The following is a 46,962-nucleotide window of genomic DNA, read 5'->3' as shown; positions in this document are numbered from 1 at the left end:
ATCGTCCACGGCGGGAACTCCTCGGCTCCCCTGCCAGGGGGAGACCGTCTCGGTTGGTTTCACCGAGGAGCTTCCCTCTTTCACGCTCATCCCTGCTCGCCGACTACACACTTATAGGGACACGACCCCTCAATGCCGAGAACCTCATGTATGGCAACGAGCTCGAAGTCAGGAGGAGCATCCTCCACGAGTTCGGCCACATCCTGGGCTTCACTCACGAGCATCTCCGCATCCCGCAGACCGAGGGCCTGTGCCTGGAGAACAACATTTCATGGGAGGCCTTGACCACGTATGACCCCGACTCCGTCATGAACTACGGCGGCGCCTGCGAGGGAAACCGCAACCGGACGACCCTCTCCGCCAAGGACCAGCAGGGCGCGCAGAGCATCTATGGCCACGGCACGCGTGCCGCGGGCTACCTGAAGGGCATCCAGGACAAGTGTATCGACGCCGCCTGGACCACCGGCTGGCCCAACGGGACAAACGTGCAATTGTGGCAGTGCACGAATGGTGTCAACCAGCTCTGGAGCCTCGAGGCGGATGGCACCGTGAGGGGCGCGGGCGGCCTGTGTCTGGACGTCGAGTGGGTGGACGGCTTCCCCAACGGCACCGGCGTGCACCTCTGGCAGTGCACGGGGGGAAGCAATCAGCAGTGGACGCTGCGGCCGGATGGAACCCTGAAGAGCGCCCTGGGCAAGTGCCTGGACGTCAACTGGGTGGACGGATTCCCCAACGGCACCGGGCTCCAGCTCTGGGAGTGCAACGCGGGTGTGAACCAGCAGTGGCAGCACGTGGCTCCGTAGTCTCGTCCTGATGAACAAGGGCCGGGTCCCGCCTTCTCACGGCGGGGCCCGGCCCTCTCGCGGTTTGCGACAACCCGACCGTGCCCACATTCTCCAGGCATGTCCTCCTCGCTCGTTCGTCCTCTCGCCCGTCTCCTCCTTCCGAGCCTGCTGGGCCTGCTCTCCGCGTGCACCCGGTTGTGTTCCCTGCCCGAGCCTGAACCCGTGCACCACGGTCCGGATATCGATGCCACCGCCGTGCGCCTCATGACCGAGGCGAAGCTGCCCGGGCTCGCGCTGGCCATCATCGAGGAGGGCCAGGTCGTCGCCGTGAAGGCCTACGGCCTGCGCGACATCGAGCAGGCCGCGCCCCTCCAGACCGACACCGTCATGTACGGCGCGTCGCTCACCAAGCTCGTCTTCGGCTACCTCGTCATGCAGCTGGTCGACGAGGGCGTGCTGGACCTGGACACGCCCATCGAGCGCTACCTCAAGAAGCCCCTGCCCGAGTTCAAGAAGTACGAGGACCTCGCGGCGGACCCGCGCTGGAAGCAGCTCACGCCGCGCATGCTGCTGAGCCACTCGCCCGGCTTCCCCAACTTCCGTTTCCTCAACCCGGACGGGAAGCTCGACTTCAAGTTCGACCCGGGCGCGCGCTACGCCTACTCCGGCGAGGGCATCAACCTGCTCCAGTTCGTCCTCGAGGACGCGGGCCTCGGACTCGACGCCGGCCAGGAGTTCCAGCGGCGCGTCTTCGACCGCTTCGGCATGCGCCGCACCAGCATGGTCTGGCGCGACGACTTCGCCCCCAACGTCACCACCGGCTACGACGAGCACGGCGTGGCCAAGGCCCACCACCAGCGCGGCAGCGTCCGCGCCGCCGGCTCCATGGACACCACCATCGAGGACTACGCGAAGTTCCTCGCCGGCCTCATGCGCGGAGAAGGCCTCTCCTCCAAGGCGCGCGCGGAGCTGCTCTCCCCGCAGCTCGCCATCCCCTGGGCCCACCAGTTCCCCACCCTCACCGAGGAGAAGGACCCGCGCAACCAGGCCATCGCCCTGTCCGCCGGACTGGGCATGGTGCTCTTCGATGACCGCTCCAGCCCCGCCTTCTTCAAGGGTGGCCACGACGAGCACACCGACAACTTCGTCCTCTGCCTGGAGCGCGGCGCGCGCTGCGTCGTCCTGCTCGCCAACAGCGTGAAGGGCCCCCACGTCTTCCCTCCACTCATCGAAGCCATCCTGGGCCCCACGGACATGCCCTGGCGCTGGGACTACAACCCGTATCCGCCGCCCACCGTGAAGTGACGCACCGGGCCGCGCTCACGCCAGCGCGGCCCCTGTCGAGGCGATGTAACCGTGTGCGCGTGTGCGCCGTAATGAAGCCACACCGCCCACTTGGAGGTACACGCCATGACCCCAAAGCTCTCTTCCGCCAGGCACACGCTTCACCTGCGGCAGGTCCAGAAGCAGCCGGCCACGCAGGAGCCCATCACCCTCCAGGGCGCCACGGGCAACGGTGGCTCCGCACCTCCGGGGAGCTTCATCGGCAATCCCATGCTGATGCGGGACCGCTTCGACATGGGCCCGAGCAACATGGGCGGCCCGAGCATGGGCATCGATGGTCACTGCTGCCCCACCCGAAAGTACAACAAGGGCATGTCCCAGGGCCCCGGCCTCCTGTCCCAGTCGGACTCGTTCAGCATGGGGAGGCCTCAGGACCGAGACTCGATGCGCATGCGTGACATGCTCGAAGCTCCAATGATTTGACGCCAACCCTCACACGGCGCCATTCACAAACAACACACCTGAAAGACTTCATCGTCAGCGTCAGGGAACACCGGGTCGGTGGTGCCCCGTCCCTCTCGGGGGAGCTGTCCACTCAACAAGTCGGAGCAAGAAGTCGCGCGTTGAACCGCCGAGCGTGCTCCTTCAATCACTTGCATCCGAGAAGAAGGCAGACGAGCGCCAAGTAGGACCATCATGCGCGGACCCCGCCTCGCGCCGGGAGCGTTTCGATTCCGGACGCTCGCGGTGCTCCCTCGCCGTGAGGAGGCCCCTCGCCTTGCCCACGCCCGTCTCGCATCTGGAAACCACCCGTCCGTCGGGGAGCACGCGCTCCCTGTCGGCTCCGCTCGAGCAGCGCCTCACGCCGGACCCCCGAAAGGCCTGGAGCTGGCTTCAGAAGTCCCGACTGGGCCGCTATGGCGTCGCCCTGCTCTTCTTCCTCTGCGCGCTGCTGCTCCAGATGGAGCTCGCGTCGCTGATGTCCACCAGCCCCTTCCTTTTCTTCTATGGCGCCGTCATGGTGGCCGGCTGGTGGGGAGGCTGGGGGCCCGCGCTCCTGGTGACGGCGCTGTCGCTGGTGGCCGTGGACCACGAGTTCCTCCCGCCGCGGCTGACACTTCAGATGAGGTCCGCGGATGTGCTGTCCCTGGGCATCTTCGCCCTGCTCGCCATCTTCATCACCAAGCTGAACGTGTCGCTCAGCCGGGCCATGGAGGAGCGTGCGGGGCTGCTGGAGAGCGAGCGCCAGGCCCGCGCCGCGTCCGAGGCCGCGAGGACTCGCCTGCACACCATCTTCATGCAGGCCCCCGCGCAGATTTTCTTCCTGCGCGGCGCCACGCACGACTTCGACTTCTCCAACGCGCGCAACAGCTCGCTCTTGAAGAGCCGGGACACCCTGGGCATGCCCTTCCAGGAGGGCGTGGTGAAGGTGGCGGAGCAGGACGCGCGCGACGTGCTGGACCGCGTCTTCGCCACGGGCGAGCCCTTCGTGGGCAACGCCGTGCCGCTGCGCTTCCTCCAGACGGACGGGATGGAGAAGGAGACCTTTCACAACCTCGTCTACCAGCCCACCCGTGACTCCCAGGGACAGGTGGACGGCATCGCGGGCTTCGGCTTCGACGTGACGGACCTGGTGCATGCACGCCAGCGCGCGGAGGCCCTGGCCATTGAGTTGCGCCAGGCCGAGTTCCGCACCCGCGTCCTCGCCGAGGTGAGCACGGTGCTCGCGTCCTCGCTCGACTACGAGGCGACGATGCGCAACCTGGCCAAGCTCGTGGTGCCCGCGCTCGCGGACTGGTGCTTCGTGGACCTGGCGCAACCCGATGGCAACTTCCGCCGGCTGGAGGTCGCCCACGCACGCCCCGAGGACGCCGCCACCGCCGCGGAGGTCCTCAACTTCCAGCTCATGCCGGAGGGCAACCCGCGCCACCCGCCCACCGCGGCGCTCCTGCGCGGCGAGGCCATCCTCCTGGAGGAGATGACGCCCGCGCACATCAAGCGCAGCGCCCACAACGAGAACCACGCCCGGGTGATGCTGGCCACCGGCCTGCGCTCCTTCATCGCCGTGCCGCTGGTGGTGCGCGGCCACACGCTGGGAGTCTTCAGCTTCTTCACCTCGTTCTCCAACCGCCGCTACACCCAGGCGGACCTCGCCTTCGGGCTGGAGCTGGCGTACCGCGCCGCGCTCTCCATGGAGAACGCGCGCCTGTACCGCGAGGCCCAGGAGGCCATCCGCCTGCGCGACGAGTTCCTCTCCATCGCCAGTCACGAGCTGAAGACGCCCCTCACCCCGCTGAGCCTCAAGCTCCAGGCGCTCGCGCGCGAGCTGGAGCGCCACCCCGACGCCATCCCCTACTCCGTCGTGAAAGGCTACGTGGACACGGGCGCCCGGCAGGTGAAGAAGCTGGCGGAGCTCGTGGGAGATTTGCTCGACGTGTCGCGCATCGCCGCGGGCAGGCTGGCCCTGGAACTGGAGGACGTGGACCTGGGCGCGCTCATCCGCGAGGTGGTGGTGCGCTACGAGCCCCACGCGACCCGGGCCGGCTCCACGCTGGAGGTGGAGGGAGGCGAGTCGGGCCTCATCGGTCGATGGGACCGGCTCCGGCTGGAGCAGGTCGTCACCAACCTCATCGACAACGCGGTGAAGTACGGCTCGGGCAAGCCCATCCAGCTGAGCCTGGAGCAGGGCCCCACCCGTGCGCGCCTGCGGGTGAGGGACCAGGGCATCGGGATTGCGCCCGAACACCTGCCGCGCCTCTTCGGCCGCTTCGAGCGCGCCGTGTCGGAGCGGCACTATGGCGGCCTGGGCCTGGGCCTCTACATCACCCGGACGCTGGTGGAGGCCATGGGAGGGCGGGTGCGCGTGGAGAGCGAGCAGGGCCGCGGATCCACCTTCACCGTCGATTTGCCTCGGGAGCGAACGCTTCCAGTTGACGCGTCGGTGGCCCAGCCACAGTAAAGGCTCCGCGCGAAAACGGACGCCATGTCGGCGGCCGGCGAAGGGGCTGTCGACATGGAGACACGGACTCTCGGAAAGCAGGGCCTGAAGGTGTCCGCCTTGGGCCTGGGCTGCATGGGGATGTCGGATTTCTACGCGGGGCGGGATGACGCCGAGTCGGAAGCCACGCTGCTGCACGCGCTGGACAAGGGCATCACCTTCTTCGACACGGCGGACATGTACGGCTCCGGAAGCAACGAGGAGCTGGTGGGCCGGGTGCTCAAGCCCCACCGCGAGAAGGTTGTCCTGGCCACCAAGTTCGGCATCGTCCGGGACCCGAACAACCCGCAGGCGCGCGGCATCAACGGCAGCCCCGAGTACGTGAAGCGCGCGTGCGAGGCCAGCCTGCGCCGGCTGGGCGTGGACGTCATCGACCTGTACTACCTGCACCGGCTGGACGCGTCGACGCCCATCGAGGACACGGTGGGGGCCATGGCGGACCTGGTGCGCGCGGGCAAGGTGCGGCACCTGGGGTTGTCGGAGGTGGACGCGGACACGCTGCGCCGGGCCTCCAAGGTGCACCCCATCGCCGCGCTCCAGAGTGAGTACTCGCTGTGGAGCCGCGAGCCGGAGGACGGGGTGCTCCAGGCCTGCCACGAGCTGGGCATCGGCTTCGTGCCGTACAGCCCGCTGGGGCGCGGCTTCCTGACGGGGCAAATCAAGCGCTACGAGGACCTGGCCGCGGACGACTACCGCCGCCACTCGCCGCGCTTCCAGGGGGAGAACTTCACGCGCAACCTGGAGCTGGTGGTGAAGGTGGAGCGACTGGCGAAGGACAAGGGCTGCACGCCGGCGCAGCTCGCGCTCGCGTGGGTGATGGCGCGCGGCCAGGACGTGGTCCCCATCCCGGGCACCAAGCGGCGCAAGTACCTGGATGAGAACCTGGGCGCGCTCGACGTGAAGCTCACGGAGAAGGACCTGAAGGACATCGACCTCGTGGCGCCTCCGGGCGTCGCGGTGGGAGACCGCTATCCGGCGTCGATGCAGCGCGCGCTGTCGAAGGCCCGCGAGTAGCCTCGGGGGGTCAGCCGTGGGCCCGTGGGAGCTGCGCGTGCGGCTGCCACGGGCCACTGGCGCCCAGGCAGTAGCGACAGGTGGCCAGCGGCGTGTCCCGCTCCAGGTGGCCGAGCATCCGCTCCAGCAGCTCCGGAGCGTCGAGGCGCACGCCATCCACCTCGGCCAGCGCGGGCATCTCCGGGTGCGAGGGGCCCAGCACCGTGGCCACGTGAGGCGGACGGGTGCAGGTGTAGAAGTGGCCCCGGTGGACCAGGTGGCAGCGGACCTTGAGCCAGCAGCGCGCGTGGACGTCGCGGACCTCCGCGTCGGTGGCCAGGGGCGCGTCCGGGGTGAGCTGCTGGAAGGCGTCGATGTGCTTCACCGTGAGGAGGACGTCGTGTCGCGCACAGCGCTCGGTGATGCGGGCCAGGGACTTCTCCGGCAGCGGCGCGGAGGAGTAGACGGACAGGGTCATCCGGTCCAGGCGCTCGTAGACGGCGTCGGGCGCGCTCTGGGCGAGGAAACCGTTGGTGGTGACGGAGAGCTGCTCGGAGATGCCTGACGCGCGGACGGCGTCGAGCACGGCGGGGAGGTCCGGGTGGAGGAAGGGCTCGCCGCCGGTGAGCTTGAAGATGTTGGGCTTGAGCACGCGGGCGAGCCGGGTGAGGTCGGCGCCGAGCACGGCGGGCTCCACGGCCCAGGCGGGCAGGTGGGGCGACATGGGGCAACACTGCACGCAGCGCAGGTTGCAGTGGGTGACGACGTGCGTCTCCAGGGACCAGGTGAGGATTCGGCCGTCGTGCAGCTCGTAACGCACGGAGGGACTATAGCGGGGTTGCCGGGTGCCCCCGGGCCTTGCGACAGTCCCCGCGTGTCCGACGCTCCCGGCGACCCGAGCGGCCCGCTCGCCGCCCTGCCCTCCTACCAGCCGACAGCCGGACCCCGGACGGACGCTCCCGTGGAGTCGGTGTGGCGCCTGCTCCCGCTCCTGAGCGGTGAAGTCGTGGGCCTGGAGCCTGCATCCGTCACGGCGTTCCTGCGACACAGCCTGCCGTCGACCTGGAGCCTCTTTCGAGGGGTGAGCCGCGTGGCGCCGCTCCCGCCGCGAATCCGCCGCCAATCCTCACCGCGCTCCCCGGAAGAAGATGACGAGCCACGAGCACGGGCGCTCCTGGCCGCGTGCTCCGACGCTGTCGGTACCCGGGTGGCCTCGGGCGCGCTGGACGTGAGCCTGAGCGGCGGCGTGGACAGCGCCGTGCTGTGCACGCTGGCGGCGCGGCATGCACCGGGCCGGGTTCGCGCGTGGAGCATGGATGTCCACTTCGCCGACGCGGTCGAGCGACACAACGCGAGGACGGTGGCCCGGCTCGCGGGAGTGGAGCAGGTCGACGTTCCGATTCCGGATGCCCTCCTGCCGGACCTGTTCGAGCCCGCCGTCATCGCCAACGAGGGCGCCATCCTCAATGCACGGGCGGTGGCGAGCTTCGCGTTCTACGCGGAGGCGAAGCGGCTCGGAGCCTCGGTGATGCTGAGCGGAGCCGGCGCCGATGAGGTGTTGAGGGGCAATCCCCTGGCGCTCGCTTCGGCGCTCGCGCGCATCGAGGAAGACCGACGACTCGCACGGACGGTCCTACGCGCCGCTGTGGACAACTTGGGGAGGAGTCCAGACGAGGCCCGTGGCGAGCCCTGGTCCCAGGAGGACCGCCCGGAGCTCTCCGACGAGGCCCGTGGCGGGCCCTGGTCTCCCGAAGACATGGAGGTCTCCGAGGAGGTCCGCTACGCGGAGTGGGTGCTGCGCGAGCTGGTACTTCCTCCCGAGCTGAGGGGCGCGCGGGCCCACGGACTCACGGTGCACACGCCGTATCTCGACTCCCGGTTCGCGGACGTGGCGCTCTCGCTGCCCGAGTCCTCGCTCGTCCGCGAGGGAGTCGGCAAGTGGCTCTTCCGCCACGCGGTGCGAGGACTCGTCCCCGACGAGGTCCGGCTCGCGCGCAAGACGCCGCGCTATGGGCACACGGCACTCTCAAGCCCCGTGCGTACCCGGTGGCTGGAGCTGTACCGCGCCTGGCTGTCGGCCTCGCGACTGGAGCCGCTGGCGGTCATCGACCCGAAGGCCGTGCTCACGCTCCTGGAGCGCTACACGCGAATGGAGCCCGAGGCTCCGGAGGCGGATGGCGTGGATCGCCTGTTGATGCGGCTGTGCTCCCTCGCCATGCTCCACGCGCACGCAGCACACGGCTCCCCATGTCCCGAATCCTGATTGCGACCTCGCCCGAGAAGGGCCACATCAACCCGATGATGGGCGTCGCGCAGTGGCTGCGCCGCCTGGGCCACACCGTGGGCTGGCTCTGCATCCCCGAGCCCGCGCCTCAGCTCGCGAAGCTCGGCGTGGAGGTGCTGCACCTGCCCCACTCGGCGAGGGATGCTCCCACCATTGAAACGGGCGGCGAGGCGCTGGCCCGGCTGGTGCGTGACGAGGTGGCCCTGGGGAAGTGGATTCGCGGCCTGTTGCTGGATGCGGTGCCCGCGCTCATCGAGCCCGTGCGCGAGGTGGTGCGTCGCTTCCGTCCGGACGTCATGGCGCTGGATGGGATGCAGTATGCGGCGGTGCTGGCCGCGCATCAGGAGCGGATACCGTGGGCCGGAGTGTCCTCCGCGCTCTCGCTGCTGGAGCCCATGGAGGACTACGGGCTGCGCCGCAACGTGCGCGCCCTGGCGAAGGAGCGCGCGGAGCTGTTCGCACGACATGGCTTCGTGGCGAGCTTCCGCAACTGCGAGGCCCTCTCGCCCCACCTCAACATCCTCTTCGCCACGGAGGCGTTCCTCGGCCCGGAGGTGGACCTTCCTCCCGCCGGGCGGCTGGTGGGCCCGTCGATTCCACCCGAGCCTCGGGGCGACGAGGTGGATTTTCCGTGGGAGCGATTGGGTTCGAAGCCCGTGGTGTACGTGTCCTTCGGCAGTCAGATTTCATGGCAGCCCACGCTGTTCCACACCATCGCGGAAGCCGCCGCGCCGCTGGGCGTCACGGTGGTGTTGAGCGCGGGTGAGCTGGCGGACACGGACTTCTCGCGCGCGTTGCCAGGGGACGTGGTGGCGGTGCCCTATACGCCGCAGCGGCAGCTCCTTCCGAGGGCGTCTGTCTTTGTCTCGCATGGAGGCGCCAACTCCGTGATGGAAGCACTGACGGCGGGCGTGCCGCTGCTGCTGTTGCCTGTTTGCAATGACCAGCCCATCCAGGCGCACTTCCTCCGAGCCTCGGGGGCGGGGCTCACGCGGGAACTGGACACGTTGACAGTTGAGGACTGTCGCGCCGCGCTTCGCCATCTCCTGGAGCCGGGAACGCCGTTGCGCGCGAAGGTGGCGGCCATCTCGGAGTCGTATCAATCCCGAGACGGCGCGAAGGATGCGGCGGAGCGAATCGCCGGGCTCGTCGCGTGAGTTCCGCGCCGCGAAGGTGGACGGCCCGTCGTTACCACGCGGAGAGAGTGACACCGCTGGAGGTGTGGAACCTCCCGGTGTTCGGACGCGAGTTGTGGGAGCTGATTGGCGCGCCTCGAGTGGAGGCGGACCGACGCGCGGGGGTGCCCGAGGACCAACTCGCGGAGCAACTGTTTCCAGCGCTCACGAGCGCCCTCGAACAATTGGTGAATCGGCATGCCGTGGACGCGGTGTGGTTGAGCGGAGGACTGGCCTGCCTGGAGGGCTTCGAGGTGGGGGGGGCGAAGGCCACTGCCGCGCTCGGGTGTCCTGTCTATGTCTCGGAGTCGCCGCGCTTCGCGCCCGTGTACGCGGGCTTCGCGCTTGTGGCGGCGCGAACGCCGCTGGTGCTCGACGTGGGCCAGACGAGCATCAAGTGCGCGCGCCCTGGAGTCCAACGTGTCTTCGAGCGGGACCTCCACACGATGCCCCGCCTCTTCATCGGGATGCCTCGCCCCACGGATGGGCACCACATCGTCGCGGCGGTGCACTTCATCGCCAACGCGCTGCGGGCCTGTACACGAAACCTCGGTCACCTGGCCGTGGAAGGCGTGTGTCTCGCGCTTCCCTGTCCCCTGGATGAGGCTCTCGTTCCGGGAGGCTGCACGTATGGTTGGGAAGGGCATGCATCGCTGGTGACCGACATCCTGGAGGAAGCAGCCCTTCCGGGCGGCGGAGAGGTGCTCGTGCTCAACGACGCGGAGCTCGCGGCCGAGGCAGCGCGAGTGGAGCTCAGACGGCACAGGCATCGTCGCATCCTCTGTCTGACGCTGGGCTTCGGCCCTGGAGGGGCTCTGCTCACGCACTCCACATGACCCAAAGGGTAGGGAGCGAGTCCGGTGACCAAGACATGCTAGCTTTCGCGTCCAATGCGAATCCCTCACGCACTCTGGCTTTCGCTGTTCGCCGTGTCCTGGCTGGGTTGCTCCACTGTCAGCAAGCCGCCCAGTCAACAGGCCTGGGCAGGGGCGGAGCAGGAATGCGACGACCCTGGGGAAGACCAGTGCGTCACCCTCTTCTGCGTGGAAGACCTCTGCGGTTTCTACCCCTGCGAGGACACACCGGCAGAGGTCGAGCTGGCGCGCTTCCCTCCTTCGCGTCCTCCTGCGGCAGCAGCAGCGCCGGGCAGCGGCCCTCGGAGGAATTGGGGTGGCGCGCAGAAATTGCCGCCGGGCTCCGTCATGACGTTCCCCAACTGGAACGGCGCTCCGACTGCAGTCATCCCTCCGTCCCGGCAACTCACGCCGGGGCGATGGGAAAAGCACCACATCTTCCCCCAGTCAAAGGACCTGGCGGAGTGGTTCGCGCGCCAGGAAGTGAAAATCCACGACTACACCATGCCCATTCCGCTTTCCGTTCATCGAAGGATTCATGACGGTTCCCCGCGTGGAGGGGCATGGAACGATGCGTGGCGGGACTACATGATGGCCAAGCCGTTCGCCTCTCCGGCGGAGATTTTCAGGCATGCAGGAGAGCTGATTCATCGCTTCGAGCTCATGGGCGGCCCGATCCAGCCCTACTATTCCCGGCCAGGAGCGTAGGCACGAATGAGTCGTTTCTATTGGGTCAACGAGGACAGGGCCGCCAGAACGAAGCACGGTGGCTACCTCGACGCGGCACACACGTGGGGCCTTCCCGGCATACGGTGTCACGCATGCGGAGCCACCTGGAGTGCCGTGGCGCACGACTTTCCCGCCATTGACCTCTCGCCGCTTCCGGAGAGCCGTGAGTTCCTCAAGCCGAGAGCCGAATCCTTCCCCGAGTTCGCGCGCCTGCGCGAGTTGGTCCGGCCCCTCCTGCCGCCCCACATCGAGCTGCCGCCTGGAACGAGCTTCGGTCCATTGAAGGGAAGCGCCGTTGGGGAGTTCGGGGCCATGGCATGGCTGGGACCCAGACTTCTTCTGCGCCGTGACGCACTGGAGAGTCTGCAAGCAGAAGGAGTGCGCGGCCTGCTGGGCTGTCGCACGGAGCTGCGGTTCCGGAAGAAGAACGCGCCGGAGCTGCTGGAGCTCCAGATTGAGCCGCGAGGGCGCTTTCATCCGGACTGCATTCCCTCGGATGTTCCCCCGCCGTGCACGACCTGTGGCCGACACGGCTTCGGGCGCCCCGACGAACCCATCCTGGACGCAGCTTCGCTCCCTCAGGAACTGGACCTCTTCCGCGTGGGGAACTTCGCCACGATGCTCATCGGCACCGAGCAGTTCATGGACGCCGTGCATCGACTCGGGCTCGTCGGTATGACCTTCCGCGAGCTGCCGACACGCTGACCCATTCCAGTCCGAACCGCGGCAACGAGGGGCAGTGGCTGAACACGCCGGGCTCCCAAGAGCGGCGTGTGCGCTGCGGAGCCGGACGGGCGGCGCGCGTGAAATTGCGCAAGAAAAGGCCCTCGGGTGTCTCCTCGCCATGAACGGGGAAGGGAAGCATCCAGATGCGCCCTGAGCTGCTGGGCGGAGGACTGTGTCTGCTGGGGGCGCTCCTGGCCTGTGGGCCTGGCGTCGATGAACGGGACTCGCCCGACGGAGACACCTACGAGGAGGAGGGGGTGCTTCAGAAACCCCTGCGAGTCGACGTCGAGGTCCTGGACCCCGAGAGCGCGGATCTCCACTTCCGGGCCTGGGGCATCGACTTCACCCCCTCCATGAATGTGCATGTCATCGGGGTGGGACTGACGACCGAGTTCGTGAGCAAGACGCAGCTTCACGCCCGATTGAACCCCCTCCTGGTGAAGGACATGCCGGAGTTCCCGGTCGAGGTCCGCGTGGAGCCGGGCGACGTGGTCTACATGTCGGGCGCCAGGTCCCCCTCCGTCACCGCGTCCATGCCAGTCCCGGAGCTGCACTCGCTCACGCCCGACGTGCTCGAGGCCCATCCCACGGCCCCCGTTCGCATCGCCGTGCTCGGAAAGAACCTGGTCCATGGCACCCAGGCGGTCTTCCAGGGCATCTGGTATCCCGTCACCTTGTCGAGCACGCGCCTGGGCGAGCTGTGGTTACCTCCCGAGGCCCTGACCCCCACGTCGGGCAAGCAGTCGCTGTACCTGGAAGTCCCCCGCCCTCGCCTCCTCGACACGCCCGCCCTGTCGTTGACCGTGACGACTTCGCCCCCTGTGGCATCCCCCTGACCTCGAGAGGAATCATCCGGATGCGACCAGACGTGACACGAGGGTGGCTGTGTCTGCTGTGGGTCCTCTGCTGTGCCTGTGGGCCAGGCCTCCAGAGCCACCCGGCACCTGTCGAGGAACCTGACGCGGGCTCCCCTCCCGCGGAGGTGGAGCTGCCCTTCGTCACCCTGGGAGAGGTGGAGGTGGAGGCGGCGAACGTGGAGGGCTCCGAGTTGAGCATGCAAGTGCTCGGCGTCGACTTCGCCCGGTTCAGTGCCGTGTTCCTGAACGACCAGCGCCTGACGACCCAGTTCGTGAGCAGCACGGAGCTGCGAGCCGTGGTTCCGACCTGGCAGCTCGTGGCCGCGACGGACCTCTTCTTCGACGTGCGGGTTTCCCGAGGCGACCCCGAGTACAGGGGCGGCGCCCGGTCCGCTCGCATCCCGTTCACCGTGCCCGCGCCCGAGCTGACCTCCGTGACTCCAGACTCCCTGCCCTCCGAGCCCGAGGACGCCGTTCAAGTCACCGTGACGGGGAAGAACCTCGTGCGTGGAAGCCAGGCCATCTTCCGCGACACGTCCTATCCGTTGACGCTGACCAGCTCCCGTGAAGGGAGCTTCCTGCTTCCACCGTCGGCCCTGAAGCCCCTGGCGACACAAGACCAGCTCGTCATCCAGGTCTCGCGCCCGCGCACAGCCACCACGCAGCCCCTACCCTTGACGGTGACCAGCCCCACTCCGGAAATCATGGGCGTGTGGCCTTCCTCGCTGAACGCCACCGACCTGCACCATGGCAACGCGGGCAGCGCCACCTTCGAGCGCATCATCGTCAGCGGGCGGCAGGTGCGCTCCACCACGGTGGTGAAGTGGGATGGCATTCCGCTGCCCACCGAGACGTATGACGGCAAGAACCGGGTCTGGGCGCAAATCCCTCTCATGGGTCGGGTCCAAGCCGGCACCGTCCAGGTGACGCTGGAGACACCCGGCGTCCATGGAGGAAGCGAGTCCTCCAACCATCCTCTTCGAGTGAAGTCGGAGCCCGTGCTGCATGACGTGTCCCCGGCCTGGGTGCTCGCGGGCTCGGAGGAGGTCAGGTTCAAGCTCAAAGGCGAAGGCCTGGGGCTCTACGCGCAGCAGGTCGTCCACTGGGGCGGCCACCGCCTGGAGCACTCCTTCGGTCCGGACTTCGAGGGGGTCTGGACGTTCATCGTCCCCGCCGCCCTGCTGACCCAGGCCGGAACCCTCCCCGTGACGGTGACACGCACCTTCGATGGGGCCGTGTCCTCGCCCCTCTTCGTCCAGGTGTTCGCCCAGGCCCCCGCGCCCATCGCCCACTCGCTGCTGCCCTCCGTGCTGTCCGTCGGCGATGCGCCAGGACTCCTCTACGTCCACGGTGCTGGCTTCACGTCCCAGTCCGTCATCCTGCTGGACGGACAGGAGCGCACCACCCGTCTTCACGACCCGTCGAAGGTGTCCACCGAACTCCAGGCCGCGGACCTGTCCACGAAGGGGGTGCGCACCGTCACCGTGAGCACGCCCGCGCCCGGAGGCGGCACCACCCTGCCCCTGCTGCTCGCGGTGCATGCGGAGCGGCCCATGCCCATCATCAACCGGGTCTCGGGCAACGACGGGGCTTCCCATGCCCTCGCCGGCGGGGGCGTCCTGCGTCTGCTCGTCGAGGGACAGGGCTTCGGCCCCTCCTCGGTCGTCCGGTGGAATGGCCAACCGCTGCCAGCCCAGTGGACATGCTGGACCTCGGGCGGCTGCACGGCGGGCCCTGGTGAGCTGACGCGCCTGTGGGTGGATGTTCCCGCCGACCAGGTGGCGCAACCCGGCGTCAGCCGCGTGACGGTGTTCAACCCAGGCCCCGGAGGTGGCGAGAGCCCGGAGCAGTTCTTCGTCCTCACCGCGGCGGGACAGCCCACTGTCTCCCTGAGCCCTTCGGTGGTGGATGTGGGCACGCGCGACGAATTCTATCGCGAGGTCACCGTCTGGACGCGTGTCACGGGGACGCTCACCCAAGCCTCGGCCCTCTTCGTGAATGACGTGGAGCGTGAGTTCGACGGCCCTTCGGGCCTGCTCTTGAGCGAGGCGGAGGTCGCGACCCCGCGGGTCCACGAGATACGGACCTTCACCGTGGGCTCCGGCTTGAGTGCTCCCGCCTATCTGCGAGTCCAGGGCGCCCTCCCACCGCAGCTTCGCGGGATGGCACCGGGGGTCGTCTCCCAGGGAGAGTGGGCCGCCTCGGAGGAACGACACTTCTCCCTGACGGGAGAGAACTTCTTCTGGCCCCGCGGCGACTTGCAGCGCGTCTCCGGCACCACCCTGGACTGGGATGACCAGCCACGGCCTTTCGGCAGGATTCCGCAGCTGGGGCTGGAGGGCACGAAGTTGGCGCACGTGGGAGTCCGCGCACTGAAGGTGTCTCGTGTCGCGGAAGGCGGTGGAGTGTCACTGCCCGCGCTGCTCAACGTGGTCTCCGAACGACCCGTGCCGATGTTGACCGCCGTGGAGCCCATGAGCGCCCTCAAGGGTGCGCCCGCGTTGACGCTCCGAATCAAGGGGAAGGGCATCCACTCCGCCACGGTGCTGCGCTGGAAGGAGTTCCGTTCGAGCCTCAAGGCCGTGTACGTCTTGGACAACGAGCCGACGCACTACGAGGCGACCCTCCCCGCTGAAGCCCTGGCGACAGCTGGAGGGGTGGACGTCACGCTGGAGACGCCCGAGCCCGGTGGCGGTGTCTCGCTCCCGCTCCACGTCGTCGTCGAGAAGTAGCCCGGGAGCTCCCCGAAAGGAGGGGCCACCTGCCTGAACGGGCAGGTGCACACCCTGCCTGATTCGCCGATGTGGCGCGCCTTCGAGGCTTTTACCTTCCGCCTCGAAAGGAACACGCCATGTCCACCGACTTTCTTCCCGCCCTCTCCCAGTCTCTCGCCTCCCTCGTCGAGCGGGCCTCTCCGAGCGTCGTCCGCGTGGACGCTCGACGACGGCGCGGCGCCACCGGTGTCGTCTGGAGCGCCGAGGGCCACATCGTCACCACCAGCCACGCCGTCGAGCATGAGGGCCCCGTGCAAGTAGGCCTGTCCGACGGCGGCACCGTGGCCGCCGAGCTCATCGGCCGCGATGCCAGCACGGACGTGGCCCTGCTCAAAATCGACGCGGCGAAGCTCTCCCCGCTCGCGCTCGCGCCCTTGGACGCCGTGAAGGTGGGCAACCTCGTCGTCACGGTGGCGCGGCCGGGACGCACGGCGCGCGCCACGCTCGGCATGGTGAGCACGCATGGCGAGGGCTGGCGCACCCACGCGGGCGGGCGCGTGGACCGTTATCTCGAGACGGACGCGGACCTGCCGCCCGGCTTCTCTGGAGGCGCGCTGGTGGACGTGGAGGGGCGCTTCGTCGGGCTGCTCACCGCGGCGTTCTCACGCACCGCGGCCGTCGTCATTCCGCATGACACGCTGACGCGGGTGACGGCGTCGCTGCGCGAGCACGGAGGCATCCGGCGCGGCTACCTGGGCGTGGGGGCGTACCCCGTGAAGCTGCCCCAGCACCAGTGGGCGGCGGCGGGCGCGGAGGCGGGGCTCATCTTCCTCTCCGTGGACCCGGACGGGCCCGCGCACCGGGCCGGCCTGTTGCTCGGGGACGTGCTGGTGAGCCTGGGAGGCCAGGCGCTGCACGGCGTGGAGGACCTGCTCGGCTACCTGGGGGACGAGAAGGTGGGCACCTCCGTCCCGGCGCGCGTGTTGCGAGCCGGTGAGGTGCGGGACGTGCCCATCACCATCGGCAAGCGTTCGTGAGGAAAGGGGTGACGCGATGAAGTTGCTGCAACAGTTCTCGGACGACCTGGAGACCCTCGTGTCGCGCGCCTCGCCCGCGGTGGTGGGCGTGGAGCATGCCAGGGGCCACGGCACCGGTCTCTTCCTCACGCCGGATGGATATGTCCTCACCAACCGCCACGTCGTCATGCGGGGCTCTCGCAAGCTGACGGTGCAACTGTCCAACGGCGAGGAGCTGCGCGGCTCGCTGGTGGGCGGGGACGCGCCCACGGACCTCGCGGTGGTGCGAGCGGAGGGCGGCGACTTCCCCACGCTGCCCCTGGCCGCGCCGGAGACGGTGCGCGTGGGGCAGTTGGTGATGGCGATTGGCAATCCCTTCCGGCTGGAGCAGTCGGTGGCGCTCGGGGTCGTGAGCGCCGTCAATCGCAGCGTCACGCTGCCTGACGGCGTCATCCTGGAGGGCATGCTCCAGACAGACGCGGCCATCAACCCGGGCAACTCCGGCGGGCCGCTCATCAACACGCGAGGCGAGGTGGTGGGGCTCAACACGCTGGTGCTGCCGTACGCGCAGGGCATCGGCTTCGCGGTGAGCGCCACCACGGCGGCGTGGGTGGCCAGCCTGCTCATCCAGCGGGGGAAGGTGGAGCGGCGCTTCCTCGGCATCGCGGCGGTGGCGGTGGACCTGACGTCGGAGCATGCCCGCGACGCGGGGCAGCCCCGCGCGGTGCGAATCCTCCGGGTGCAGGACGGGACGCCCGCGGACGACGCGGGGCTCCAGCCGGAGGACCTGCTGCTGGCCATCAACCGTCGCGCCGTGGGCAGCGTGGATGACCTCCAGCGGCTGATGGCCCTGGCCACCGATGAAGAGGTGTCGCTGGACGTGTTGCGCAAGGGACGGCGCAAGCAGGTCTCCGCGCGCACGCGCCCCCGCATCGAGCCCGTGGCGGCGTGAGCGGAACGTGGCTCCGGGTTCATGCGGCCCGGAGCCACGGACGCGCTGTCATTTCGACCCGGGCCCACAAGAGCCCGTGACGGAGTGACAGTCGCACGTGAGACGTGCGACGAGACTCCACTCCGGAGACCAGGCAGGCACGCGGCTTGAATAGTCACGAGCCGCCATGAATGAAACGCTTCCACGCCGCACGCTGCGCCACTCGCTCCGACAGGTCCTTCCCATCCTGCTGTTTCTCTCGGCGGGAGTGGCGGCCTTCGTGTTGCCACTCTTCTTCTGGATCGTGCTCTCCGAATGTTGGGGCGAGTCGAGACACAGTCGGGCCGAGCTCGACTTGAAGAACATCAAGAGCGCCGTGCGCCTCTACCAGCGCAAGACGGGCCAGCTACCCACGCATGCCGAAGGGCTCCAACTCCTCGTGGACCATGGGGTACTCGATGAGCTGCCCCTCGACCCGTGGGTCAACCCCTACCAGTACACGCTTCGCGGTGCGTGGGTGGAGCTGCGCAGCCTGGGCTCCGACGGCGTGGGTGGTGGAGAAGGCAACGACCAGGACATCGAGCTCACGTTTCCCGTGAGCCCGCTCCCAGAGGATTCGCCCCGTCCCTAGACGCGAGCCGAGTCACCCCGCTCCGGTCTGTCATCCAGCAGGAGCCGGTCCTCGAAGCACCACACCCACGTCTCACCCGGCTCGAACGACTGGATGACGGGGTGCTTCGTCTGATGGAAGTGCTTCGTCGCGTGCTTGTTCTGCGACGAGTCGCAGCACCCGACGTGACCGCACTCCAGACAGCGTCGGAGGTGGACCCACTGGGCCCCCATCTTCAGACACTCCTCGCAGCCGTCAGTCCTCGCCTCGGGGTTCCCCGCCTGCTCGATGTGCTTGCACTCGGTCGCCATCGTTCGCCTCCCTGATAACCCGTCGCCCGCGGACAGGGTGTGCACGAAGGCCCCGCGCATCCACATGCCGGGCAGCCATGCGGTCAGGCTCTCGCCACCAGGGTGGCCGACACTCGTGGACCGCGAGGAGTGGCGCGACGGAGGCGCACGTCCCACGGTTGAGCCGTATGCCTTCCGACACTTCTTCCGGCGGCGCGTCCGTTTCCTATGCCAGTGCGCGGGGACGCGGCGTGCTGCTCGCGAGCGTGCTCGGCAGCGGCATGGCCTTCCTCGACTCCACCGCCGTCAACGTGGCGCTGCCCGCGCTGGGCCGAGAGCTCAACACGGGGCTGACGGGCCTCCAGTGGGCCGTGGACGCCTACCTGCTCACCCTCGGTTCGCTGGTGCTCACCGGCGGCGCGCTCGGTGATGCCTGGGGACAGCGCCGCGTCTTCTTGCTGGGCGTGGTGGGCTTCACCGCCATGTCCGTGCTGTGCGGCCTGGCGCCGAACGCCTGGACGCTCGCCCTCTTCCGCGCCGCGCAGGGCATGGGCGCGGCGCTGCTGGTGCCCGCGAGCCTGGCGCTCTTGCGGACCTCGTTCCCCGAAGCGGACCGACAGCGCGCGGTGGCCGCATGGGCGGGCCTGTCCGGCGTCACCACCGCGCTGGGGCCGCTGCTGGGAGGCTGGCTGGTGGACGTGGCCTCCTGGCGGCTGGTGTTCTTCCTGAATCTTCCCCTGGCGGCGCTCACCGCCTGGGCCACGCTGCGCCACGTTCCGGACGACCGGCCCACGGGGGATGCGCGCAAGCTGGACCTCGCCGGTTCGGTGACGGCCGCGCTGGGGCTCGGCGGCGTCATCTACGCGCTCATCGAAGGGCCCGCGCATGGCTGGTCCGTGGCCCCCGTGCTCGCCGCGGTGTTCGGCGCGGCGATGCTGGCCGCCTTCCTCGTCATCGAGTCACGCGCGCGAAACCCGATGTTGCCGTTGGGGCTGTTCCGTTCGCGGACCTTCTCTGGCGCCAACCTCACGACGCTGACGGTGTACTTCGCGCTGGGCGGCGTGGGCTTCCTGCTCATCCTCGCGCTGCAACAACAGCTCGGGTACTCGGCGCTCGCGGCGGGAGCGTCGCTGCTGCCCATCACCGTGATGCTGCTGTTGTTCTCACCGGTGGTGGGGAGGCTCGCGGGACGCATCGGCGCACGGCCCTTGATGACGGCGGGGCCGCTGCTGGCGGGCGTGGGCATGGCGCTGCTCACGCTCATCCACCGGGATGGAAGCTACGTGGGCACGGTGCTGCCGGGGGTGCTCGTGCTGGGCCTGGGGTTGAGTCTCACGGTGGGGCCGCTGACGGCGGTGGTGCTCGGCGCGGTGGAGGACCGGCACGCGGGCATCGCCTCGGGGGTGAACAACGCCGTGGCGCGAATCGCCGGACTCCTGGCGGTGGCACTGCTGCCGCTCCTGGGAGGACTCGCGAACAAGACGGGGGACGCGTTCCTCGCGGGGACACGTGAAGCGCTGTGGGTGTCCGCGGGCCTGTGCGTGCTGGGCGCGCTGTGCTCGTTCCTGCTGTTGCCCCGGGAGGTCGGCCGGGTGAAGCGCGAGCCCTCGAGACCGAGCCCGCGCTCCACCACGCCTCCAGGCTCACGCCCGGGTCTTCAGTTCCGGAGTCAGCGGAAGTAGGGCGAGCGGGCCACTTCGATGCGGCCCAGCAGCTCCATCGTCCCCAGTCGCTCCTCACCGCTGAGCGTGGGCAGACGCGCCGTCAGCTCCGTGTGCACCTCCTGCAACACGCCATAGGCGGCGAGCGTCTGCTGGTCCTTCAGGATATCCACCATGACGCGCCGCACGCGGAAGCCGCGAACCCCGTCGACGTTCAGCAGGATGCCACGCAGGTCGGCATGCAGGGCCTGCGTATACAGGGGTGTGCTCAGAGGATCATACGGATGCTTGGTGAAGACCGTGTACGTCTCCAGGTGGAGATGGACAAGGATGCGGCGAGCCAGTTCATCGGCTCGGGCTGCGTAGGCGGCGCCCTCGCCAGCGGGGACCTGGAGTGGTGGCCGCACCTTCTGCATGAGGGCGTCGTACGCCTGGACCCGAGCACTCTCCGCACCGCTCCTGACGAAGTCGCCCGTATGTTGGAGCAATCTTTGGAACGAGGACGAGCCAGGCGCCCCGCGCAACACCTGCGCCACCTCGGCCTGCCAGTTGGGGGTGAACCAACGCGTCAGCGGGTCGTCGAAGCGGTCGCGGCCGACACACGCGGGGTCCTCCCATCCTGGATACGCGTCCTCAGTGCAGAACAGGTCCGTGGGGAGCTCCGGCGACAGCCCGTAGAGATAGCGCACGGCTGCGACATCATAGGAACCCGGAGTCTGCAGGTAGACGGTATCGAGCATGTCGGCTCGGTCCATGACGGTGCTCGAGCGAGGGGTCGCCGGCGTGCCGTCATAGACCAACGACCCCATGAGGTTGTGCCGCAACCCCATCGTGTGACCCACCTCGTGCATGGACACGTAGGTGAGGTAGCGCTCCACCTTCTCCGTCTTGGTCAGGGGAGTCGCCGAGGCGTCATCCTCCTCCCAGGAGGTCTGGCCTGACGGTCCAGGATGGAAGAGCTCCGCCCCGAACTCACACTCCGACTCGCGAGCGAGCCCCGGCCGGGCCAGGCGCAGGGGAGGCCTGGCCTTGGGCGCCGTCAACTGAGCGAGGGCGAGCAGGTCATCATCGAAGAAGGCCTCCACGGCGTGCATCATGTTGGAGTTGAAGTAGAAGCGACCGCTGCGAACCTCTCCCGTGTTGGGATTGACGCTCCGAGTGGCGTAGGCATACGGGCCATAGATGGAGTCCACCGGGTCGTAGATGAAGACATTCTTGTCGTCGTCGCCGAGGTCCATGTCGCCACCCCCCAGGAGCGCTTCGAAGGCCTTGTAACCAAACAGCGCATTCCACCCTTCGATGCCCCGCTTGATGGCGCCGACCAGGTCCGCATCCACATAACGGGGGTCGTCCTTCAGCATCAGCAGGGTGTCGGTGATGTACCAGCGGATGGGTTTCATCCCTGGGTGGATGTGCATCTTGATGGCGACCTGCTCCAGCGTCGTCGTGTTGCGGATGAAGCGCCCATCACTGCGGATGAAGAGTTCCTGCTCAGGGAGGGGGGTCTCCTTGAAACCCGCTCCTTCCTTGTACTTCCGCAGGCCCATGGACAACGTGGCGGAGACCGCCAGGGCGTTCACCTCCAGAATCTCGGCGCTGTCGATGGGGTCATCCGTGTACGCCCTGATGACGTGCTCGTACAAGACGCCGTCCGAGATGCGCCGGAAGCGTTGTGCGAAGCTCAGCTCAATCTGAAAGTCGATGGCGCCCGAGCCATACCAATGGTCCCCCATGAAGCCGATGCGGTTGAGCCCCGCCGCCGGGTCGAAGAGCACGTACTGCTCCGAGCCTGGCAGTCGATGGAACGCGGAGAAGTCCGTGACGATGGGGAACGCGTCCACCAGCACGTCGGGCCTGAAGGGGTCACTCCTGTCCAGTCCATCACGAGCGTCGAAGACAAAGAGCTTGCCGTTCTGCTCCTGGAAGCGAACCACGCGAGTGCCGACCTGTTGCGCGGCCCCATAATCCGCTCCCCCCGGGTGGAGCTGACGAAGGAAGCCGGACATGAACCAGCGCTGCGACAGTTCGCTCCGGCGAATGGCCAGGTAGAAGGTCCGCCCTGTCGGGTCCACCACCCCTTCGAGCTTCTGGGTCACCTGCGCACGCTGCGTGGAGGAGAGCTGTCGCGGCACCTCCACGATGTCCTCTCCCAGCACGAGGTCGAGCCCCGGGCCCTCGGGTTCCCGCTCCAGACTCCGAGGCTCACTGCATCCCGTGCTCAACACCCACGTCAGCGCCAGGATGCCCGCCCAGACGCGCGTCCCCGCGAAATGCCATCGCCGCATCACGGTATCCCCCGCCGAGAGAGAGGTGAAACACGGCACGGCCCTCCTCGACCGAGCCGTCGCTGCCCGGTCTCTCGGCCGTGACCAGGCAATCTCACACCTTCATTGCCACAGCCATTGAGTTACCGATATCCGTGAAACCCCCGAGGTCGGGAGTCACTCGTCCCACGAGAGGTGGGCTTTTCGAGCCCCCAGCCACGCGCGCGCGACTCCAGAAAGCACGAAGGGCACTCCCCCCGAGCATGGGAAGAGGGCCCTCGGCACCGCGCTCACCTCAGCGGAAGTAGGGCGAGCGGGCCACTTCGATGCGGCCCAGCAGCTCCATCGTCCCCAGTCGCTCCTCGCCGCTGAGCGTGGGCAGTCGCGCCGTCAGCTCCGTGTGCACCTCCTGCAACACGCCATAGGCCGCGAGCGTCTGGTGCGCCTTCAGGAGATTCACCATGACCCGGCGCACGGGGAAGGTGCGCACGCCGTCCACGTTCAGCAGGATGCCGCGCACGTCCGCGAGCAGGGCCTGCGTATACGCAGGGGTGGCCGGCGGCGGCTTCACCGCATGGGGCTGCCCGACGCGTGTGTCCAGATAGAGGAAGCTGAGGATGCGGCGGGCCAGGTCATTGGCACGGACCGCGTACGCCGCACCTTCGCCCGAGGGAATCTGGAGGGGTGGCCGCACCTGCTCCATGAGGACGTCGTAGGCCTGGGCCTGTCCGCTCGCGTCCCCGCCCCTGACGAAGGAGTCCAGCGCCTGGAGGCTCGCGCGGAAATCGACGCCGACGGGCGCGCCACGCAGCACCTGCTCCGCCAGGGTCCGCATGTTGGGCATATGAAAACGCGTCAACGGGTCGTCATAGCGGTCGTAGTGGACACAAGCAGGCTCCGCCCAGGCCAGGACGTCACTGTCCGTACAGAACAGGTCCGTGGGCAGCGCCGTGGACAGTCCATAGAGGTAGCGCACCGCCGCCACGTCGTACGTGCCGGGCGCCTGCACGTGAATGGTGTCGGGCATGGCGGAGTAGTCCATGACGGTGCTCGAGCGCGGCGTTTGGGGCGTGCCGTCGTACACCCGCGACCCATTGAAGTTGTGTCGCAGGCCCAGCGTGTGACCGACCTCGTGCAGCATGATGTAGGTGAGGTAGCGCTCCACCTTCTGCTTCACGGTGAGGGCGGGTCCTTCGGAGCGGTCCTCCTCGGACGACAGTCGGGCGGAGAAGCCAGATGGGAGGGACGCCGCGTCCAGCTCACAGGAGGGCTCGCGGGTGAGCCCGACCCAGTACAACCTGGGCCTCGGGCTCTCGTCACGCGCGCTGGCCGAGGAGAAAGCCGTCAGCTCTCCCGCGAAGAAGGCCTCGGCATCGTGAATCATGGCGGCGCTGATCATGACGGTGGCCCGACGGACCTCGCCCGTATTGGGATTCGAGCTGAAGTCAGCGATGGCCAGATGGGCGTGGACCTTCGGGTCGAGGACAGCGAAGTTCTTGTCGTCCTCTCCGATGTCCATGCTGCTGTCACCCAGCACGGCCTCGAAGACCTTGAAGCCGAACGCCGCGTTCCAACCCTCGATGCCTCGCTTCACGGCGCCCACCACGTCCGCACCCCGGTAGCGGGGGTCCTCGTTCAGTTCCAGGAAGTTGGGGGTGATGTAGAAGCGGATGGGTTTCATCCCCGGCCGGATGTTCCACTTGATGGCATTCAACGCCAGCTCGCCCGTGTTGGGGATGAAGCGGCCCTCGCTGCGGAAGTAGTGCCGCGGCTCCGGTGCTGGCATCTCCGTGAAGCCCTCACCTTCCTTGTACTTGCGCAGCGCCATGGCCAGCGTGCCCGAGGCGCGAAAGCCGTTGCGCTCCAGGGAGTCGCTCCGGTCGTCGAAGACGTCCGTGAAGCCCGTGAAGACCTGTTCGTACTGGACGCCGTCCGAGAGACGCCGAAAGCGCTGGGAGAAGAGCAGCTCCATCCGGAAGTCGATGGCCCCGGGCGCATACCAGTGGTCTCCGAGGATGCCGACACGGTTGAGCCCCGCCGCCGGGTCGATGAGCACGTACTGGTCCGAGCCTGGCAAGCGGTTGAACGGGGCGTGGTCCGTGACGATGGGATACGCCTCCACCAACGAGTCCGGCTTGAAGATGTCGTTGCGAGTCAACCCGTCGCGGGCGTCGAAGGCGTAGAGCTTGCCGTTCTGCTCCTGGAAGCGAATCACGCGGGGAATGAGATTCGCGGGGAGGCCGTAGTACTCCGGGTCGAAGTTGAGCTGTCGAAGCGTGGCGGACAGGAACCAGCGCTGCTTCAGCTCGCTCTTTCGGATGGCGAGGTAGAACGTCCGCCCCGTCGCGTCCACCACGCCGTCGAGCTTCTGCGTCACCTGCGTGTGCTGCTCGGACGTGAGCTCGCGAGGGACTTCGACGAAGTCTTCGCCCAGGACAATGGCGGCTCCGGGGGCCTCGGGCGCGTCGCTCGTGTTCTGGGGTTCACTGCATCCGACACCCAACATCGCGACCAGGGCCAGCGCGCCCATCCAGAAACGCCGAGTCGAGAAGTGTTGTTTCCGCATCACGATGTCTCTCCACACCGGGAGAAGGAGTCGAGACACGTCAGGCCACAGGACACGGCGCGACGCCCCTGCTCCGTCCCCCGGCGGTCCCGGGCAAGGTCGCACCTTCATTGCCACGGTCATCGAGTTGCAATCCATGCGAGAGACCTCCTCGCCGGACATGCTTGCTCCCCGGCCCGTGGACTTTGCGGTCCTTCCACCGTGCTGCTACCCGCGCGCGGGCGCGCGACTCCAGAAGCACGAAGGGCCCCCTTCCCAGTGGGAAGAGAGCCCTTGTCACCGCATGGATGCGTTCGTCGTGCGCGCTAGCTCTTGTACTTCACCGAGCAGCCATACGGCGTGGTGGTGGCGGCGGGAACGGGCTTGCCGTTGAGCACCGCGTCCACGGTCGTCTGCACGTGGTTGACCTTCTTGTCGCTCTTGCCGCGCGGGTCATCGTCGATGGCGCCCGCGTAGCGGACCACGCCCTCCGCGTCGATGATGTACATGTGCGGCGTCGTCTTGGCGCCGTACGTCTTGCCCGTCGCGCCGCTGGCGTCCTGGAGCACGGGGTACGTGAAGCCCTCTGTCTTCTTCCACGTGGCGGACTTCTCCGGCGTGTTGTGCGCCGTCGAGTCCACCGCCAGCCACACCACCTTCTTGGCGTCGAAGCCCTTCAGGGTGTTGGCCATCGTGTCCGCCTCATAGTGGCGCTTCACGAAGGGGCACTCGGGGTTGGTCCACTCCAGCACCACCACCTTGCCCTTGTACTGCGACAGCGAATGCTCCTTGCCCGCCTCGTCCTTCAGCGTGAAGGCCGGGGCCGGCTTGCCGACCTCCGCGTCCGCGAAAGCGGGGACACCCACGAGTACCGAACCGAGCGCGAGAGCGGTGAAGACCTGCTTCATGGCATTCCTCCTGATTGGGCACTGCTTGACTGCGGATGACTGCGTTTCAAGGCCGAGGGAATCCAGCGGCGCAGAGGACCTTCGAGCCGTCCTGCCGGCGCAGCGGTGAGCACTCCGATGCACGCTTCACCGAGTCCACCACCGCATCCACCGTCAACAACTCCTGCAGCACCTCCGGCTTGTCCGGCGCGCCGGGGCTCAGCACCAGGTACATGGGCACGCCCGCGCGGCCATGGTCCGCCAGCCGCGCGGTGATGCGCGCGTCGCGGCGCGTCCAGTCCGCCACGAAGAACGCCACGTGGTGCTCCGTGAAGGCCGCGCGCACCTCCTCGCGAGCCAGCACGGTGCGCTCGTTGAACTTGCAGGTGAGGCACCAGTCCGCGGTGAAGTCGATGAACACCGGCTGCCCCGCCGCCAGCGCGGAGGCCACCGCCTCGTCGCTCCAAGGCTGCGCCTGCCCCACCGTGGTTGACGCGCGCGCCGCCGGGGCCGCCTCCTCGAAGCGCAGCGCCGCCACGCCCGAGCCCACCAGCACCAGCGCCGCCACCGCCAGCGTGCCCCACCGGCGCCCGCCCTCCTGGAGTTGCGACTGGCCATACACCCACGTGCCCAGTCCCACCGCGACGAGGAAGGCCAACAGCCGCGCCATGCCGTCCACGCCGGCAAGCCCCCCCATCACCCAGACGAGCCACACCGTCGTGCCCAGGAGCGCGAAGCCCAGCACCTGCTTGAAGCGCTCCATCCACGCGCCCGGCTTCGGCAGCTTCTGTGCGAGCCCCGGCACCAGCACCAGCAGACAGAACGGCAGCGCCAGTCCCAGGCCCAGCGCGGTGAAGACGGCGAGCACCGTGAGCGGACCCGCCGCGAAGGCGAAGCCCACCGCCGTGCCGAGCAGCGGCGCCGAGCACGGAGTCGCCAGCACCACCGCGAGCACGCCCTCGCCCGCGCTGTGAAGCAGTCCGTGGCTCTGGTCCACCTTGCCCGCGAGCGCGGTGCCATCCAGGCCCACGTTGAAGACACCAAAGAGGTTGAGGGCGAACGCCACCAACACCGCGCTCACCGCCGCGACGAAGAGTGGCTCCTGGAACTGGAAGCCCCAGCCCACGCCCGCGCCGCCCGCGCGCACCGCCAGCACCGCGCCCGCGAGCGCCAGCATGCTGGCGACGATTCCGCCCGCGTACGCCGCCGCGTGCGCGCCCACCCGGCCCTGCTCCTGGCGCACCATGCGCGTGAAGCCATACGCCTTGAGCGCCAGCACGGGGAACACGCACGGCATCAGGTTGAGCAGCGCGCCGCCGAGGAACGCGAACAAGAGCGCCATGCCCAGCCCCATCGACGACTCCGGAGGCGCGGCCGTCGCGGCGCTCGCCACCGGCTTCACGGCCGCGAGCGAGTCCTTGATGGAGGGCGCCTTCGCCACGACAGGCGTCGGCGCCGCACCCACGGCGGCCACGAAGGGCGCCATCGGCACATCGACTTCCAGCGCCTGATAACCCGTGGCCTCGGTCCCCAGGCGCAACACGCCCTTGAGTCGAGGCTCCGCCTTCGGTGCATCCGGCTCCGCCTTGCCCTTCAGCGCGAAGCGCCCCGGGGCCGTCTGCGTGAGCGTCACCTTGTCCAGGCCGGGGATGCGCTCGGGGACGAAGGCGTCCTTCTCCGCGGTGGGCACCGCGCCACCACCGGACTTCGCCACCGTGACGGTGCCGGTGAACTCCTGGCCCGCGGTGAGCTGCTTCACATCCAGCGCGAGCGCGGCGGTGTGGCCGGTGTCCGCCACCGGGCGAGGAACGCGCGCCTTCGCCGCATCGAACGTCGGCGTGGTCTCCGCGTCCGCGAGCGTCGTCGGCCCCACGGGGATGGAGCGCGTGAGCATCAGGTCCGCGGGGATGCAGTGCACCTCGCACACCAACGCGTTCACCGCGGCCGACAGGTTGAGCGTGCCGACAGCCTGCTCGGAAGCGCGCGCCTCCGCGAAGAGGAGCACCTCGCCGTCATAGCCGTGGGTGACGATGAAGCCGTCGGGCGTGCGGAAGGTGCTCGGGAAGGGCCACTGGAGCGCGCCCACCGTGGAGCCGGGTGTGTCCCACGCGACGTCCGTCTCCAGGCCGGAGTCACCCGGGTTCTTCCAGTAGATGTGCCAACCCGGGTCCAACCGGAAGCGCACGCCCACGCGATAGGTGTCGCCCGGCTTCACCTGGGTGGCATCCACCAGCAGCGCGGCCTCCAAGCGCGGATCGCCCTCGTCGGGCGCGCCCGTGGCCACCGCGGACGGAGGCAGCGCCGCCTGCGCCACCGCCGCCACCAGCCACATGCCGATACCGCCCACCAGGGCGAGCCTCTTGGACACCGAGTGCTTCATGCGTCTCCCGTTAACCCACCCGAAGCCAGGTCGCCAGCATCCGACGGGCCCTGCTTCCGAGGGAGAACCTTCCAGGCGGGGGGACATTCCCCGCGCCCGCCCGCATCCGGGGCGTGCGACGGGGCAGGAAACATCCCGGGTGACGCGGCGTGGACAGAAGGACCCGCTCCGTCGGGGCGGGCGACCGGGCAGCCAGGCCAGGAGCAGCTCAGTCCTCCGACTTCCAGGGGGCCAGGGCGGGCAGCGGGAGCGCCGGACCCACGCGGCTCAAGGTGACGCGGGAGACCTCGGAGTGGGCGCGGCGCATCACCAGCGCCTGGGGTTGCGCGGCGCGGCGCTCGACGATGCGGCGCAGGTCCGCCAGTCGCTCCATGTGGCGTTGCGGTGGGACTTCCAGCGAGCCCAGTCGCGCGAGCTTGTAGAGGGCGAGGTCGGCGGTCTCCAGCGCCTGCTCCGCGGCCCCCTGGTTGCGGCGGCCCAGGGCCTTCCAGGCGGAGGCCTCGGCGGCCACCAGCTCCAGCTCCGCCGACACCGCGCGCACGAAGCGGCCCTGGTCGCTGTCGGGCAGCACGCGCGCCACGGGGACGGGCATGCGCCGCGTGTCCGTGCCCTCCAGGTAGGAGGTCGTCACGCCCAGGTTCCACTCGGCCGCGTCCAGCCTGCCGGAGAAGAGGACCCGACGCGGGAAGGACTGCGACACCGCGCCGAGCGACGCACTCATCGCGTCGCCTTCGACACGGGAGGAGTAGCGGTGACGGCAGCGCAGCTCCGAGAAGCCCGAGGGCAGCACGTACACGCGCGCGTCCGAGCCCACCTCGCCGAACAGCTCCGCGGACATCGTGCCCACCGCCAGCGGAAGGCCCTCCGGGTCATCCACGTGGACGAAGCCGGTACCGGACGGTCCCGTGAGGGCTTCCAGGATGTCGGGCAGGTAGTGCCGGCCCAATCCCAGCGCGTGCAGGACGACGCCGGACTCCACGACACGCGCGCCCAGCGTCTTGAAATCGGAGAGCTGGGAGGGGCCGACGGACGGCTCGCCATCCGTGAGCATCAGCACCTGGGGGCGCGCACCTGGGACGAGCACGCGGCGCACAGCCTCCGCGCCCCGCTCGATGGCCTCGTGCAGCGCGGTGCCCTCACCAGACTCCAGGCGCGACAGCGCCTTGAGGAACTGGGCCTTGGCGGAAGCGTCCATCGCGCGCACGGGCAGCAGTTGCTCCGGCTCCGCGTCGAAAGTGAGGAGGCCCAGGTAGTCGCGAGGGCTGGCGCGCTCCACCAGGGATTGCGCGGCCTGCACCGCGGCGAGCAGCGGGACGCCGCGCATGGACGCGCTGCGGTCCAACACGAGGTTCGCCGTCACGGGAGCCCGGGGCGCGTCCGCGTCCGCTTCCAGCGTGACGAGCAGCAACACTTCCCGGCCGTGCTCCGCGTCGCGCTCCACTGCCAAGGCCGTCTGCTTCATCCGTGCTCCCGCGCGCTCTCACGAGACATTCTGCCGCGAACCGCCCCGTGAAAGACGACGTCCCTCACGACCGGAAGTCTCATGGGCCACAACACCAATGGCATGGATCCTCACGGAAAGGCTTCCACGTCGAGGATGTGGGCAGACACACCCCGGAATCAAGAGGGGGCCAGGCCGCCACACCCGGCGGCGGGGTAGGTCCTGACCGCGTCGGGAGCGATTACCGGGACACGCCGCACGCCGCGCAGTGCCGGGCCTCGGGCGTCCGCAGGGGCTTGCCGCAGTGCGCACAAGCCGGCCCATACTGACTCAGCCGGTGGTGCATCACCGCGTTGGCGTTCGTCTCGTGGAACCCGGTGAGCCGCTCGTACTCCTCACGCACGGGCCGGAACCGCTCCTCGATGGAGCGCCGCTCCCCGCTCCGCACTTCCGCCGGGCTCCGTGGAGAAAACGCCGCCCGGTACAGTCCGGCCACGCGCGCGAACTCCTCCTCGTCGAGCATCGGCACATCCAGCTTGCAGCGCCAGCACCACAGCACCTTCATCCGGGCCTCCCGCCCTCCTCGCGCGCACGCGGCAGCTTCGCGCACCACGCCAGGGCGCACGCAACGACGTCAGCAAGAAGGAGGAGATGACGGCCGCCCCGAACGCCCAGGCGTCACCGTAAGACCACCGGCCCGGGAGCCACCCACTGAGGGAGCCACCGCACGAGCCAAACCACCGGTTACAAAGAAGCGCCCCCGCGCATCCACCGGCCGCGGGGGCCGCGAATCACTCGGCCGCGCTCCAGCCGCCCCACGACTCATCCCCATAGCCCCACATCCGGCCACCGGGAGACCCATCCACGGGAGTCACGGACTCGCTCTCACCATCTTCCGCGAGGTCCACATACGGCAGCCCTTCATCGTCCATGTAGGTGGTGTCATCGTGAACCATGTCCGACTCCTTTGGGCGCTCCGCTTCAGGGAAGGTGGACGGCCTTTCGGCTCGCCTCCTTGTGGGCGCCCCCCTGTTCGGTCCGCGTGGGTCCGCACGATGCGGTGCCCGACTTGCGACTCGTTGACCGATTTACCGACCATGGTGCTCATGTCGCTTCGCGTTGTAAAGCCCTTGGGGAGTCAAACTTCCGACCCCTGCTTCGACCCCACGTCTACTCGCCTGCCCTCCAACCTCCACTCCAATTATTTCAGCAGGTTGAGAAGGCGTTGACTGACAGACAGCGTGCGAGGCCGTCGTACAAGGTAGGTCGGCCTGGCGTCGGATGGAACCACACAGCAGTCAACACTTCGCCATTTTCAAGGCGGTAGGCTGCCAGTGCGGGTGTCAGTAAATCGGTGTAGCGGGCAAGCTTGCTCGCTCGTGGCGCCACTCCGTGCTTCAGTCCCGGACACCTCGCCCGCTCAGCGCTTGATTCGAGAATCACCCCTGTTAGGGTTGACGGGCACTCAAGTTTTGCCGCGTCGCGGCAACGGGCCTTCCGCCGCGTCCCCCCAGAGGTCCTCCGAGTCCCAATGAGTCCCATCATCACCGGCCTATTGCTTGCCATCGCCGTTCCCATCTTCGTGATGACCATGTCCGGTCGCGTGGGCGTGTTGCTCGCGATGAAGAAGGAGCGGCGGCTCGACAACATCCCGCTGCGCATCAAGCGGCTCGTGCTCTTCGGGCTCGGGCAGAAGCGCATGGTCGACCCGGAGGAGTTCACCCCGGGTTTGATGCACGTGCTCATCTACGCGGCGTTCATGGTGCTGCAGGTGCGCACCATCATGATGTTCGCGATGGGCTTCTCGTCCGGCGCGCTGGAGTTGTTCACCGACCTGAGCCACCCCTTCTGGCTGGACAACACGGTGCTGCTGGGCGCCTACCGTGGCTATCTGCTGATCAAGGACGTGGTGGCGGCCCTGGCCCTGGTGGGCTGCGGCTACTACGTGTGGACGCGCTGGAAGGTGAAGCCGGACCGCATGTCGCAGTCCTGGGAGGCGTACCTCATCCTGGGCTTCATCTCCGGGTTGATGGTCTCCGAGTTCCTGTTCGGCGGCAGCCACATGGTGGCGGCGCACGCGGCGGCGCAGCAGGTGCCGATGGGCGCCACGCAGGTGCCCGCGGCCCCGTCCGCGCTGGTGTGGTGGGAGCCGTTCACCAGCCTGGTCGGCATGGCGATGATGCCCCTGGGCTCCACGGCCGCGCACGTGCTGGGCATTGGAGGCTTCTGGACCCACCTCATCATCGTCCTGGCGTTCCTGAACTTCCTGCCCATCGGCAAGCACTTCCACATCATCACCGGCCTGCCCAACGTCTTCTTCCAGCGCACCCACTCCACCGGCAAGCTGCCCACGCCCAACCTGGAGAAGGAAGAGTTCGGCACCGCCACGGTGAGGGACCTCACGTGGAAGCAGGGCCTGGATTTGTACTCCTGCACGGAGTGCGGTCGCTGCCAGACGCACTGCCCCACGTACATCACCGGCAAGCCGCTCACGCACAAGGCCGTCAACCAGGACCTGAAGCATTGGATCTGGGACCACGAGCAGTGGGCGGAGGAGGGCTACAGCCCCAACCGCATCAAGGAGCCCCTGCCGGAAATCGTCGGCGGCGCGCTGAGCTCCGAGACGGTCTGGGCCTGTACCAGCTGCGGGTGGTGCGAGCAGGCGTGTCCGGTGTTCATCGAGAACGTGCCGCGCCTCATCGACATGCGCCGCTACCAGGTGCAGGTGAAGGCGGACTTCCCGCCTGAAATCCAGCGCGTGTTCGAAGGCATGGAGCGCCAGGGCAACCCCTGGGGCCTGGGCCAGGACCGTCGCGACGAGTGGGCCGAAGATTTGGCGCTGCCCACGTGGGGTGACGAAGGCGGCCCGTACGAGTACCTGTTCTTCGTGGGCTGCGCGGGCAGCTACGACGACAAGCAGAAGAAGGTCAGCCGCTCGCTGGTGAAAATCATGCGGGAGGCGGGCGTGAGCTTCGCCACGCTGTCCAAGCAGGAGATGTGCAACGGCGACTCCGCGCGCCGCATGGGCAACGAGTACCTGTACCAGACGATGGCGAAGACGAACGTCGAGTCGTGGAACTCGATGGGCGTCAAGGCGGTCATCACCCAGTGCCCGCACTGCTTCAACACCATCAAGAACGAGTACCCGGAGTTCGGCGGCGAGTACCGCGTCATCAATCACACGGAGCTCATCAACGAGCTGTTGCGCGACAAGCGCATCAAGCTGTCCGCGGTGATGAACACCAAGCTGACGTACCACGACCCCTGCTACCTGGGCCGGCACAACGGCGTGTATGACGCGCCCCGCGAAGTGCTCAAGGCCATCCCCGGGCTGGAAGTCGTGGAGATGCAGCGCAGCAAGCGCGAGGGCTTCTGCTGCGGCGCCGGTGGCGGCCGCATGTGGATGGAGGAGCACATCGGCACGCGCATCAACCACAACCGGTTGAACGAAGTCGCGCTGACGCTCAAGCACGCCGAGGACCCGACCACGCCGTTCCCCGACGCCGCGGACAGGAAGAAGCCGGGCCTGGTGGGCGACTACAAGGAGAAGGGCGGCACGGGCATCGTCGCCGTCGCGTGTCCCTTCTGCTCGACGATGCTCGGCGACGCGGTCAACGACACCGGCCGCGAGGGGAACATCAAGGTCAAGGACATCACCGAGCTGGTCGCCGACGCGATGGAGGTCCGCAGCGGCGCGGCCGGTGGCGTGGCTCCCGGCGCGACGCTGAGCGCCAAGCCGGAGTAACGGCGCGACTCGGAAGAGACCTGGGCCCGGAGGCTTCCACCGTGAAGCCCCGGGCCTTCGTCGTTTCAGGCGCTCACTTCACCCACTCCAGCAGGTACGTGCAGGAGGAGCCCTCGCGCACGAGCACGGAGACTCGGGGCTCCTTCGCGCCGGAGAGGGTGAGCAGGAATTCCAGGACGCCGACGTAGTAGATGGGCCTGTCGTTGATGTCGCTGAGCCACAGCTCGGCGCGCCCGGGCGAGCTGGCCTTCACCAGCGTCTCCACGTAGTTGTCCGTGCCGCGAAAGCCCCGGTTGAGCTGGAACAACATGAACTGGGGCCCCAACGCGCGGGCGCCCACGCCCAGCATCCGGCCGAGCACCGTGGCCAGCAGGCCCTCCATCACCGCGTGCCCCAACTGACGCCAGGCCTCATCGAGAGGAAGGTGCGGCCACAAGTCACCCAGCACGATGTGTTGCCAGCGCAGCCACGAGGCCAGGGGATACGTCGGCTGCAACGGGACGGACAAATCCAACCCCGCCTCACGCAGCAGGCGCCACGCGTCCTCGGACAGACGGTCCTTCAGCGCAATCTGGAAGAGACCCTGCACCGTCCCGCTGTGGACGATTTTTGGCTCGGACGTCGCCATGCGGTGGCTCCTCTCGGACGGGGGCGGACCGTACGTGTGAAGCCTCCCATGCGGTGCGGGGCCGCCCGCGCGTGGAGGGTGGTGAACGCCGCGAGTGTCCGGACACGGACGCGTGCTCAGGGCTTGCGTTGCTTTTCCGAACGCAGCACTCGCTCCAACCGCTTCGTGGCCCCGTCATCCCCGAGCTTGCCCGCGACGTACGCACCCGCGGACGCGAGCTTCCGGCGGAAGTCTTCCTTCGGCGGTGTCGCGGCTGGAGAGGCCGTGCCCGGACCGGTGATGGCATCGGTGCGCAGCAACAGGGGCACCATGGAGCGCTCGTCCTCCGTCGCGCTCTCCCAGAGCGCCGACACGCAGTTCGAGTGGCCATGGGCGGCGGCGATGATGACCGCGGACTCTCCGATGCGGTTCGTAATCGTCGCGTCCGCGCCCGCCTTCAGCAGCAGCTCCACGAGACCTGCGTGTCCCTCCCGCGCCGCCACCATCAGCGGCGTGAGTCCCTCGTCATCGAACGGATTGGGGTCCGCGCCCGCGTCGAGCTGGGACTTCAAGGACTCGCGGTCTCCCGCGAGCACGGCATCGAAGAGGGACATGGCAGCCTCCAGCGCGACAGCATCGCGCCTCGGGGGCGCGGATGCCAGGGACCTGGGAGCCTGGGGACAGGCCTACAGCGGGCCGTACGAAGGCTCGGCCGCGCTGGGCACCGCGAGCGTGACGGAGTTGGACGGCGCCGCGCTCACGGTGGAGCGGTAGATGCCCGGGTCCCCACCCGCCGAGTCGGCGAAGAGGAAGCCGACCTGGCTCGCGCCCGTCCACACCGGCCACGTCTCCTGGGCGCTTGCGCCGCCATAGCTGGTGACGCGTCGCAAGGCGCCCAGGCGACCTCCACTCAGGGTTCCCACATAGGTGCGCACGCTGCTCGAGGAGCCGCGCCCGTCCAGCACCACCTGCGAGCCGTCCGGCGACACCGCGACACGGTTGGCCACGGTCCCGACGTCATTGCCCAGCGACGAGGCGATGATGGCGCCCCCCGAGAGCGGCACGTACGCCACCTGATTGAGCTGCTGGAGCCCGCTGCCCGTGGGCGCGACGACGGCGGTCCCATTGGGGACGAAGGACGGCGCCCCATAGGCGACGACGGAGTTCGGGGTGAGCTCCTGGAAGCCGCTGCCGTCCGTGTTCACCCGCCCGAGCGACGTGAGGGAGCTGTTGCCGGGGGAGAAGACGAAGACGACGCCGCGGCCGTCCGGACTGAAGGTGGGCGTGCGGAAATTGGTGCAGCCCCGCGCGCAGGCCGCGTCATTCTCGCTGAACAACGTGGCCACGGTGCCACCCGTGGTGGGCACCGTCAGCAGCGAGGTGCCAAGGCCACCGCGCTGGACGAAGACGACGCTGCGACCATCCTTCGACACCGAGGGCCAGTAGGCCCCGCCCGTGCTGGTCAGCCGCTGCGGACTGTTGGGGTCTCCCGCGTCGTCCACCACGAAGACGTTGCGGTCGTCCTCGCGCACGAAGGCAAAGCCCTTGCTGAACCGGACGCCTCCCACGCCGCCGCCGCCGCCATCATCCTCGAACGGCTCGCAGCCACCCAGCAGCCCCACCACCAACAGCCCACCGACGAAATACCGCGTGCCCGTCATCACAATCGCTCCACGTTGCCGGCCCGGTTCAGCGCCCCGCACTACAGGGCGCGCCGGGTCGGACGTCAACGCGTGCGAAGGCATTCACGGGCAAGCCCGCGCGAAGGGGTTCAGCGGTTGAGCTTGGCCAGCTCGTTGCGACACTGGTTGCAGAGCGACAGCTGCTTGCGGTCGCAGTCCTGCGGGGACTGCGCGAAGAACATCACGCACCGGGGGTCCTCGCAGTAGGACAACCCGAGCAGGTGGCCCGCCTGGTGGGTGACCTCCACCTGGATGCGCCGCCGCAGGTGCTCGCCGTCAGCGCCCTGGCGAAGCCTGAACACGCTCACCACCGCCGTGCGGGACTCGCGGTCCGCCTCGCCGAAGACGAAGGGCGAGTCCGGGACGAAGAGGTCCACGTCCGTCACGCCGAGCACCAGGTGCTGACCGGGCTCCATCATCGGCGTGAGCCGACGCATGATGGCGTTGCAGTGGTACTGGGCACGGTCCTTGTTGAAGGCATAGGCCGGCGTCGGGAGCGCCGTCTTCGCCACCACCGAAGCGGTGCCCATCTGTGTGGTCAGTGGGTCCTGGAGGTCTTTCAACAGGGTTGCCGTTGGGCTTCCCACGGAGACCAGCAGGAGCGTCTTCTGCGGCATCGGGCCACCGTCCTTCATGCACACGGACGGACGCGCTGGCTACCGCGTCCCCCCGGAGCGGAATGACTGGGGCGCAAGGATTCGAACCTTGATACTCAGAGTCAAAGTCTGATGTCCTGCCATTAGACGACGCCCCAGCAGGTTCGCACGTGAACTTCTGGCGGCCGATTCTACGGCATCTGGACGGGCTCGGGAACCCACTCTGACGTCGGGATGTGTCGTCCCCCCTCTTCCACGCGGATCAACCCCGGAAAGTACGGGTCCGGACGCGCTGAATTCCACCAGGAGTGAATTGACCGCTCCGCGTGTATCGGCGCGAGGGCCCGGAGACGGAGCTCCGGGCCCCCGCGAGGCGGGATTCAGCCCTTGAGGACGGCGATGGGTGTCAGGCGCCGGACGGGAGTGACGAGGTCCGCCTCGTCCTCGAGGACCTCGACGATGTCGCGGTAGGCGGCGGGCGCCTCCTCCACGAGCGCCGCGGCCCGGCGGGAGTCATGCACCACCCTGCGCAGGGCGTGCTCCAGGGCCGAGGGACGGATGCGGGCGCGGGCCTCGGTCCGGGTGAGGACCCGGCCGGCGCCGTGGGAGCAGGAGCGGAACGCGCGGGGCTCGGCCCGGCCTTCCACCACATAGGAGGCGGTGCCCATCGAACCGGGGATGAGCCCTTGCCGCCCCGCCTCCAGGCCCACCGCGCCCTTGCGGTGGACCCACAGCGCGCGGCCGAAGTGCGTCTCCCTGGCGACGTGGTTGTGGTGGAGATCCACCGTGGATTCCGGCTCCGGTGAGATGCCCAGTGTCCGGGACAACACGTCCAGGGCCCTCGCGGCCAGCGCGTCGCGGTTCGCTCGGGCGAAGCGACAGGCGAGGTCCAGGTCCGCGAGGCAGGCGACTCCCTCGGGCGTGTGCAGGCTCAGGCCAGGCAGGCTGCCTTCCCCGAGCGTCTTCGCGACACGCTGGTGATGCTCGCCGATGGCCGCGCCCACGCCGCGAGAGCCGGAGTGCAGGAGCAGCCAGAGGTCCCCTCCCGCGTCCCGGTCCAGTTCGAGGAAGTGGTTGCCACCGCCGAGCGTGCCCAGGTGTCGCGGCGCCAGCCGCTCCCAGGCATGGCGCAGCTTCTGGGTGGACAGCGGCGGCGCCTCCATCTCGGACGGAAGAGGAAGGCCGCGACCTCGATGCGTCGCGTCTCCCACCGGGATGACCTGGGACAAGCGGGTGAGCAGCAGCTCCAGCGTGTCACGCCCCAAGGCCGCGGCGGGATACGCGAAGCGGTAGGCACTCACGCCACAGCCCAGGTCTCCACCGAGGGCACCGGGGACGACGTGGTGCTCGGTGGCGAAGACGGAGCCCACCGCGACGCCGTGCGCGACGTGGACGTCCGGCATCGCGGCCACGTGCTCGACGACGTAGGGCTGGGCGGCGAGGTGCCGGAGTTGTTTCTCCGCGCCGGGTGGAAGGGCGCGTGCCCAGACGAGGATGGACACTGCGCCGGGCTCGGCCGGGAGGATGCGTGGATTCATCGCGCACCTCCTTCGTCATCGCCGTCCTCGTCGAAGAACCCGGGTACTTCGTCCTCGTCTTCGGGAATGGCGGTGTCTGGGGGCTCGGCGGACAACGCCTCCGTCGGGTGCTCGGCCACGCCGATGTAGATGAAGCGCAGCTGAGGCACCCGCTTGAGGTCCAGGTGCTGTGCGAGCTGCGAGCGCAGGTAGCCACTGGCTCGGGCCAGTGCCTCCTGGACTTCACGCGCGCCCGACACCGCCGCCGGGGTGAGGGTGTAGCCAATGCGGATGAGCCGACCATCCGGTGTGAGTTCGAAGGACGCCGGTGAGACACCTTCGAGTCGAGGGTCGGACAGCTCGCTCCGGAAGAGGAGGGAGACCTCCTGGAACAGGGTGGACTGAACGCGCAGATGACGCGCGGAGGGAGGTTCGGACGACGACAACGAGAACGACGATGCAGCAGCACCCTCGCGCCGACGGGACGCGCGGGGACGACGATTCCTGGAAGAAGCCATGAGTGGACGAAGAGTTCCCAGCAGGCCGCGCGTGCGGCGCACACCTCGTGACTCAGCTCACGAGGACGCGTGCGGCACGACGGCCGGAGTGCACGGTGACAAAGGCTTGCGCGCGGTGCTGGCTCGACGAGGACACAACCCTCTCCGACCCACTCATCCTCGAAGGCGGGTGAGGGAGGAACTCAGCGCTCGTAAGACGAGCACGACGCGAAGCGACCCGAGACACCGTTCAATACAGTCCCCATGGCACACCTCCCGCCGCGCTCGGAGTCTCCGGCACGGGCACTCGTGGGTTTCCGACGGGGAGAACGGACGGCGCTCACCGCCTGTCCGCGCACACCGGCGGACGCTGACGAAAATGCCTGGGGACTCCTGACACGCGGGGACGGGGGGCCCTCCTCTCGGGACAAGGCAGGCGTCACCTGGAGGACAGCGCGCACCGTCGAGCCTCCTGGAGAGGGGGCGGATGTCCGGTGGTCGCCACCCCTTCTTTCCACCATCCGACGAGAAGCCTCGCGTGGGATTGGCCCCTTCGCACCTCCCTGCCTACGCAGCAGGGCGCGAGGGCGAACACATGGCGGATGTCTTCGATGTGGTGGTGATTGGTGGTGGGCCCACGGGAGAGAATGCGGGAGCGCGAGCCGCCGCGGCCGGGCTTTCCGTGGCGCTGGTCGAACACGAGCTGCTCGGCGGCGAGTGCTCCTACTGGGCCTGCGTTCCGAGCAAGGCGCTGTTGCGTCCAGCGGAGGCGCTCTGGTTGGCGAAGCACTCGCCGGGTGTGCGAGAGACCATCAAGGGGCCGCTGGTCGCCAGCGCGGTGTTGGAGCACCGCGATGCCATGGTCGGCTACTACAACGACGACTCCCAGGTGAAGTGGGCCGAGGGCGCGAAGCTGACGGTGGTGCGCGGCCACGGCAAGCTCACCGGCCCGCGCAAGGTGCGTGTCGAGGCCAAGGACGGCACCGTGCGCGAGCTGGAGGCGAAACGCGCGGTGGTGCTCGCGACGGGCAGCCGGCCGCGCATCCCGGAGATCCCGGGGCTGAAGGAAGCCAGACCGTGGGACAACCGCGAGGGCACGGGCGCGAAGCAGGTGCCCAAGCGGCTGCTGGTGCTGGGCGGCGGCGTGGTGGCGGTGGAGCTGGCGCAGGCGTGGCGCTCGCTGGGCTCGGAGGTGACGCTGGTGGAGCGCGGCAAGGCGCTGCTGTCCCGCTTCGAGCCCTTCGTGGGTGAGCAGGTGGCCCAGGCCCTGCGCGACGAAGGCGTGAAGGTGATGCTGAGCACATCCATCACCGGCGTGAGTCGCCCGGGAGGCCAGGGCGAGGTGACGGTGAAGCTCTCGACGGGCGAGGAGCTGAAGGGCGATGCGGTGTTGGTGGGCATGGGCCGCGTGCCGCGCACGGACTCCCTGGGCCTGGAGACGGTGGGGCTGAAGGCCGGCGAGACGGTGCAGGTGGATGACCAGCTCCGCGCGAAGGGCGTGGAGGGTGGCTGGCTCTACGCATGCGGCGATGTGAATGGCCGCAACCTGCTGACGCACATGGGCAAATACCAGGCGCGACTGGTGGGTGACGTCATCGCGGGCAAGAAGGCGAGCGCGTGGGCGGACACGAAGGCGACGCCGCAGGTCATCTTCACGCACCCACAGGTGGCGAGCGTGGGCCTCACGGAGGCGAAGGCCCGTGAAGCGGGGCTGCCCGTGCGCACGGTGCAGTACGACCTGGGCAAGGTGTCGGGTACGTCACTGTTCGGCGAGAAGCTCGGTGGCACGGCGAAGCTGGTGGTGGACGAGAAGCGCCGGGTCATCCTGGGCGCCACCTTCACCGGACCCGAGGTGGGCGAGATGCTTCACGCTGCCACCATCGCCGTCGCGGGTGAGGTGTCGCTCGACACGCTCTGGCATGCCGTGCCGTCGTTCCCCACGATGAGTGAGGTGTGGCTGCGCTTGCTGGAGACGTACGGCCTGTAGCGCGAGCACGTGGGTCGCTGGCGAGTGTGCGGCTCGCCAGCCCCGGCGCGCATGGCAGCCCTTGTATGGGATTGCCCAATCCCATACAGGCCCCGGGACACGCACCCACCCGGGAGCCAGGGCGTCCCCCTCACGACGTCTCCGCGTCGGCGTGACAGGGCCACACCCGTATGTGCCGCCAGGTCAGTGAAACACCTTCCTCCGCGACGGCACCACACATCCAGGCACACTCCAGGTGACGACCTCCGCGCCATGTCCGGGCAGGCAGGTAACCCGAGGGGGGAGATCCACCTCGCCACCTCCACACGGAGGCCGTTGCCGGGCAGGGCCCCGGCGTGAAATGGTGAACACCTCCCCCGCCCTCCCCGCCTCCTCGATGCCCGTCGACGCCCCGGGGCCGTGCCGACACCACGGCCTTCCCCGCCCTTCGCCCACACCCCGCGTGAATGGGCCCGTCCACTCCCCTGTCCTCGAACCCGGGAGCCTGGCCCCGTGACGACCTCGTCCCAATCCGCGAGCGCGCTGAGCGACGCTTCCAGCCCCGCGAAGTACACCTCCACGAAGTGGGCCCGCTGGCTCTGGTGGTTGGTGCTCGCGGTGCTGCTCGTCGCCGCCGTCGCCGTCGGTCAGCACCCTCGCCGTGGCGTGGACTTCCGCGTGTATCTCACCGCCGCCGAGCGCTTCATCGAGGGCACGGACCTCTACCGCGTCTCCGACGGCACCATGCCGTTCAAGTACGCGCCCGTCACCACGCCCCTCTTCATCCCCTTCAGCTTCCTTCCCCCGCGCATGGCCGTCGCGCTGTGGAACGTCGGCTCCATCCTCGCGCTCGTGGCCGTGGCCCGCCTCACCCGCCGCTCGCCGCACGGCCCTGGTGAGGCCGCGCCGTGGTCCTGGGCCCCCGCGCTCACCACCATTGCCCTGCTGCCCGCCTTCACCTTCGAGCTGTTCTACGGCCAGGTCGACGTCGTCATGCTGCTGCTCGTCGTCGTCTCCGCGCTCGGCGCCGAGCGCGGCCAGGTGTGGCGTCCGGGCGCGGCCTTCGCGGTGGCCTTCCTCCTCAAGCCCCCCGCCGCGCTCATCGGTCTGTTCTTTCTCTGGCGCCGCCACTGGCGCGTCATCGGCGCCACCGCTGTTTTCGGCGTCGTGCTCTCGCTGCCCACCCTGGCGCGCTATGGCTGGGACGGCACCCTCACCCAGTTCCAGATGTGGAGCGAGACGCTCGCCCGCACCACGCCCCCCTGGGTGCTCAGCACCAATGCGCAGGGCCTGCCCACGCTGCTCATCACCCTGTTCCACCCGGGCTCCGTCGCCACGCCGCCCTCGTTCGCCATCACCCTGGCCCAGTTCGTCGCCATCGCCCTGTTCCTCGCGGGCGTGCTGTGGGCGCGGCCGGGCCCCGCGGACCTGCTGGCCCTGTGCTGCCTGGGCGTGACGCTCCTGTCACCGTTGGGCTGGCGCGCCAACTACGTGCTCGCCTGGCCGCTGGTGCGCGCCGCCACCGAGGGCCGCTTCCGCTCCAACCTCACCCTCGTCGGAGTCATTGCCGTCATCGGCACCATGTTCTCCGACAAGGGATTGGGGTTCGACTGGTCTCGCGACGTGCTGCTGATGCGCCCTTTCGCGCTCGTGTACTCCGCGTTGCTGATCGCCATGTTGTGGCAGATCCGCCAACAAGGTGCGCCTCGCGCGATGACGCTCGGTGACACTCTCGCCCGTTTGCCTCGCACCCTGCGTGGCATGCGGGCGCCGTGACGCATCCGTCATCTTCCTGGCCTGAAAGTGTCACGGGGTCCGGACACCCCTGAAACATGGCGTCGCTATATGCGCGTCAGCCATGTTCGAAACGTTCGACAGCGCCTCCGATGTTGCCTCGGCGCGAAGGTTCGCGCTCTCCACCACGGCGTCCGTCGCGGTCTTCGTGCTCATCGGAGTCGCCGTCGTCTCCTTCGCCGGCAAGGTGCGCGAGGTCATCCAGGAGAAGAAGGGCACGGACGTCGTCTTCCGTCCGCCCCCGCCTCCCGTCGTCGAGGTGAAGCCCCCGCCTCCGCCGCCGCCCGCGCCGCCCAAACCCAAGCTGCCTCCCAAGGCCGCGCCTCCCGCGCTCGCCAAGGCGCCGCCTCCCGCGGCCCCCCTCGTCGCGCCCGCGCCCATCGTCGCGCCGACGGTGGTGCCGCTCGACAAGCCTCCCGAGGCCGCCACGGAGACGGTGGCAGCAGCGCCCATCGCCGTGGGCGGCACTGGCGCGCTCGTGCCGGGCGGCCGGGTGGGTGGCACCGGTAGCGGCGAGGGCCTTTCCGCCGGAGGTGGTCGCGCGGCGCCCATCAACCTGCCGGAGTCGGCCACCGCGCCGGAGCCGCTCGAGTCCAACCTCATTCCTGAATACCCCTCCGAGGCCCGCTCCAAGGGTCAGGAGGGCATGGTCATCCTCAAGGGCGTCGTCGAGGTGGATGGCCGCGTCACCCAGCTCAAGGTCATGCGCGGTGATGAGCCCTTCGCCAGCGCGGCGCTCTCCGCCGTGCGCACGTGGCGCTTCAAGCCCGCCATCGTCGACGGCCGCCCCGCCGCCGTCTTCCGCATCTTCAAGGTTCCGTTCCGTCTCAAGTCGTAGGCCGTCTGACTCACCCGCACCTGCCCCCCAGGAGCACATCGCCATGAACTTCAATCTTCGCGACATCTACAACCACATGGGCGTGTTCGCCCTGGGCATCGCCTGGACGCTGATGCTCTTCGCCGTCGCGTCCCTCGCTGTCTTCTTCGAGCGGCTGTTCGTCTTCTTCCGCTCCCGCGCCACCTCGCGCGCCTTCGCCGCTCGCGCCGGTCAGCTCCTCATGCAGCACCAGCACGAGGCGCTGGTGAAGGAGGCCGAGGGCACCAAGGGCAGCCACCTGGCCGTGCTGCTCGGCGGCGGCATGAAGGCGTTCCTCGCGAAGTCGAAGCAGCCCGCGGGCAAGCTGGGCCCGGTGGAGCTCACCCGCCGCGAGCTGGTGCGCATCAATGACCGCGTCAGCGCGGACGTGCGGCGCGGCATGTCGCTGCTCGCCACGGTGGGCTCGGTGGCGCCGTTCGTCGGACTGCTCGGCACCGTGGTCGGCATCATCGAGGCCTTCGCCGGCATCGCCAAGGAGGGCTCCGGCGGCCTGGGCGCGGTGTCCGCCGGCATCGCCGAGGCGCTCGTCGTCACCGCGCTGGGCCTGCTCGTCGCCATCCCCGCGGTGCTGATGTTCAACTTCCTCTCCACTCGCGCGGACGCGCTCCAGCTCTCGCTGGATGCCGCGCGCAGCGAGCTGATGGACCACCTGGAGGACATGCCGGCCGACAAGCGCGGCGGCGTGAACAACGGCGCGGTGGCCACCGGTCCGGAGACCGTGGCGCGCCGGGAGGGGCTCGATGTCCGCCCGGCGTAGCAGCATCACCCCGGAGATGAACGTCACGCCGCTGGTCGACGTGGTGCTCGTCCTCCTCATCATCTTCATGGTCGTCACGCCCCAAATCGAGTCGGGCGCGTCCGTGGAGCTGCCCGCCGCGACGAACCCGGACAAGGAGAACAAGGAGCTGGAGCCGACCACGGTGAGCCTGGCCGCCAACGGCGCCATCTTCATGGACCGCAAGGAGCTCAAGAAGGACGCGCTGCTCGTGGAGCTGAAGGCCCTGCGCGAGAAGAAGCCGGACTCGCCGGTGGTGCTGAAGGCGGACCGGGGCGTGCGCTACTCCGAGGTGCGTGGCGTCTTCAAGAGCATGCAGGACCTGGGCTTCCCGGGCATCAACCTGCAGGTCATCGACAGGAAGAAGTAGGAGCGCGCCATGGCATTCGACCTCGGAGGCGGCAAAGCGGGCGGCCTGCGCCCGACGATGAACGTGACGCCACTGGTGGACGTGGTGCTCGTGCTGCTCATCATCTTCATGGTCGTCACCCCGCTGCTGACCAAGCAGATGTGGATGACGGTGCCCGCGAAGAGCGACAAGCAGGACGAGCCACCTCCCCCTCCGCCCGACGCATTGCCACCGGTGGTGCTCACGGTGGACCGCTCAGGCGTGCTGCGCATCAACCGGGAAGAAGTCCCGCGCGAGCAGGTCGTCGCGCGACTGCAGCGCATGCTCAACGCGCGCCCGGACAAGATCGTGTTCTTCGACGCGGGCGACGACGTGCCTTACGGCGCCGCCATGGAAGTGCTGGACCTCGCCCGGGGAGGAAATCTCACCGTGGGCGTGCTGCCGGACAAGCTCGCGGACTGAAGTGTCCGCCTGGCGGCGGGTCGTGACCTCGAGTTTTCGATCCGCCGCCTGAATCGTCACAAGCCATCCATTCCAATGCCATGCGACTCGCGTTGTTTACAGCGCGACCGTTGGCAAGGAGAGCCGTGTTGTCTCGCGCAAGCCTTCAGCGCGCCCTCGTGGCAGCGCTCATACTCATCACCTCGCCCGGGCTCGCCCTCGGTCAAACCCCTTCCCTTCCTGGCTCGGAGAGCACTCCGTCGGGCACGGAGACGCAGGTCGTCCCGCCCGTGACGGACAACCAGGCGCCGCCGTCCGAGGAACTGCGCCCCGCCGCTCCCGGCATGGCCCCGGCCGCCGACGGAACGAAGCAATCACAGCCACCTCCTCCTTCCCCCACACCGACCTCTCCACGGCAATCGGGCGTCACGCAGCCGAATGGCTCGCAGACGCCGGGCGCCGTGCAGGCTCCCACCACCGCGCAGCCGAACGGCACGCAGACGCCGGGCGCCGTGCAGGCTCCCGCGACGGTGCAGACGCCGGGCGCCACGCAGGCTCCCGCCACCACGCAGTCGAACGGCTCGCAGACGCCGGGCGCCGAGCAGGCTCCCGCGACGGTGCAGTCGCCGGACGCGCAGCCTGTCGACGGGGCTCCCGCGACGGTGCAGTCGCCGGACGCGCAGCCTGTCGACGGGGCTCCCGCGACGGTGCAGTCGCCGGACGCGCAGCCTGTCGAAGGTGATCCCGCCACCGCGCAGCCCGCCGACGCCTCGGCCACCGATGACGAGGCCATGCTGGCCGAGTCCTCCGCGCCGCCCCCGGGCTTCACGGGCATCCACGGCAAGGTCGTCGACGAGGCCAACCAGGAGGGCCTCATCGAGGCCACCGTGAAGGTCGTCACGGGCGCGCAGAAGCAGACGCTCACCGACCTGGACGGCAACTACCGACTCGCGCTGCCGCCCGGCAAGTACGACCTGCGCGTCTTCTACGACGTGTATCAGGGCCGCCGCATCACCGGCGTCATCGTCACGGAGGGCAAGGCCACCAAGCTCGACGTCGCGCTCGGCGCGGACGTGGGCGCCGTGCAGGAGGTCGTTGTCGAGGCCCGCGCCGACCGTCGCGCGGAAGGCGCCCTCCTCCAGGAACGCAAGAAGGCCGCCGCCGTCTCCGACGCCATCAGCGCCCAGGAAATCGCCCGCACGCCCGACTCCAGCGCCTCCGATGCCGTCAAGCGCGTCGTCAGCGCCACCGTCGTCGACGGCCGCTACGTCTACCTGCGCGGCCTGGGCGGTCGCTACATCACCACCCTGCTCAATGGCGCGCTGCTGCCCAGCCCCGAACCCGATGAGCCCAGCGTCCCGCTGGACCTCTTCCCCACCTCGCTGCTCGCCAACCTCAACGTGGTGAAGAGCTACACCGCCGACCTGCCCGGCTCCTTCGGCGGCGGCGCGCTCCTCATCGAGACCAACACCTATCCCAGCCAGTTCGAATTCAAGCCGCGCCTCACCTTCGGCGGCGACACCGAAACCACGGGCCAGGCACGCAACACCCAGACCGGCGGTGGCGGCATGGAGTTCCTCGGCTTCCCCGGCGGCAGCCGCCGGCTGCCTTCCGCCATCCCCACGGACCACGCGCTCGGCAACGGCAACGAGTCGCTCGCCGAGCAGGAGCGCCAGTGGGAGAGCTTCAACAACGTGTGGAACGCGCGCAGCAAGACGGCGCTGCCCAACATCGGCCTGAGCGCGTCGCTCGGCGACACACTGCGCTTCGACAACCAGCGCCTGGGCTACCTGGCCACCGTCAACTACGGCCACCGCGAGAACACCCAGTTCACGCAGTACAGCAAGGCCTCCTACGACCTGGAGGGCAACTTCGTCAGCTACGACGACGCCCAGACGCAACTGGGCACCGAAGTCGCCAACCTGAGCGGCCTCGCCAGCGTCGGCTACCAGTTGGACCGCGACAACGAGCTGACCCTCTTCAGCCTCTTCACCCGAGGCACCGAGACGCGCACCACCACCAGCGTCGGCGTGGATTCGCTCAAGGGTGACCGGTACGAGGGCAGCCGCCTCCAGTTCGTCGTCCGGCAGCTCTCCTTCAACCAGCTCCGTGGCTTCCACCGCATCGGCCTCTTCGGCGACTCGGAGGTGGACTGGCAGGCCAACCTGTCCCGCGTGGACCGCGACGAGCCGGACACGCGCGACTCGCTCTACAGCGACAACCTGGGCAACCCGTCCGGCGGCATGTCTTTCCCCAACCAGGCCAACAGCGGCGAGCGCTTCTTCGCCGACCTGGGCGAGACGTCCTTCGGTGGCAGCGTCAACATCACCGTGCCCCTCGCGGACGTGCGCCTGAAGGTGGGCGGCCTGACGCAGTTGTCCTTCCGCGACTTCCGCGCCCGCCGCTTCCGCTACGGCATCTCCCCCAGCTCGGACGTGGACCGCTTCCTGCCTCCCGAGACGCTCTTCGGCGCGGAGTACCTGGGCAACGGCATGCGCATCCAGGAGAGCACCCGTCCGGACTCGGACGCGTATGACGCGTCGCTCGGCGTCTTCTCCGGCTACGTCACCGCCGACGTCAAGGCCACGGAGGCGCTGCGCCTCGTCGGTGGCCTGCGCCTGGAGAGCACCCAGCAGAAGCTGACGGCGCTCAATCAATTCACCGGCGCGGAGGCCTCCCGGAACGACGCCGA

Annotated in this window: 39 protein-coding genes and 1 tRNA gene (1 of these 40 running past the window's edge); 24 read left to right on the top strand and 16 right to left on the bottom strand. The window is 68.8% G+C overall.

From position 1 onward, the window contains the following. Positions 1-146 precede the first annotated feature (146 nt). The 5 genes from HUA74_RS42025 to HUA74_RS42005 all read left to right on the top strand — a co-directional run bounded on the left by HUA74_RS42025 (position 147) and on the right by HUA74_RS42005 (position 6,081). Positions 147-803: a ricin-type beta-trefoil lectin domain protein gene (locus HUA74_RS42025; RefSeq protein WP_174459069.1), complete on the top strand. Its 657-nt coding sequence runs from the start codon at positions 147-149 to the stop codon at positions 801-803. A 204-nt stretch (positions 804-1,007) separates the two neighbouring features. Continuing rightward, entirely contained in the window at positions 1,008-2,090 is a 1,083-nt protein-coding gene (locus tag HUA74_RS42020; RefSeq protein ID WP_371817397.1) for a serine hydrolase domain-containing protein, read from the top strand. Positions 2,091-2,195: 105 nt separating this feature from the next. Further along, positions 2,196-2,552 carry a hypothetical protein gene (locus HUA74_RS42015; protein WP_174459067.1) on the top strand — a complete coding sequence of 119 codons (357 nt, stop codon included), beginning with the start codon at positions 2,196-2,198 and terminating at the stop codon, positions 2,550-2,552. Between the two features lie 295 nt (positions 2,553-2,847). After that, positions 2,848-5,028, top strand: a complete 2,181-nt coding sequence (locus HUA74_RS42010; RefSeq protein ID WP_217443708.1) for an ATP-binding protein — start codon at positions 2,848-2,850, stop codon at positions 5,026-5,028. Positions 5,029-5,082: 54 nt separating this feature from the next. Then, positions 5,083-6,081, top strand: a complete 999-nt coding sequence (locus HUA74_RS42005; protein WP_174459065.1) for an aldo/keto reductase — start codon at positions 5,083-5,085, stop codon at positions 6,079-6,081. Between the two features lie 10 nt (positions 6,082-6,091). Here the strand turns inward: HUA74_RS42005 and HUA74_RS42000 are convergent, their stop codons facing one another. Next, entirely contained in the window at positions 6,092-6,880 is a 789-nt protein-coding gene (locus HUA74_RS42000; RefSeq protein WP_141641139.1) for a radical SAM protein, read from the bottom strand. A gap of 54 nt (positions 6,881-6,934) precedes the next feature. Between HUA74_RS42000 and HUA74_RS41995 the strand changes: the two genes are divergently transcribed. From HUA74_RS41995 to HUA74_RS41950, 10 genes are all read left to right on the top strand, one after another. Next, positions 6,935-8,323: an asparagine synthase-related protein gene (locus HUA74_RS41995; RefSeq protein WP_371817396.1), complete on the top strand. Its 1,389-nt coding sequence runs from the start codon at positions 6,935-6,937 to the stop codon at positions 8,321-8,323. Beyond that, complete coding sequence (locus HUA74_RS41990) at positions 8,308-9,501, top strand: glycosyltransferase (RefSeq protein ID WP_174459064.1); 1,194 nt, start codon at positions 8,308-8,310, stop codon at positions 9,499-9,501. The genes HUA74_RS41995 and HUA74_RS41990 overlap by 16 nt, the downstream gene beginning before the upstream one ends. Before the next feature lie 47 nt (positions 9,502-9,548). Next, the gene (locus tag HUA74_RS41985) at positions 9,549-10,355 is read left to right on the top strand and encodes an ROK family protein (RefSeq protein ID WP_371817395.1); all 807 of its coding nucleotides are present in this window, start codon (positions 9,549-9,551) and stop codon (positions 10,353-10,355) included. 54 nt (positions 10,356-10,409) lie between these two features. Next, the gene (locus HUA74_RS41980; protein ID WP_141641136.1) at positions 10,410-11,081 is read left to right on the top strand and encodes a TIGR02269 family lipoprotein; all 672 of its coding nucleotides are present in this window, start codon (positions 10,410-10,412) and stop codon (positions 11,079-11,081) included. Between the two features lie 6 nt (positions 11,082-11,087). Beyond that, positions 11,088-11,807: a double-CXXCG motif protein gene (locus HUA74_RS41975; protein WP_174459063.1), complete on the top strand. Its 720-nt coding sequence runs from the start codon at positions 11,088-11,090 to the stop codon at positions 11,805-11,807. Between the two features lie 164 nt (positions 11,808-11,971). After that, positions 11,972-12,664 carry a hypothetical protein gene (locus HUA74_RS41970; RefSeq protein ID WP_174459062.1) on the top strand — a complete coding sequence of 231 codons (693 nt, stop codon included), beginning with the start codon at positions 11,972-11,974 and terminating at the stop codon, positions 12,662-12,664. Between the two features lie 20 nt (positions 12,665-12,684). After that, positions 12,685-15,417, top strand: coding sequence for a hypothetical protein (locus tag HUA74_RS41965; protein ID WP_174459061.1), 2,733 nt, complete (start codon positions 12,685-12,687; stop codon positions 15,415-15,417). A 119-nt stretch (positions 15,418-15,536) separates the two neighbouring features. Further along, positions 15,537-16,436, top strand: coding sequence for a S1C family serine protease (locus tag HUA74_RS41960; RefSeq protein ID WP_174459060.1), 900 nt, complete (start codon positions 15,537-15,539; stop codon positions 16,434-16,436). 16 nt (positions 16,437-16,452) lie between these two features. Continuing rightward, the gene (locus HUA74_RS41955; protein WP_141641131.1) at positions 16,453-17,367 is read left to right on the top strand and encodes a S1C family serine protease; all 915 of its coding nucleotides are present in this window, start codon (positions 16,453-16,455) and stop codon (positions 17,365-17,367) included. A gap of 166 nt (positions 17,368-17,533) precedes the next feature. Beyond that, positions 17,534-17,977, top strand: coding sequence for a type II secretion system protein GspG (locus HUA74_RS41950; protein WP_174459059.1), 444 nt, complete (start codon positions 17,534-17,536; stop codon positions 17,975-17,977). Here the strand turns inward: HUA74_RS41950 and HUA74_RS41945 are convergent. Further along, entirely contained in the window at positions 17,974-18,267 is a 294-nt protein-coding gene (locus HUA74_RS41945; RefSeq protein ID WP_141641129.1) for a UBP-type zinc finger domain-containing protein, read from the bottom strand. The genes HUA74_RS41950 and HUA74_RS41945 overlap by 4 nt on opposite strands. 167 nt (positions 18,268-18,434) lie before the next feature. On the opposite strand from HUA74_RS41945, the gene HUA74_RS41940 reads away from it, so the two are divergent. Then, entirely contained in the window at positions 18,435-19,928 is a 1,494-nt protein-coding gene (locus tag HUA74_RS41940; protein WP_174459058.1) for an MFS transporter, read from the top strand. Here the strand turns inward: HUA74_RS41940 and HUA74_RS41935 are convergent. The 7 genes from HUA74_RS41935 to HUA74_RS41905 form a co-directional block, all read right to left on the bottom strand. Then, positions 19,916-22,192: a zinc-dependent metalloprotease gene (locus HUA74_RS41935; RefSeq protein ID WP_174459057.1), complete on the bottom strand. Its 2,277-nt coding sequence runs from the start codon at positions 22,190-22,192 to the stop codon at positions 19,916-19,918. The genes HUA74_RS41940 and HUA74_RS41935 overlap by 13 nt on opposite strands. A 274-nt stretch (positions 22,193-22,466) precedes the next feature. Further along, positions 22,467-24,737 (bottom strand): zinc-dependent metalloprotease, encoded by a 2,271-nt coding sequence (locus HUA74_RS41930; RefSeq protein ID WP_254625496.1) that lies wholly within the window; start codon positions 24,735-24,737, stop codon positions 22,467-22,469. 305 nt (positions 24,738-25,042) lie between these two features. Continuing rightward, positions 25,043-25,624, bottom strand: coding sequence for a thioredoxin family protein (locus HUA74_RS41925; protein WP_174459055.1), 582 nt, complete (start codon positions 25,622-25,624; stop codon positions 25,043-25,045). A 46-nt stretch (positions 25,625-25,670) separates the two neighbouring features. After that, the gene (locus tag HUA74_RS41920) at positions 25,671-27,983 is read right to left on the bottom strand and encodes a protein-disulfide reductase DsbD (RefSeq protein WP_174459054.1); all 2,313 of its coding nucleotides are present in this window, start codon (positions 27,981-27,983) and stop codon (positions 25,671-25,673) included. Positions 27,984-28,191: 208 nt separating this feature from the next. After that, positions 28,192-29,445 (bottom strand): VWA domain-containing protein, encoded by a 1,254-nt coding sequence (locus HUA74_RS41915; protein WP_174459053.1) that lies wholly within the window; start codon positions 29,443-29,445, stop codon positions 28,192-28,194. 220 nt (positions 29,446-29,665) lie between these two features. Then, positions 29,666-29,989 (bottom strand): hypothetical protein, encoded by a 324-nt coding sequence (locus tag HUA74_RS41910; protein ID WP_174459052.1) that lies wholly within the window; start codon positions 29,987-29,989, stop codon positions 29,666-29,668. Positions 29,990-30,215: 226 nt separating this feature from the next. Beyond that, on the bottom strand, positions 30,216-30,380 hold the full coding sequence (locus HUA74_RS41905; protein ID WP_174459051.1) for a hypothetical protein: 165 nt from the start codon (positions 30,378-30,380) through the stop codon (positions 30,216-30,218). Positions 30,381-30,955: 575 nt separating this feature from the next. Between HUA74_RS41905 and HUA74_RS41900 the strand changes: the two genes are divergently transcribed. Next, on the top strand, positions 30,956-33,169 hold the full coding sequence (locus HUA74_RS41900) for a (Fe-S)-binding protein (RefSeq protein WP_141641122.1): 2,214 nt from the start codon (positions 30,956-30,958) through the stop codon (positions 33,167-33,169). Positions 33,170-33,242: 73 nt separating this feature from the next. On the opposite strand, the gene HUA74_RS41895 is transcribed toward HUA74_RS41900, so the two are convergent. From HUA74_RS41895 to HUA74_RS41865, 7 genes are all read right to left on the bottom strand, one after another. After that, positions 33,243-33,797: a DUF2378 family protein gene (locus HUA74_RS41895; RefSeq protein ID WP_141641121.1), complete on the bottom strand. Its 555-nt coding sequence runs from the start codon at positions 33,795-33,797 to the stop codon at positions 33,243-33,245. Between the two features lie 116 nt (positions 33,798-33,913). Beyond that, positions 33,914-34,390, bottom strand: coding sequence for an ankyrin repeat domain-containing protein (locus HUA74_RS41890; protein WP_174459050.1), 477 nt, complete (start codon positions 34,388-34,390; stop codon positions 33,914-33,916). A 72-nt stretch (positions 34,391-34,462) separates the two neighbouring features. Further along, a complete protein-coding gene (locus HUA74_RS41885) occupies positions 34,463-35,437 on the bottom strand; it encodes a PD40 domain-containing protein (protein ID WP_141641119.1) in 975 nt (324 codons plus the stop codon). A gap of 110 nt (positions 35,438-35,547) precedes the next feature. Beyond that, a complete protein-coding gene (locus HUA74_RS41880; protein WP_141641118.1) occupies positions 35,548-36,075 on the bottom strand; it encodes a non-proteolytic archaemetzincin-like protein in 528 nt (175 codons plus the stop codon). Positions 36,076-36,141: 66 nt separating this feature from the next. After that, positions 36,142-36,212: transfer RNA gene (locus tag HUA74_RS41875), tRNA-Gln, on the bottom strand. Positions 36,213-36,434: 222 nt separating this feature from the next. Then, on the bottom strand, positions 36,435-37,592 hold the full coding sequence (locus tag HUA74_RS41870; RefSeq protein WP_174459049.1) for an RtcB family protein: 1,158 nt from the start codon (positions 37,590-37,592) through the stop codon (positions 36,435-36,437). Further along, positions 37,589-38,089 (bottom strand): ribosome-binding factor A, encoded by a 501-nt coding sequence (locus HUA74_RS41865; protein WP_174459048.1) that lies wholly within the window; start codon positions 38,087-38,089, stop codon positions 37,589-37,591. The genes HUA74_RS41870 and HUA74_RS41865 overlap by 4 nt, the downstream gene beginning before the upstream one ends. A 574-nt stretch (positions 38,090-38,663) precedes the next feature. Here HUA74_RS41865 and HUA74_RS41860 point away from each other — a divergent pair. The 7 genes from HUA74_RS41860 to HUA74_RS41830 all read left to right on the top strand — a co-directional run. Beyond that, positions 38,664-40,055 (top strand): NAD(P)/FAD-dependent oxidoreductase, encoded by a 1,392-nt coding sequence (locus HUA74_RS41860; RefSeq protein ID WP_174459047.1) that lies wholly within the window; start codon positions 38,664-38,666, stop codon positions 40,053-40,055. Positions 40,056-40,547: 492 nt separating this feature from the next. Further along, positions 40,548-41,810, top strand: coding sequence for a glycosyltransferase family 87 protein (locus HUA74_RS41855; RefSeq protein WP_174459046.1), 1,263 nt, complete (start codon positions 40,548-40,550; stop codon positions 41,808-41,810). Positions 41,811-41,892: 82 nt separating this feature from the next. Continuing rightward, complete coding sequence (locus tag HUA74_RS41850) at positions 41,893-42,666, top strand: energy transducer TonB (protein WP_174459045.1); 774 nt, start codon at positions 41,893-41,895, stop codon at positions 42,664-42,666. Between the two features lie 43 nt (positions 42,667-42,709). Further along, entirely contained in the window at positions 42,710-43,462 is a 753-nt protein-coding gene (locus tag HUA74_RS41845; protein WP_141642072.1) for a MotA/TolQ/ExbB proton channel family protein, read from the top strand. Further along, a complete protein-coding gene (locus tag HUA74_RS41840) occupies positions 43,446-43,850 on the top strand; it encodes a biopolymer transporter ExbD (RefSeq protein WP_174459044.1) in 405 nt (134 codons plus the stop codon). The genes HUA74_RS41845 and HUA74_RS41840 overlap by 17 nt, the downstream gene beginning before the upstream one ends. Before the next feature lie 9 nt (positions 43,851-43,859). Next, entirely contained in the window at positions 43,860-44,291 is a 432-nt protein-coding gene (locus tag HUA74_RS41835; protein WP_141642070.1) for a biopolymer transporter ExbD, read from the top strand. Between the two features lie 80 nt (positions 44,292-44,371). Further along, positions 44,372-46,962, top strand: partial view of a TonB-dependent receptor domain-containing protein gene (locus HUA74_RS41830; RefSeq protein WP_174459043.1) — the 5' portion only. The gene runs 808 nt beyond the window's last position; only the first 2,591 of its 3,399 coding nucleotides appear in the window; it begins with the start codon at positions 44,372-44,374; its stop codon lies off the right edge, out of view.

This window comes from Myxococcus sp. CA051A, assembly GCF_013336705.1.
GTDB classification, from domain to species: domain Bacteria; phylum Myxococcota; class Myxococcia; order Myxococcales; family Myxococcaceae; genus Myxococcus; species Myxococcus llanfairpwllgwyngyllgogerychwyrndrobwllllantysiliogogogochensis.
The sequence above is the reverse complement of the archived record's forward strand: the minus strand, read 5'-3'. Positions and strand labels throughout refer to the sequence as shown.

Bases quoted from the DNA above. Each gene is read 5' to 3' on its own strand.
- HUA74_RS42025 (WP_174459069.1), top strand. From the start codon at position 147: ATGTATGGCAACGAGCTCGAAGTCAGGAGGAGCATCCTCCACGAGTTC.
- HUA74_RS42015 (WP_174459067.1), top strand. From the start codon at position 2,196: ATGACCCCAAAGCTCTCTTCCGCCAGGCACACGCTTCACCTGCGGCAG.
- HUA74_RS42005 (WP_174459065.1), top strand. From the start codon at position 5,083: ATGGAGACACGGACTCTCGGAAAGCAGGGCCTGAAGGTGTCCGCCTTG.
- HUA74_RS41990 (WP_174459064.1), top strand. From the start codon at position 8,308: ATGTCCCGAATCCTGATTGCGACCTCGCCCGAGAAGGGCCACATCAAC.
- HUA74_RS41980 (WP_141641136.1), top strand. From the start codon at position 10,410: ATGCGAATCCCTCACGCACTCTGGCTTTCGCTGTTCGCCGTGTCCTGG.
- HUA74_RS41975 (WP_174459063.1), top strand. From the start codon at position 11,088: ATGAGTCGTTTCTATTGGGTCAACGAGGACAGGGCCGCCAGAACGAAG.
- HUA74_RS41970 (WP_174459062.1), top strand. From the start codon at position 11,972: ATGCGCCCTGAGCTGCTGGGCGGAGGACTGTGTCTGCTGGGGGCGCTC.
- HUA74_RS41965 (WP_174459061.1), top strand. From the start codon at position 12,685: ATGCGACCAGACGTGACACGAGGGTGGCTGTGTCTGCTGTGGGTCCTC.
- HUA74_RS41960 (WP_174459060.1), top strand. From the start codon at position 15,537: ATGTCCACCGACTTTCTTCCCGCCCTCTCCCAGTCTCTCGCCTCCCTC.
- HUA74_RS41955 (WP_141641131.1), top strand. From the start codon at position 16,453: ATGAAGTTGCTGCAACAGTTCTCGGACGACCTGGAGACCCTCGTGTCG.
- HUA74_RS41950 (WP_174459059.1), top strand. From the start codon at position 17,534: ATGAATGAAACGCTTCCACGCCGCACGCTGCGCCACTCGCTCCGACAG.
- HUA74_RS41945 (WP_141641129.1), bottom strand. From the start codon at position 18,267: ATGGCGACCGAGTGCAAGCACATCGAGCAGGCGGGGAACCCCGAGGCG.
- HUA74_RS41940 (WP_174459058.1), top strand. From the start codon at position 18,435: ATGCCTTCCGACACTTCTTCCGGCGGCGCGTCCGTTTCCTATGCCAGT.
- HUA74_RS41935 (WP_174459057.1), bottom strand. From the start codon at position 22,192: ATGCGGCGATGGCATTTCGCGGGGACGCGCGTCTGGGCGGGCATCCTG.
- HUA74_RS41930 (WP_254625496.1), bottom strand. From the start codon at position 24,737: ATGCGGAAACAACACTTCTCGACTCGGCGTTTCTGGATGGGCGCGCTG.
- HUA74_RS41925 (WP_174459055.1), bottom strand. From the start codon at position 25,624: ATGAAGCAGGTCTTCACCGCTCTCGCGCTCGGTTCGGTACTCGTGGGT.
- HUA74_RS41920 (WP_174459054.1), bottom strand. From the start codon at position 27,983: ATGAAGCACTCGGTGTCCAAGAGGCTCGCCCTGGTGGGCGGTATCGGC.
- HUA74_RS41915 (WP_174459053.1), bottom strand. From the start codon at position 29,445: ATGAAGCAGACGGCCTTGGCAGTGGAGCGCGACGCGGAGCACGGCCGG.
- HUA74_RS41910 (WP_174459052.1), bottom strand. From the start codon at position 29,989: ATGAAGGTGCTGTGGTGCTGGCGCTGCAAGCTGGATGTGCCGATGCTC.
- HUA74_RS41905 (WP_174459051.1), bottom strand. From the start codon at position 30,380: ATGGTTCACGATGACACCACCTACATGGACGATGAAGGGCTGCCGTAT.
- HUA74_RS41900 (WP_141641122.1), top strand. From the start codon at position 30,956: ATGAGTCCCATCATCACCGGCCTATTGCTTGCCATCGCCGTTCCCATC.
- HUA74_RS41895 (WP_141641121.1), bottom strand. From the start codon at position 33,797: ATGGCGACGTCCGAGCCAAAAATCGTCCACAGCGGGACGGTGCAGGGT.
- HUA74_RS41890 (WP_174459050.1), bottom strand. From the start codon at position 34,390: ATGTCCCTCTTCGATGCCGTGCTCGCGGGAGACCGCGAGTCCTTGAAG.
- HUA74_RS41885 (WP_141641119.1), bottom strand. From the start codon at position 35,437: ATGACGGGCACGCGGTATTTCGTCGGTGGGCTGTTGGTGGTGGGGCTG.
- HUA74_RS41880 (WP_141641118.1), bottom strand. From the start codon at position 36,075: ATGCCGCAGAAGACGCTCCTGCTGGTCTCCGTGGGAAGCCCAACGGCA.
- HUA74_RS41870 (WP_174459049.1), bottom strand. From the start codon at position 37,592: ATGAATCCACGCATCCTCCCGGCCGAGCCCGGCGCAGTGTCCATCCTC.
- HUA74_RS41865 (WP_174459048.1), bottom strand. From the start codon at position 38,089: ATGGCTTCTTCCAGGAATCGTCGTCCCCGCGCGTCCCGTCGGCGCGAG.
- HUA74_RS41860 (WP_174459047.1), top strand. From the start codon at position 38,664: ATGGCGGATGTCTTCGATGTGGTGGTGATTGGTGGTGGGCCCACGGGA.
- HUA74_RS41850 (WP_174459045.1), top strand. From the start codon at position 41,893: ATGTTCGAAACGTTCGACAGCGCCTCCGATGTTGCCTCGGCGCGAAGG.
- HUA74_RS41845 (WP_141642072.1), top strand. From the start codon at position 42,710: ATGAACTTCAATCTTCGCGACATCTACAACCACATGGGCGTGTTCGCC.
- HUA74_RS41840 (WP_174459044.1), top strand. From the start codon at position 43,446: ATGTCCGCCCGGCGTAGCAGCATCACCCCGGAGATGAACGTCACGCCG.
- HUA74_RS41835 (WP_141642070.1), top strand. From the start codon at position 43,860: ATGGCATTCGACCTCGGAGGCGGCAAAGCGGGCGGCCTGCGCCCGACG.